At 37.6% G+C, this 57,671-nt stretch carries 48 protein-coding genes and 2 pseudogenes (1 of these 50 running past the window's edge); 30 read left to right on the top strand and 20 right to left on the bottom strand.

The window, feature by feature from the left end; translation table 11 throughout:
* Nucleotides 1-98, top strand: the final stretch of a protein-coding gene (locus C1H58_RS07365) for a dihydrolipoyl dehydrogenase family protein (protein WP_165545812.1). It extends 1,249 nt beyond the left edge of the window; the window shows 98 of its 1,347 coding nt (coding positions 1,250-1,347); its start codon lies off the left edge, out of view; it ends in the stop codon at nucleotides 96-98.
* A gap of 844 nt (nucleotides 99-942) precedes the next feature.
* On the opposite strand, the pseudogene C1H58_RS07360 reads toward C1H58_RS07365, so the two are convergent.
* A pseudogene (locus C1H58_RS07360) lies at nucleotides 943-1,227 on the bottom strand (halocin C8-like domain-containing protein); the annotation flags it as partial.
* A 578-nt stretch (nucleotides 1,228-1,805) separates the two neighbouring features.
* Between C1H58_RS07360 and C1H58_RS07355 the strand changes: the two are divergent.
* Both C1H58_RS07355 and C1H58_RS07350 read left to right on the top strand, forming a co-directional pair.
* On the top strand, nucleotides 1,806-2,246 hold the full coding sequence (locus C1H58_RS07355) for a (4Fe-4S)-binding protein (protein WP_060829249.1): 441 nt from the start codon (nucleotides 1,806-1,808) through the stop codon (nucleotides 2,244-2,246).
* 38 nt (nucleotides 2,247-2,284) lie between these two features.
* Nucleotides 2,285-3,175: a VOC family protein gene (locus C1H58_RS07350; protein WP_165545811.1), complete on the top strand. Its 891-nt coding sequence runs from the start codon at nucleotides 2,285-2,287 to the stop codon at nucleotides 3,173-3,175.
* Nucleotides 3,176-3,575: 400 nt separating this feature from the next.
* On the opposite strand, the gene adhE is transcribed toward C1H58_RS07350, so the two are convergent.
* On the bottom strand, nucleotides 3,576-6,176 hold the full coding sequence (adhE, locus tag C1H58_RS07345) for a bifunctional acetaldehyde-CoA/alcohol dehydrogenase (protein WP_165545810.1): 2,601 nt from the start codon (nucleotides 6,174-6,176) through the stop codon (nucleotides 3,576-3,578).
* Between the two features lie 285 nt (nucleotides 6,177-6,461).
* Here adhE and C1H58_RS07340 point away from each other — a divergent pair, with 285 nt between their 5' ends.
* Nucleotides 6,462-7,880, top strand: coding sequence for an anion permease (locus C1H58_RS07340; RefSeq protein ID WP_165545809.1), 1,419 nt, complete (start codon nucleotides 6,462-6,464; stop codon nucleotides 7,878-7,880).
* 234 nt (nucleotides 7,881-8,114) lie between these two features.
* Here the strand turns inward: C1H58_RS07340 and C1H58_RS07335 are convergent, their stop codons facing one another.
* Nucleotides 8,115-8,642 carry a transcription repressor NadR gene (locus C1H58_RS07335; protein ID WP_165545808.1) on the bottom strand — a complete coding sequence of 176 codons (528 nt, stop codon included), beginning with the start codon at nucleotides 8,640-8,642 and terminating at the stop codon, nucleotides 8,115-8,117.
* Nucleotides 8,629-9,735, bottom strand: a complete 1,107-nt coding sequence (locus C1H58_RS07330; protein ID WP_165545807.1) for a cysteine desulfurase family protein — start codon at nucleotides 9,733-9,735, stop codon at nucleotides 8,629-8,631. Before C1H58_RS07330 ends, C1H58_RS07335 begins: the two co-directional genes overlap by 14 nt.
* A gap of 106 nt (nucleotides 9,736-9,841) precedes the next feature.
* On the opposite strand from C1H58_RS07330, the gene C1H58_RS07325 reads away from it, so the two are divergent.
* Genes C1H58_RS07325 through nadA form a run of 3 tightly spaced genes read left to right on the top strand, consistent with a single transcriptional unit; the run spans nucleotide 9,842 to nucleotide 13,295 of the window.
* A complete protein-coding gene (locus tag C1H58_RS07325; protein ID WP_165545806.1) occupies nucleotides 9,842-11,410 on the top strand; it encodes an L-aspartate oxidase in 1,569 nt (522 codons plus the stop codon).
* Nucleotides 11,361-12,194, top strand: a complete 834-nt coding sequence (nadC, locus tag C1H58_RS07320; protein WP_182280769.1) for a carboxylating nicotinate-nucleotide diphosphorylase — start codon at nucleotides 11,361-11,363, stop codon at nucleotides 12,192-12,194. The genes C1H58_RS07325 and nadC overlap by 50 nt, the downstream gene beginning before the upstream one ends.
* Nucleotides 12,195-13,295, top strand: coding sequence for a quinolinate synthase NadA (gene nadA, locus C1H58_RS07315; RefSeq protein ID WP_165545805.1), 1,101 nt, complete (start codon nucleotides 12,195-12,197; stop codon nucleotides 13,293-13,295). It abuts the gene before it with no gap.
* An 87-nt stretch (nucleotides 13,296-13,382) separates the two neighbouring features.
* Here the strand turns inward: nadA and C1H58_RS07310 are convergent, their stop codons facing one another.
* Nucleotides 13,383-14,333 carry an alpha/beta hydrolase gene (locus C1H58_RS07310; RefSeq protein WP_165545804.1) on the bottom strand — a complete coding sequence of 317 codons (951 nt, stop codon included), beginning with the start codon at nucleotides 14,331-14,333 and terminating at the stop codon, nucleotides 13,383-13,385.
* 20 nt (nucleotides 14,334-14,353) lie between these two features.
* A complete protein-coding gene (locus tag C1H58_RS07305) occupies nucleotides 14,354-15,154 on the bottom strand; it encodes an arylamine N-acetyltransferase family protein (RefSeq protein WP_165545803.1) in 801 nt (266 codons plus the stop codon).
* 409 nt (nucleotides 15,155-15,563) lie between these two features.
* On the opposite strand from C1H58_RS07305, the gene C1H58_RS07300 reads away from it, so the two are divergent.
* Nucleotides 15,564-15,659, top strand: coding sequence for a type I toxin-antitoxin system Fst family toxin (locus tag C1H58_RS07300; protein WP_165545802.1), 96 nt, complete (start codon nucleotides 15,564-15,566; stop codon nucleotides 15,657-15,659).
* A gap of 280 nt (nucleotides 15,660-15,939) precedes the next feature.
* Here C1H58_RS07300 and C1H58_RS07295 read toward each other — a convergent pair whose 3' ends face one another.
* A complete protein-coding gene (locus tag C1H58_RS07295; RefSeq protein ID WP_165545801.1) occupies nucleotides 15,940-20,412 on the bottom strand; it encodes an endo-alpha-N-acetylgalactosaminidase family protein in 4,473 nt (1,490 codons plus the stop codon).
* 435 nt (nucleotides 20,413-20,847) lie between these two features.
* Between C1H58_RS07295 and C1H58_RS07290 the strand changes: the two genes are divergently transcribed.
* Genes C1H58_RS07290 through nagA form a run of 10 tightly spaced genes read left to right on the top strand, consistent with a single transcriptional unit; the run spans nucleotide 20,848 to nucleotide 30,273 of the window.
* Complete coding sequence (locus C1H58_RS07290) at nucleotides 20,848-21,558, top strand: GntR family transcriptional regulator (protein WP_165545800.1); 711 nt, start codon at nucleotides 20,848-20,850, stop codon at nucleotides 21,556-21,558.
* Nucleotides 21,559-21,583: 25 nt separating this feature from the next.
* On the top strand, nucleotides 21,584-22,699 hold the full coding sequence (locus tag C1H58_RS07285) for an SIS domain-containing protein (RefSeq protein ID WP_165545799.1): 1,116 nt from the start codon (nucleotides 21,584-21,586) through the stop codon (nucleotides 22,697-22,699).
* Nucleotides 22,700-22,703: 4 nt separating this feature from the next.
* Nucleotides 22,704-23,654 carry a 1-phosphofructokinase family hexose kinase gene (locus C1H58_RS07280; protein ID WP_165545798.1) on the top strand — a complete coding sequence of 317 codons (951 nt, stop codon included), beginning with the start codon at nucleotides 22,704-22,706 and terminating at the stop codon, nucleotides 23,652-23,654.
* Nucleotides 23,636-24,580 (top strand): tagatose 1,6-diphosphate aldolase, encoded by a 945-nt coding sequence (locus tag C1H58_RS07275; protein WP_165545797.1) that lies wholly within the window; start codon nucleotides 23,636-23,638, stop codon nucleotides 24,578-24,580. Before C1H58_RS07280 ends, C1H58_RS07275 begins: the two co-directional genes overlap by 19 nt.
* A gap of 13 nt (nucleotides 24,581-24,593) precedes the next feature.
* Nucleotides 24,594-26,366: a beta-galactosidase gene (locus C1H58_RS07270; protein ID WP_165545796.1), complete on the top strand. Its 1,773-nt coding sequence runs from the start codon at nucleotides 24,594-24,596 to the stop codon at nucleotides 26,364-26,366.
* A gap of 12 nt (nucleotides 26,367-26,378) precedes the next feature.
* Nucleotides 26,379-26,864, top strand: coding sequence for a PTS sugar transporter subunit IIB (locus C1H58_RS07265; protein ID WP_165545795.1), 486 nt, complete (start codon nucleotides 26,379-26,381; stop codon nucleotides 26,862-26,864).
* 12 nt (nucleotides 26,865-26,876) lie between these two features.
* Nucleotides 26,877-27,776 (top strand): PTS mannose/fructose/sorbose/N-acetylgalactosamine transporter subunit IIC, encoded by a 900-nt coding sequence (locus tag C1H58_RS07260; RefSeq protein ID WP_060829267.1) that lies wholly within the window; start codon nucleotides 26,877-26,879, stop codon nucleotides 27,774-27,776.
* A complete protein-coding gene (locus tag C1H58_RS07255; protein ID WP_060829268.1) occupies nucleotides 27,763-28,662 on the top strand; it encodes a PTS system mannose/fructose/sorbose family transporter subunit IID in 900 nt (299 codons plus the stop codon). Before C1H58_RS07260 ends, C1H58_RS07255 begins: the two co-directional genes overlap by 14 nt.
* 20 nt (nucleotides 28,663-28,682) lie before the next feature.
* Complete coding sequence (locus C1H58_RS07250; RefSeq protein ID WP_060829269.1) at nucleotides 28,683-29,084, top strand: PTS sugar transporter subunit IIA; 402 nt, start codon at nucleotides 28,683-28,685, stop codon at nucleotides 29,082-29,084.
* A gap of 31 nt (nucleotides 29,085-29,115) precedes the next feature.
* Complete coding sequence (nagA, locus tag C1H58_RS07245; protein ID WP_165545794.1) at nucleotides 29,116-30,273, top strand: N-acetylglucosamine-6-phosphate deacetylase; 1,158 nt, start codon at nucleotides 29,116-29,118, stop codon at nucleotides 30,271-30,273.
* 83 nt (nucleotides 30,274-30,356) lie between these two features.
* On the opposite strand, the gene C1H58_RS07240 is transcribed toward nagA, so the two are convergent.
* A complete protein-coding gene (locus tag C1H58_RS07240; protein WP_165545793.1) occupies nucleotides 30,357-30,884 on the bottom strand; it encodes an exotoxin beta-grasp domain-containing protein in 528 nt (175 codons plus the stop codon).
* A 299-nt stretch (nucleotides 30,885-31,183) separates the two neighbouring features.
* On the opposite strand from C1H58_RS07240, the gene ptsG reads away from it, so the two are divergent.
* The 4 genes from ptsG (at nucleotide 31,184) to C1H58_RS07220 (ending at nucleotide 36,627) form a co-directional block, all read left to right on the top strand.
* Complete coding sequence (gene ptsG / locus C1H58_RS07235; RefSeq protein WP_165545822.1) at nucleotides 31,184-33,265, top strand: glucose-specific PTS transporter subunit IIBC; 2,082 nt, start codon at nucleotides 31,184-31,186, stop codon at nucleotides 33,263-33,265.
* Between the two features lie 241 nt (nucleotides 33,266-33,506).
* Entirely contained in the window at nucleotides 33,507-34,436 is a 930-nt protein-coding gene (locus C1H58_RS07230) for a lactate/malate family dehydrogenase (RefSeq protein WP_165545792.1), read from the top strand.
* Nucleotides 34,437-34,473: 37 nt separating this feature from the next.
* Nucleotides 34,474-35,832, top strand: coding sequence for a YjiH family protein (locus tag C1H58_RS07225; RefSeq protein WP_165545791.1), 1,359 nt, complete (start codon nucleotides 34,474-34,476; stop codon nucleotides 35,830-35,832).
* A gap of 33 nt (nucleotides 35,833-35,865) precedes the next feature.
* Nucleotides 35,866-36,627, top strand: coding sequence for an IclR family transcriptional regulator (locus C1H58_RS07220; protein ID WP_165545790.1), 762 nt, complete (start codon nucleotides 35,866-35,868; stop codon nucleotides 36,625-36,627).
* Nucleotides 36,628-36,778: 151 nt separating this feature from the next.
* On the opposite strand, the gene C1H58_RS07215 is transcribed toward C1H58_RS07220, so the two are convergent.
* The 3 genes from C1H58_RS07215 to C1H58_RS07205 are packed head-to-tail and all read right to left on the bottom strand — an operon-like array spanning nucleotide 36,779 to nucleotide 40,326.
* Entirely contained in the window at nucleotides 36,779-38,101 is a 1,323-nt protein-coding gene (locus C1H58_RS07215) for an APC family permease (protein ID WP_060829276.1), read from the bottom strand.
* 32 nt (nucleotides 38,102-38,133) lie between these two features.
* Entirely contained in the window at nucleotides 38,134-39,174 is a 1,041-nt protein-coding gene (gene tdcB, locus C1H58_RS07210) for a bifunctional threonine ammonia-lyase/L-serine ammonia-lyase TdcB (RefSeq protein WP_050329771.1), read from the bottom strand.
* 36 nt (nucleotides 39,175-39,210) lie between these two features.
* Entirely contained in the window at nucleotides 39,211-40,326 is a 1,116-nt protein-coding gene (locus C1H58_RS07205) for an alanine dehydrogenase (RefSeq protein ID WP_165545789.1), read from the bottom strand.
* A gap of 394 nt (nucleotides 40,327-40,720) precedes the next feature.
* On the opposite strand from C1H58_RS07205, the gene C1H58_RS07200 reads away from it, so the two are divergent.
* Both C1H58_RS07200 and C1H58_RS07195 read left to right on the top strand, forming a co-directional pair.
* A complete protein-coding gene (locus C1H58_RS07200; RefSeq protein WP_165545788.1) occupies nucleotides 40,721-40,921 on the top strand; it encodes a helix-turn-helix transcriptional regulator in 201 nt (66 codons plus the stop codon).
* Nucleotides 40,921-41,643 (top strand): DUF3169 family protein, encoded by a 723-nt coding sequence (locus C1H58_RS07195; RefSeq protein WP_165545787.1) that lies wholly within the window; start codon nucleotides 40,921-40,923, stop codon nucleotides 41,641-41,643. The genes C1H58_RS07200 and C1H58_RS07195 overlap by 1 nt, the downstream gene beginning before the upstream one ends.
* A gap of 145 nt (nucleotides 41,644-41,788) precedes the next feature.
* Here C1H58_RS07195 and C1H58_RS07190 read toward each other — a convergent pair whose 3' ends face one another.
* Entirely contained in the window at nucleotides 41,789-42,829 is a 1,041-nt protein-coding gene (locus C1H58_RS07190; protein ID WP_165545786.1) for a zinc-dependent alcohol dehydrogenase family protein, read from the bottom strand.
* Nucleotides 42,830-43,513: 684 nt separating this feature from the next.
* Between C1H58_RS07190 and C1H58_RS07185 the strand changes: the two genes are divergently transcribed.
* The 5 genes from C1H58_RS07185 to C1H58_RS07165 all read left to right on the top strand — a co-directional run bounded on the left by C1H58_RS07185 (nucleotide 43,514) and on the right by C1H58_RS07165 (nucleotide 49,283).
* Complete coding sequence (locus tag C1H58_RS07185) at nucleotides 43,514-45,118, top strand: L-lactate permease (protein WP_165545785.1); 1,605 nt, start codon at nucleotides 43,514-43,516, stop codon at nucleotides 45,116-45,118.
* A gap of 292 nt (nucleotides 45,119-45,410) precedes the next feature.
* Entirely contained in the window at nucleotides 45,411-46,088 is a 678-nt protein-coding gene (gene bioD, locus C1H58_RS07180; protein WP_165545784.1) for a dethiobiotin synthase, read from the top strand.
* Nucleotides 46,078-47,451: an adenosylmethionine--8-amino-7-oxononanoate transaminase gene (gene bioA, locus C1H58_RS07175; RefSeq protein WP_165545783.1), complete on the top strand. Its 1,374-nt coding sequence runs from the start codon at nucleotides 46,078-46,080 to the stop codon at nucleotides 47,449-47,451. Before bioD ends, bioA begins: the two co-directional genes overlap by 11 nt.
* Nucleotides 47,448-48,569 (top strand): aminotransferase class I/II-fold pyridoxal phosphate-dependent enzyme, encoded by a 1,122-nt coding sequence (locus C1H58_RS07170; protein WP_165545782.1) that lies wholly within the window; start codon nucleotides 47,448-47,450, stop codon nucleotides 48,567-48,569. The genes bioA and C1H58_RS07170 overlap by 4 nt, the downstream gene beginning before the upstream one ends.
* 12 nt (nucleotides 48,570-48,581) lie before the next feature.
* A complete protein-coding gene (locus C1H58_RS07165) occupies nucleotides 48,582-49,283 on the top strand; it encodes a 6-carboxyhexanoate--CoA ligase (protein ID WP_165545781.1) in 702 nt (233 codons plus the stop codon).
* Nucleotides 49,284-49,393: 110 nt separating this feature from the next.
* Here C1H58_RS07165 and C1H58_RS07160 read toward each other — a convergent pair whose 3' ends face one another.
* The 3 genes from C1H58_RS07160 to C1H58_RS07150 all read right to left on the bottom strand — a co-directional run bounded on the left by C1H58_RS07160 (nucleotide 49,394) and on the right by C1H58_RS07150 (nucleotide 51,642).
* Nucleotides 49,394-49,573, bottom strand: coding sequence for a hypothetical protein (locus C1H58_RS07160; RefSeq protein ID WP_165545780.1), 180 nt, complete (start codon nucleotides 49,571-49,573; stop codon nucleotides 49,394-49,396).
* A gap of 186 nt (nucleotides 49,574-49,759) precedes the next feature.
* Nucleotides 49,760-50,668: an LPXTG cell wall anchor domain-containing protein gene (locus tag C1H58_RS07155; protein WP_165545779.1), complete on the bottom strand. Its 909-nt coding sequence runs from the start codon at nucleotides 50,666-50,668 to the stop codon at nucleotides 49,760-49,762.
* A 347-nt stretch (nucleotides 50,669-51,015) separates the two neighbouring features.
* The gene (locus C1H58_RS07150; protein WP_165545778.1) at nucleotides 51,016-51,642 is read right to left on the bottom strand and encodes an FMN-dependent NADH-azoreductase; all 627 of its coding nucleotides are present in this window, start codon (nucleotides 51,640-51,642) and stop codon (nucleotides 51,016-51,018) included.
* Between the two features lie 325 nt (nucleotides 51,643-51,967).
* Here C1H58_RS07150 and C1H58_RS07145 point away from each other — a divergent pair, with 325 nt between their 5' ends.
* Nucleotides 51,968-52,609 carry an NAD(P)-dependent oxidoreductase gene (locus C1H58_RS07145; RefSeq protein WP_165545777.1) on the top strand — a complete coding sequence of 214 codons (642 nt, stop codon included), beginning with the start codon at nucleotides 51,968-51,970 and terminating at the stop codon, nucleotides 52,607-52,609.
* A gap of 83 nt (nucleotides 52,610-52,692) precedes the next feature.
* Here C1H58_RS07145 and C1H58_RS07140 read toward each other — a convergent pair whose 3' ends face one another.
* The 5 genes and pseudogenes from C1H58_RS07140 to C1H58_RS07120 form a co-directional block, all read right to left on the bottom strand.
* Nucleotides 52,693-53,901: a putative multidrug effflux MFS transporter TcaB gene (locus C1H58_RS07140; protein ID WP_165545776.1), complete on the bottom strand. Its 1,209-nt coding sequence runs from the start codon at nucleotides 53,899-53,901 to the stop codon at nucleotides 52,693-52,695.
* Nucleotides 53,902-54,090: 189 nt separating this feature from the next.
* Nucleotides 54,091-54,654: a TetR/AcrR family transcriptional regulator gene (locus C1H58_RS07135; protein ID WP_182280746.1), complete on the bottom strand. Its 564-nt coding sequence runs from the start codon at nucleotides 54,652-54,654 to the stop codon at nucleotides 54,091-54,093.
* Between the two features lie 199 nt (nucleotides 54,655-54,853).
* The gene (locus C1H58_RS07130) at nucleotides 54,854-55,900 is read right to left on the bottom strand and encodes a 2,3-butanediol dehydrogenase (RefSeq protein ID WP_165545775.1); all 1,047 of its coding nucleotides are present in this window, start codon (nucleotides 55,898-55,900) and stop codon (nucleotides 54,854-54,856) included.
* A 306-nt stretch (nucleotides 55,901-56,206) separates the two neighbouring features.
* Nucleotides 56,207-56,509 carry an SPIN family peroxidase inhibitor gene (gene spn, locus C1H58_RS07125; protein WP_060829288.1) on the bottom strand — a complete coding sequence of 101 codons (303 nt, stop codon included), beginning with the start codon at nucleotides 56,507-56,509 and terminating at the stop codon, nucleotides 56,207-56,209.
* Between the two features lie 460 nt (nucleotides 56,510-56,969).
* Nucleotides 56,970-57,656 (bottom strand): annotated as a pseudogene (locus tag C1H58_RS07120) (cbb3-type cytochrome c oxidase subunit I); the annotation flags it as partial.
* Nucleotides 57,657-57,671 lie beyond the last annotated feature (15 nt).

The raw sequence follows: 57,671 nt of genomic DNA, 5'->3' as shown, positions 1-57,671 counted from the left end.
AAAAACTAACTGCAAGAGACTTAAATCAAATGATCTTTGCATTCCCAGGTTCTTCAAGTGGTGTGTTAGATCAATTGAAATTAGCGATGATGCTTTAATTAAATGCATATAAAAATGACTGAAATTGCACGGATGAGACAACCAAAGAGAGAGAAAATGTTTCACGTGTGACATCTATCATTTGTATATTAATTAAAGGTTATGAGTCATGAAAGACAGTGTATGTGGGACATGCACTATGGGTTTAGGACATGCTCGATGTCTGCTTCACATATACCTAAAAATAAGTAAATAAAATCTTAAGAATGGCTACAGTATCCATAGTATAATGTCTATGCGATGTTAGTAGTCATTTTTAAAATGCAATGAAATCTCAAAGGACAAGTTACTCTATTTTATAATTATGAGTACATCCAAACATTGCGACTCTATCCTAACTGGAACTGGCAAATCAATCTTGTGTCTTATTTAGTACAGAGTCTTTTATCTCCATTCTTAAGGAAGCTTTTTTCAATTTTTACTGTTATCTTTTATGATTTTGCAATCTTGATTTTAAAAATTGTATAACGAATATGCATATCAGAATACTAACAATTGTACAGTTTTAGTTACACAAAAGATCAAAATTCTAGTATTGGACTTTATCTTGAAACTTTATCTAATTACTGGGTTTTTTGTCAAAATTTTTTCTCAAACTAAAAAATTGAAATTGCTGTTTTATCAAATCCTAAGAATATTTTATATTGCTGAGTTATTTCTATACATTATTGAGGCTAAGAAGGAACTCATCTCATTTGTTCTATAATATAAAAGACTCCGAGTTACTCAGAGTCTTTTAATCTCATAAAGTATTATTTCTTCTTATTAAAATACATTAACGTAATTACAATAGAGTATACAAAAAGAAATATCATTATAAACATTGTCATGTAATCGCCTTCCCTATTTACAGATGTAATTAGTTGCACCGTTACAACCCAGGGATGTTATTAGACCGCAAATTGTGGCTAAAGTAAATCCTCCCCAACCGGTTGTGATACCTAATGCAGTAGCTGCTGCCCAACATCCTCCTGCACCACCTGTACCACATAACGCACCGACTGCTCATTCGCACCATCCACGTTCTTTAGGAGGTAAGTTTTTAAAGGATTCGTCTTCGATTTTATCTTTAGATGTAACTTTAAATTCTTTATCATAGTAATGACCTTTTTGACTTATCTTTACCTGTTATTTGAATTCGCTCACATATTATCAAACTTAAAACTTTACTTGGTCTAAAATTCTTAAGTGTTGTATTTTCGTTCCTAAATGTCACTTTATTTAAATAAATAATAGTTTTTAAATAATACATATTTTTATCATAACTATCATTTTGTAATTTACTGTTACCTCAGTCGAGCATATAAAATTCATAAGACTTCTTTTATTTATGAATCTCACTTTCAAAATATACTGATAAGCAATATATAGAGCCTTATTCTTTTTTCAGTAGTCAGTAAGATTTGTTTGATTTTACTTTCCTTGTGCGATGGATTGAGGGGTAATGATCAGTATGAGATCACATCAATCATCATTGGACGCTATATTTTGGAATGAAAATAAGATTCATTTTATACGTAAAGTGTATTTAGATGCAATTCGGGTATAGGTGTTGTGTTATCAAAATTAACAGCGAGAACATGTTGCTTTACTTTCGTTACAATTCGTTGTAGTATAATTATTATACTAGGTATTGAATGAAATGACTGTCAATTATGAAATGATACAGGTATGTTGTTTTAAAACTCAAGAATGGAGTGTTTGCATTGGCGAAAAAGTATACCGGATCAGATATCAATGTCTATTTTGAGCCTAAACGATGTGTACATGCGACGGAGTGTGTACGTGGATTAAGTCATGTGTTCGATGTCAATCAAAGACCGTGGATTAATCCGGATAACGATACTGCAGAACATATCGCTGAAGTGGTTGAGCGTTGTCCAAGCGGTGCGTTAACTTATGAGCTGGCTTCAAATGAGTTAGAATCACACGACGAAACGAGAGTCACTTATGGTGATAATGGAGAGATTTTCTTATATGGAGATTTTTCTCTTGTTAAAGACGGGGAAGTCATGCATTTAAATAGAGCCATTTTAACAACAGATGAGACTAAAACAGATGATCCGCCTTTTTATACGAAGAGCTTTCAAGGACAATCGGATAAGTCTCGTTACTACAAATCAATTCAAGATGACAATGAAAAGTAATGACAAAATACTGTGAACAGAAAGAGGAGGAAGACAACATGGAAGCAATTAAAAACATCCATCATATCTCAGCAATTGTAGGACATCCAAAAGAAAATAAACAATTTTATCAAGAAGTTTTAAATTTACGTTTGATTAAAAAAACAGTGAACTTTGACGATCCAGGCACATATCATTTATATTTTTCAAATGATAATGTAGACCCAGGTACAGTGATTACGTTCTTCCCATGGGCGAATGCCAGAGAAGGTCGTGTCGGAAGTGGTCAAGTAGGTCGTATTGCATTTAGAATCCCTAAAAATTCTAAAGACTATTGGATTCAACGTCTTAAAGACCATCATGTAGAAGTGACAGAAACATCTTTATTCCAAAGACCAACAATTGAATTTGAAGATATACATGGTCTTGATTTAGCATTAGTGGAAAGCGATGAAGAAAGTGATACGAATAGTATTTTAGGTTTTCATGGTTCCGTATTGCTATCACTTCGTCCTGTTGAAACATTAAAAGAATTAGTAGATGATTTAGGCTTAGTAGAGCTTGAACACACTGAAGATGCGTTTCATTTTGAAACAGTGGGCGAACTCAAACATCATATCATTATTCCAAAAACACCAATGAGAGAAGGCCGTTGGGGTGTAGGTACAGTACATCACATCGCGTGGTCTGTGGATGATGAGAATGTACAAAAAGATTGGCAAAACTATTTAGTGGGCGAAGGTTACCACGTGACTGAAGTAAAAGATAGAAATTATTTTAAAGCAGTTTACACTAAAGAACGTGGTCATATCATTTTTGAATTTGCGACTGTTGGACCAGGTTTCGACCGTGATGAACCTAAAGATCAATTAGGTCAAAAATTAATGTTACCACCACAATTTGAAGCAAATCGTGAAGCATTAGTTTCAAAATTACCTGAATTAGATTAACGATTGGATTGTAGTATTTAAAATCCGAGGCTTTTTAACCTAATGGGAAAAGTCTCGGATTTTTTATTTAATTTATTAGTAATTTATACAAACGAAGTCATATAATACGAAGTTTCATCATAAAAAGGAAGCGCTAAGACAATTTTCTATTAAAATCATCTTAGCGCTATTTATTATGGGATTGATTGTCCCAATATTTTTAACGTTCTTCAGCATTTTATGACTAAAATTGATACATCGACAATAATGGGGCGCCCGGGACAATGCAGTTTGGGTATAGTTGAATTGGGCTGCGTCCCTCATTGGTTTTATGAGGGTTAAGAGTCGTTTACGGATAAAGGTGTAGCGATGTCCCAGGCGCCCCGAATTTTAAATTTGAATAGGTGATGCTGAAAAATCGTTATGCTTCACAATCATAAGCGGCTTGAATGATACCTTTCAGTTCACTGATTAAAGGTTCTTTTGGATTGGCAGTTGTACATTGGTCTTCGTAAGATAATTCAGCCATACGATCAATCGTCGCATTGAGTACTTCTTCTGTCACACCTTGTGATTTTAAGTTCATTTTTATTCCGACTGAATGACCTAACTCATAGACAGCTGTAGCAAGAGCTTCCACAAGTTCTTCTGTTGTATTTCCTTTGAGTCCTAAGAATTTAGCGATGTCTGCATAGTCTGTATCCGCTCTGAAAAATTCGTATTTAGGGAAAAGGGTATGTTTTTGCGGATCTCTAGCATTATAGCGAATAACATGTGGCAATAAGATTGCATTTGTACGTCCGTGTGGAATGTGATATTCTCCACCGATTTTATGTGCAATTGAGTGAGAGATACCTAAAAATGCATTGGCAAATGCCATACCTGCCATTGTTGAAGCGTTATGCATTTTTTCTCTTGAAATTTTATCACCTTTTTCGACAGATGATTTTAAATATTCAAAAGTAAGTTTAATCGCTTGTAAGCTTAAACCTCTTGTATAATCAGATGCCATAACAGATACATAAGATTCAATGGCATGTGTTAAAACGTCCATCCCTGTATCTGCTGTTACACTTTTTGGCACACTCATTACAAATTGTGGGTCAACAATGGCAATGTCTGGTGTAAGTGCATAGTCAGCGAGAGGGTATTTAACATGTGTTTCACTATCTGTGATAACAGCAAATGGTGTCACTTCTGAACCTGTACCTGAAGTTGTAGGGATACAAATGAATTTTGTGTTTTCAGGTTTTCCAATTTTATACGTACGTTTACGTATGTCTAAGAATTTTTGTTTAGCGCCAAAGAAAGATGTTTCTGGGTGCTCAAAGAACATCCACATTGCTTTCGCAGCATCCATTGCAGAACCCCCACCAAGCGCAATGATTGTATCTGGTTTAAAAGTTGTAATCATATCGAGACCGCTATATACAGTATCTGTAGAAGGGTTCGGTTCAACTTCACTGAATACTTTAATTTGAGGTTCAATTTTTCTACGTCTGAGGACGCCTTCCACTAAAGATGTATAGCCGAATTCCACCATACCTGGGTCACAAATGATCACAACGCGCTCTACTTTATCCATTTCAGCTAAATAAAGAAGTGAATTTTGTTCAAAATAAACTTTTGGTGGCAATTTTACCCATTGCATATTGTTGCGGCGTTTTGAAATCGTTTTAATATTAATTAAGTCTGTTGCAGAAACGTTATGGGAAACTGAGTTTTTACCATATGAACCACAACCTAAAGTTAAGGAAGGAATTAATTCATTATACATATCACCAATACCTCCAGCAGATGATGGTGTATTTACAAGAATACGACAAGCTTTCATTCTAAGACCAAATTTTTCTTGGAGTTGTTCATCTTCAGTATGAATGACAGCTGTATGACCTAAGCCACCTAAATGTAGCATTGCTTCACATAAATCAAAGGCGTGCTCTGTTGAAGTGGCTTTGACCATAGCAAGTACAGGTGAGAGTTTTTCTTTTGATAAAGGATAGTCTTCACCGACACCTTTTAGTTCAGCGATTAACATTTTTGTGCCTTCCGGTACTTTAATTCCAGCCATTTCAGCAATTTTTACAGCTGGACGTCCTACGATGTCAGGGCGCACTGCAGAGCGGTCATCCTTCATCACAGCTGCTTCTAATTTTTTGAGCTCATTATTTTTCACAAAATAACATTGATGTGCTTCGAATTCTTTTTTAACTTCTTGATAGATGTCTTTATCTACTATTGCGGCTTGTTCTGATGCACAAATCATTCCATTATCAAAAGTTTTAGAACCGATGATATCGTTGACAACACGTTTAATTTTAGCGGATTTTTCAACATAAGCAGGGACGTTACCTGGTCCAACACCTAAAGCAGGTTTACCTGTTGAGTAAGCAGATTTAACCATTCCAGAACCACCTGTAGCCAATACTAATGCGATGCTTTCATGGTTCATTAATTGTTTTGTTGCTTCAACTGATGGATGTTCAATCCATTGAATACAATGTTCAGGTGCGCCGGCACGGATGGCTGCTTCTAAAACAACTTGGGCTGCTGCTTTTGAAGATTGTTGTGCACTTGGGTGGAAAGCGAAGATGATCGGGTTACCTGTTTTAATTGCTATGATTGCTTTAAAGATAGTCGTTGATGTTGGGTTAGTTGTTGGTGTTACCCCACAGATGATGCCGACAGGTTCAGCGACATATGTCAAACCTCTTTGGTCATCTTGATCAATGATACCGACAGTTTGATCATCTTTAATGGAGTTCCAAATATACTCAGATGCATAGAGGTTTTTAATGGCTTTGTCTTCGTATACACCACGTCCTGTTTCTTCACAAGCATGGCGAGCAAGTGCCATATGTTGATCCACCGCAGCCATGCTCATTTCATGAACGATGTGATCAATTTCAGCCTGTGATTTTTTTGAGAGTCCTTCAAGGGCAGCTTGGCCGTTTTGAGCCAGCAGATGAATCATTTCAAAAACATCTGTTTCTTGTTTCTGTTCTTTTACTACTGTAGTCATATTGAATACCTCCCACTATATTGTGAATAATTTCACAATCATTATAGTATACTCTTATAAAAAGGTAAAGGTTTTTCATATAAAGAAAATAAATTTTTAATAGAAAATCAGTGAATTATTATTATAATATGTATAGAAAAACGTTAGCATATAAGCACTTTTATTCTTAATTTTATATTTGTTAAAAAACTGTGAATATTTTAAGAGTGTCGATTTATTTATGAGAACGGGCTATGTTACTATTGGTATATAATAATCATTTAAAAAAATAAAAGGAAGATGGTTATGGAAAATAATGTAAAGTATCATAAATTTATTATTCCAATTGTGGTAGGTTTATTGATTTGGGTGTTGATGCCTTTCAAGCCTGATGCAGTGGATCCTCAAGCGTGGTATATGTTGGCGATTTTCGTAGCAACGATTATTGCTTGTATTACACAGCCGATGCCGATTGGCGCTGTTTCAATTATCGGTTTTACACTGATGGTCGCTTGTGGCATTGTTGATATGAAAACGGCTGTGCAAGGGTTTGGCAACAATAGCATTTGGTTGATTGCGATTGCGTTTTTTATTTCAAGGGGTTTTGTGAAAACAGGGCTAGGACAACGTATCGCATTACATTTCGTTAAAATATTTGGTAAGAAAACCCTCGGCTTAGCCTATTCGTTGGTCGGTGTGGATTTGATTTTGGCACCTGCGACACCAAGTAATACCGCACGTGCCGGGGGAATTATGTATCCTATCATTAAATCCTTATCGGAATCATTTGGTTCCTCGCCGAAAGATCATACGGAACGCAAAGTGGGTGCTTTTCTTATTTTTACAGAGTTCCAAGGTAATTTGATTACAGCAGCAATGTTTTTAACAGCTATGGCTGGTAACCCATTAGCACAAAATCTTGCAGAGAGTACAGCTAAAGTACAAATTACATGGATGAATTGGTTTTTAGCTGCTTTAGTACCGGGTTTGATTTCTTTAATTGTTGTGCCGTTTATAATTTATAAAATCTATCCCCCAACGATTAAAGAAACACCAAACGCCAAAAGTTGGGCGGAAAAAGAATTAGAAAAAATGGGGAATATCGCATTACAAGAAAAGTTTATGATCGGAATTTTCTTAATTGCGCTTGTTCTGTGGATTATTGGAAGTTTTGTGCATATTGATACAACACTCACTGCTTTTATTGCATTATCTTTATTACTTTTAACAGGTGTGTTGAATTGGAAAGATATTCTTAATGAAACCGGGGCATGGAATACTTTAATATGGTTCTCAGTACTGGTACTTATGGCTGGTCAATTGAATGAATTGGGCTTCATTCCTTGGTTGAGTCATGCGATTGCGCACAGCCTAGGTGGACTCAGCTGGCCTATTGTATTGGTTATTTTAGTCATTTTCTATTTTTATTCACATTATCTATTTGCAAGTGCGACCGCACACGTCAGTGCGATGTACGCAGCGTTATTGGGTGTCGCAATAGCAGCGGGTGCGCCACCATTGTTCAGTGCTTTGATGCTTGGCTTTTTTGGTAACTTACTTGCATCCACAACGCATTATAGTAGTGGGCCTGCACCTATTCTTTTTGCATCAGGCTATGTCAGTCAACAGCGTTGGTGGACGATGAACTTTATATTAAGTATTGTTTATTTTATCATTTGGTTAGGTATTGGCTCGCTTTGGATGAAACTGATTGGCATTATGTAAGTTGAGGCTTACGATACCCATCATACAGCACTTGAAGATGTGTCTTCAGCTGATGCCTCGAGCTTAATGAGCTTGAAAATGAAAATATGCTCTTTTCAAAGTGGACATTGAAAGCATGGAAACTTTGAAAGGAGCATATTTTTTATAGATAAGTGAGCTACAACGCGTGTTTGAAGTTGTGACAACTCATGATGGTTTTATTTTGAGCGTATATCATCAATGCGTCATCTTTTATTATGATTGAACGTCAACGATAAAACCTTGTTGTTGTAAGTCTCGAACGGCATTATCAAGTATTTTTTCGGAATCTGCTGAAATGGTATGCAAATGAATCAAGTCTGTTAATTCTGCTAACATTGTGCCTTGATATTTTGCCATATCCTCAACAAAGGATTGAATGTTTTCAATGGATTCAATCATCAATTCAGCTTGGATCGTACCGTAAATAGGGTGTTCGACAGAGACATTATCAATCATGGCACCATTTTCAACAATGGTTGTTAATTCTTTTTCGATTTGCGTGTCGTCATGCTCACACATGATGACACGTTTAAACGGCCTTCCTTGAGGTTTATCATTGAAGAAATAACCTTTGCTAGTAGAGTGAATAGGATAATCTTGTGTTTTTAAATGAGAAATATCTTTAACAATAATTTGTCGAGAAACGTCAAACATTTCACTCAGATCCCCGCCTTTAATGGGTCTATCCGATTGTTTAAGAAGCTCGACTATTTTTTTGCGTCTTTTTTCAGCTGGACTCATTGGTGGGCACCCCTTTAAAAATATGATCAATTTGACTAAAGCACTGATCAATTTCATCGATTGTCGTTTCTTTTGAAAATGAAATTCTAATATATTGATCAGGTTGTAGTTGGTCATGTTGGATTTTATGAATCAGGCCTTGACTCAATAATACCCCATGACCACAGGCTGTTCCAGTGGAAATGCATATATTCCGACTAGACAGTGACTGCATTAACCATTGACCTTCAAAGTGAGGTGTCATTAAACCTAAAATATGGGGTGCTTGCTGTGTGAACGTTAAGACTGTGAAACCAATCATTTCAGCGCGCTGTTTTGCATAGTGGTGGAGACGTTGTAAATGGTCGAAATGCGACGTTAAGGTCAAAGCTTTCGTCAGTGCAAGAATACTAGGCAAGTCTAGTGTACCATTACGTGTTCCCTGTTCATGAAAATAATGTTGATTTAAAGGACGGACATAAGCATGAGACATGGCGACTACACCGCTCCCTTTTGTCCCATGGAATTTATGCCCAGAAAACGAATAGGAAGTACAGATTTGATCGAGTGATGTGCGTTCAATCTTTTGTACGGCTTGAACACCGTCCACATGAAAAGGAATATGGTACTGATGTGCCAGTGTCGCTATCGCTTCAATAGGTAAGATGTAGCCTGTCTCAGAATTCACGTGCTGTGCGATGATTAATAAAGTGTCTTGATTGAGCAACTGTTCGAGCGCAGCGATATCAATTTCAGCTTGGTCGTTTAATGGCATTTGAACGACCGTAATTTGAGGTTCGTATTGCGCAAGTGCAGCCCATATAGAAGGGTGCTCATAAGGGGAGACCACGACGGTCCCTTGTTTGTGTGACGTTAAATAATTTTGTATCGCGATTAAGTTGGCGTGTGAACCGCTTGTCGTAAAAAGTATCTCTTTCGTCGTATTAAAGTAGCGTTGAATATAAGTCCGACATGAATGGAGTGTTTCTTTTATCATTTCTCCGCCAATGTGTAGACTTTCGCTATTAAAGTACATTGAGGCTTGTGCTTCTTGATAGAGCGATAGCACTTCAGAATCAGGTTTAGTTGTCGACGCATTGTCTAAATAAATCATTATTTTTTTCCTCCACTTGCATTTATCGTTTTTTTGTGACAAAATCAGTGCGTATATAAATGTCAACATATATGTATATATTAGTGTAAACAGATGTGTAAATAAATTGCGTGTTATTATTGTCGGTAGTGGTATTGCAGCTTTATCATTCATACGCGCTTTGAAGTCAGACATTGAAGTGATTTGTGTCACTAAAGACCGTCTGAGTCAAAATAATAGTTACTTTGCACAAGGAGGCATTTGTTTTTCAAAATATGAAGAAGATCAAGGTGAACAGCATGCACGTGATACATTTGAAGCAGGGGCGCAAATGGGAGATCTTCACATGCTTAAAACGGTCATCCAACAAAGTTATCCGCTTATCGAACAGTTGATAGATGAAGGTTTGCCGTTTGATAGAGACGAAATGCAACACTTGCTTTATGGTATGGAAGGCGCACATCAGAAACCTAGAATTTTACATGCTGGTGGGGACCAGACAGGTTATTACATCGCGCAACATATGGTGCATCATTTGAGTCATCCACGTTTCACAATACACGAAGCGATGGAAGTCATCGACCTTGTCAAAAATAGTCATAATGAAGTGTGTGGCGTTTTAGCTATCGATGAAAATCAAATCCAGCGCACGATTGAAGCAGATGCTGTGGTATTTGCATCTGGAGGTGTGAGTAATGTTTTTACAACACATTCGAATGTGTCTGAGAGTGTGGCGACCGGTGCTGTGATTGCTTTACGTCATCAATTGACACTAGAAAGTATGGAGATGATTCAATTTCACCCAACATTGCTAGGGACACCTGATCAAGCTTATGGTCTCGTCTCAGAAGCTGTACGTGGCGCGGGAGGCGTGTTAATCAATGATGAGAATGTTGCATTCATGGATGATATCCACCCTATGAAAAGTTTGGCACCTCGAGATGTGACGAGTCGTGCTATTTTTCAACAACAACAGCAAGGTCACCAATGTTACATCGACATCAGTGAAGTGGCACATTTTGAACAACGTTTCCCTACCATTTTTAAAGCAATTCAACGAGACATGCCTCAAGCATTAGCAGAAAAAAGAATTCCTATTACGCCCGGTGCGCATTATACGGTTGGAGGGATTCAAGCAAATATTCATGGCCAAACGCAAATCGAGAATGTGTTTGTGATTGGGGAAGCCGCTTGTACTAATTTCCATGGTGCGAATCGTTTAGCGAGTAATTCATTGTTAGAAGGCTTAGTCATGGGAGCGAACTGCGCGGAAGTGATTAATCAGCATTTAGTGCATGTAAATTGGGAACCACAAGAACAGGTGTGTCATATTCCAATCATTCAGCGGCAGCATGTGCAAAAAGTACAACAATATAGCTTTGAAGTTTTAGGTGTCGAGCGTGAACAAAAAGCGATGGCACACTATTTGCAAATGATTGAAACGTTATTAGATGATGCACACCAAACAAGCACAGTCACTCATGAAACATGGCAAAATTACAGTATTCTTAAGTTGTTACAGACGATATGCCATTCCGCATTAAGGCGAGAAGAGTCAAGAGGTGTACATTATCGAAAAGATTATCCAGCACGTGAAACAGAATGGCAAGACAAAGTGATAGAAATGAATAGGGGAGGTCAAGAACATGTTGAATCGGTTGTCCGTCAGAGAAAAAATCAATCAATATTACATTGAAGATAACCAACAGGGAGATTTGGCGACGCGCATTTTTGATCGCTATTCAGAAGGCACACTCATGATTAAAGCGAAAGAAGCGGGCATATTTTGTGGAGAAGTCATCATTGCAGAAGCTTTTGCATTACTTGATCCAACGACTGAAGTGGATCAAAAGATTAAAGATGGTGCATCCGTGCAGGTTGGAGAGATTATCGCAGAAATTACAGGCACGATTCCGACGCTTTTAACGATGGAACGTATCGTATTAAATTTGATACAGCGCATGTCTGGGATTGCGACGATGACACAACGCATCTCACAACAAATTGCCCATACCGATGCACGTATTGTCGATACACGTAAAACAACGCCTGGACTAGCAATCTTTGAAAAGTATGCAGTAACTGTTGGAGGCGGATTGAATCATCGACGTTCATTGAATGATGGTTTGATGTTAAAAGACAATCATATTGATTTTAGTGATTCAATGAAAGAAGCGATTGAAAAAGCTAAAGGCTTTTTAGGCCCAATGGATAAGCTAGAAGTTGAAATCGAAAATGAAACGATGTTGAAAACAGCGATAGCAGCAGGTGTAGATGTCATTATGTTTGATAATCAACAACCAGAGTGGATACAGCAGCATATTCATCTCGTTCCAGATTTTATTCAAACGGAGGCTTCGGGCAATATCAACGAAGAGAATATTGTCGCGTATGCCGAAGCGGGTGTTGATTTTATTTCTATGGGTGCTTTATTTTATGCTTCAAAAGCGCTTGATATTTCTGCAAAGGTTGTGATGTAATTGTTTAATCCGATGTTAACAGCGACAAAATCTATTCCTGAACACTATTTGAAAATGACACAAGCAGAGTTGGAAAATCATATTCAATCGATTAAAGACACATTGGGAGACCGTTTGTTTATGCCGACACATCATTATCAAAAAGATGAAGTGGTTCAATTTGCTGATATTACGGGTGATTCATTAGAGTTAGCACGTATTTGTAAAGCAAACACGCAAGCGGAATATTTTGTATTTAACGGTGTGCATTTTATGGCAGAAACGGCAGATATACTCACAGACGACCATCAAGATATTTATTTGCCCGATTTATCTGCAGGATGTTCCATGGCGGATATGGCGAATATTCAACAAGCGCTTCATAGCTATGATGTTCTTACACAACAATATCATCTAGATATTTTGCCACTCACTTATGTTAATTCGACAGCAGCCATTAAGAAATTTGTGGGTGAACATGGAGGTTCTTGTGTCACAAGTGGTAATGCAAAATCAGTTGTTAAATGGGCGTTGCAACAAGGTAAAACGATTTTGTTTTTGCCTGATCAACATTTAGGTCGTAATACTGCCTATGAATTAGGTGTACCTTTAGAACATATGGCAGTCTGGGATCCGATTAAAAAACAATTAGATTACGACGGACGTGATGATCAGTTACGTATTGTATTGTGGAAAGGACATTGTTCTGTTCATGAGAAATTTCATAAAGCGCATATTGAAATAGGGCGTGAAAAAAATCCAGAAGTAAACGTGCTCGTGCATCCAGAATGTCCGTTTGATGTGGTTCAAGCAGCAGATTATGCAGGTTCAACACGTTATATTATCGATAAGATTAAAAATGCACCAAAGGGGTCGTATTGGCTCATTGGGACAGAGATGAATCTCGTAGAGCGATTGAAAAAGACGTATACGGATCTGCATATTGAATCGTTAAACCCACTGATGTGTGCGTGTTTGACAATGAATCGCATTGATTTACCTCATCTTGCGTGGTGTTTAGATAAGATTATGGTTGGAGACCGAGATCAAATTATTAAGGTAGACCAAGAAACTGCGAAGTATGCGAAACAAAGTTTAGATCGTATGCTCAGTATCACATAATATAAGAGATAAAAAATAAGCGTCTGAATCATTGGCATGTCACTTGAAAAGTATACTTACAATCCAGATTCAGACGCTTAGCACGTTTTAGTCATAAAATGCCCGTTTCAACGCATTGACACGATCATGATAGATTTGGCGTGCCACACGTGCTTCAGGAATAAGTTCACCAAGATGAAATAAGCCAGGGTATATATGCAGTTCAGTCGATACACCTGCTTGTATTAAACGTTGTGCATACTGAATTGCTTCATCGACAAATAAATCTAAGCTACCTACCGTAATCAGCGTCGCAGGTAATTGTGACACATCTTGTCGTTGCGCAGGGACTGCGTAAGGTGGAAGCGTTGTTTTCTCGAATGCTTCGCCGAGATATTGTTGCCACGCAAATGCATTCATTTCATATGTCCAACCGTAATGACCTACATAAGGATTAGTGGGACGTTGATAGGTTGTCGCAATGTCCAACATTGGAATATGCAGATTTTGGAATACGATATTGATTTCATGACGGTCTTGTGCGAGTTGTGCCAAGCTAGCAGAGAGTAAGCCACCTGCGCTACTACCGCCAATGGCAATGCGCGACACATCGATATATAGCGCATCCGCATGTTGAACGACCCATTTCAACACACCATAACATTCATTTAATTGCCCGGGAAATACGGTCTCAGGGGCAAGGTGATAGTCAATAGACACAACGAGACAATTGAGGTCATGTGCAAGACGTGCATTGTCTTGATTATCCAAATGCGCATCACCAGAGATTGTGCCACCGCCATGCATATAGAGATAAACAGGCCGTCGTTGTTGACTTTGATGGGGGTTGAACAGCAACACATCGACCTCTCCTACTTCAGTCGATAAAGTTTGCTTATCAATCGTTACATCCAAGTCAGCGTCAACTGAGGTCTTGGCATGGCGAAGGATTTGTTGACGATAAGCTTGTAAAGTTTCGGTTGAAAGTGTGGTGCCATACATTGTTGAGGCGAAGTCACGTAAGTCACGATCCAATTTATCAATATAAGGCAATTCCATATTTAAGGTTTCCTTTCTCTCTACTCTGTTTCCTCAGGTTCAAAAAATAAAATCGGTGTCTGAGTAATGTTAAAATAATCTGCTAAAAATTGACGATAATTTTCTCGAGTTACGGGGCGTTTTTCTTTTTTACCTTGGTCAGTCACTGTTAAATTTCTTCCAGTCATCGTTACATGACCTGTTTCCCAATTTTTAACAAGTAAAGGGTCCGTCACAAAATGTGAATCTAAACTTGTTTGGTTATAAACCATCGCATTTTCAAAGTCTCTAAATTTTAGATAATGATCAACCGCACGATATTGAATTATCCATTGGTCATTCATTTTTTTTAGTAAGTCAAATGTTGTATTATCAATATATTTGATTTTATAGACCTGTCGTTTTGTTGTATCTTTTACAATTTCGCCACTAAGTGGAACCGCCATTAATGGGGATTCGCCAAAGCCGGTTTCAACTAAATAACGTGCGCCATTGAGTGTCGCAATGGTCGTCATATGAACATTTTCAGCAGCCCATCCTTTTTCTTCACCTTGATTAACGGTAGCTGCAATGAAATGCATATCATAGCCGTGTTGACTCAAATATTCATATGTGAGTCGATTGTTTTCATAACAGATTCCCCCTTGATGCCGTTCTGTTATTTTTTGAATCATGGATGCATTATTCACAGCAAGAGGTAAAAGATTTTGAACATTGATATTTTCAAACGGGACATGTAACACATATTGACGAATATAATGATTCAAATGCTCTAATGTCGGTTCAAAATGAGCGGGCTTATTCAAACCGATAAATGTTTCTAACTTCGTAAAATCATACATCTTCATTAACTCCCTTCAAAATGACACACACATATTTAACAGATGACGCTAAAAAACGTCAATATCATATGGATTGAATATCCAACAAAGCAGATTGGAAAACGGAACTAATTCCGTTTGTTAAGTACAATAATATATTGCGTATAAAAATGAAAGTGTCTTGCTCAAAGGGATGTTTTTAGGATAAATGATAATGACAATTTTACGATTAGATACAAAAAAGAATGCGCAGTCAAATCGGGATAATGAACAAAATATTAAAGTTAAGCAACAGAGTCTGTAAACGCTATATAATTAACATATTTAGCCTTATCGGAAGCTATCTGTAACTCAGACATTCCAGATGATATCATAATTAAGATCGCCTATCTCTCAGGCGTCAATTTAGACGCAGAGAGGGGTGCTAAAAATGACAGATATCTTTGTTCACATCACGACCACAGTCATCAGTGGTTGTATCGTTGCGCTATTTGCATATTGGTTACGTAAGCGTAGCGATAAATAGTCAACATAACCACACTAAAAACCCCTCACTACTGCCATAGTGAGGGGTTGGTGCATCAAATGCAGATATCCTTATTAATTGCATTTATAAACTGCTTAGTAGAAAAATGCAAAACATGTATTCAGACTAATTAGGCTAAATTGAATTTCTGAAAGGGTCAGGGACAAAAAACCTACCTTGAGATAGCACTTATGGCAGTAAATATTAGCATACTAGCAAGATAAGTGCGATTTATGAATGGAACTGGACGTCAATATCCTGATTCTGTGTCTAAAAATGTTTAAGAACGCTGTGTTGGCTTTTTACGGCGTGTGTGGCGGAGTCCAAATACAGTAGTGAAAAAGCCAATCATTGCCATGAGTAATGGTGTCGTTGATGTTTTCGATGGTGCACCTGTATCTGGAAGTTGTTCAACACGCTTTTGATTAGCTGATGCTTTAATCATTGTATTTGTACCTTGCGTCATAAGTGTTGCAACTTGCCCATGTTTTTCAGATGAGATGGTTGTTGATGTACTGATATAAGGCTGATCCATTGAAATTGAAGCGACACGGTTTTGTATCTGTTGTGTTGATGAATTTTCAGTATTTGTTGAAGGTGATGATTGTGCGTTGTCTGATGTCGATTCATGTTGATCTGGTGTTGCGTTGTGGGATGGTGAGCTTGTTTGAGTTGTGCCTCCAATAGGTTCCTGTTTTATTTGCTGATCAGTCGGGTTTTCAGGAAGACTTGTGTTGTCAGTAGAACCATCGCCACTCGGTCGTGAAGGGCTGTCTGATGAAGGGGTATCATCGATTACATCATCGACTGGTCGAATAATCAAATTATCGAGAATAAAATCTTTTGTGCCTTCAAAATTGACTTGCCCGTTATCTTTGACACCTTTTGTATCAGGTTGAACGTCTGTCGAATATATGCCAATCCATGTTTGTCCATTTTCATTTCCTGTCACTCGGAATGTCACACGTTGTGCATGGGGATAATCGATTGTATTTTTTAATGGTGTAATCTTGAAATTACGATTTTTTGAAATATCTTCGTGACCAACTGCAAAGGCGTAACTACCGTCAGAACCAGATTCGTAATCAAATGAGACTTCGTATGTTTTGCCGGGTGTGAAATAGAAATTTTGTGGAATCGTCTGAATAACCATTTTATCTTTGCCCGCTTGACCATTCACTTTGAGCGACCAATGACCTTGAATGACATCATCAACACGTTTATTATTCCATCCTCTTTGTGTATAAGGCGCATTTTTTTCGGATAAATGTGTGCGGTTATCTTCTACCCCTTCAATTTCAGAAACAACAAATGGGAATAATCCTTGAGGTACAGTTTCGAAGTCTTGTTGGAAAACACCGTCATGCATGAGTATTGAAGGATTTTCTACGACACGAATATCATCTAAATAAGTGGCGCCTTCTCCTGCTTCTCGACTGATAGTGAAATCAACTTGCCCGTCTTGAGGTGCGACAAAATACAAATACATATTTTGGAAGTAGCTACCGCCGCCTTTATAAGTTTCTGACACTTTACTTGTATTATGTGCATCCGCTTTGACATAGTTTTTGGCAATCGATTGTTGCGTTTGGTTTGTCGCTAAAACTTGACCATGGTTTGAAACTGCAATTTGTGTTTGAGCTTTACTTCGGTTGTCGACACCAACGTATAGCGCGTAACGTTGCCCGGGTTTTAAATCTGTCAGTTGCTGTGTCAACTGCGTCTTTTGTTTCAAGCTATCAATCTTAAGTAGGTCATTGTGCGCTACAGATTGATATATACCTACTTGTTCGACATCACCACTGATTTGCCATGCATCAAGTTTTTGAGAATTAAACCCAGCATCTTTAATGTGCATGCCTTCACTCCAATTGACATCTTGTTGATGAGATTGTGGAACTTGATAAATCACATAAGGTGTTTCTGCTTTGATATGATCCAATTTAATTTTATTATTATCGACAGGGATTGTTTTCATGTTTGTTCGCCCTGTTTCAGTCAATTCATATAAAATGACTTGGTCCGTGTGCCATGTATCAGGGAGTTGCCAAGTTGATGAGCCGCCTTTTTTATTCCAATGATAGAGCTTTTGTTGACTTCCTGTGAGCGGTTGCCCATTTGCATCCCAATTCCAAGGAATGAGATACTGCTCTCCGTCTAATACAGTGTGGCCATTGAGTGAAATTGTGCGTGAACGATAGTTGTTAATATCGTTTTCATAGTCATTTGACTTGCGTTGAACAGTGACTTTGTCGCCTGCATCATTTTGTAAATCTACGGTCATTTCAGGTGTCCAATTGATTGTTTTGCCGTTCGCTGTCATTTTGACAGGATGACCATCTTCAATACGCATCACTTTATAATGCTGTAAAAATTTAGTAGGCAAATCAACATCAAATATATTTTTAATATAAGTATTGTAATCATTACGTCCTTGCCAGCCTTCAAAGTCTTTCATATTATAGCCACCTAACAGTGGAAAATCTGCTGCACCAGAGTGTGGTGCATGATTTGCAACCCAAGAATCTTTTTGGTGGTTACGGATGAAACGTGCGACCTCTGAGTTGATACCTTTACTTTCATAAGTCCCATATGCAATATCTGTTGCCCAGTGTTGGAAGGTTGAATCGTATTCCATACCATGTCCCCATTCGACACCGACACGCCAGCCTAAGTCATTAATTTCTTTAGCTAATTGATGAGAAGGCCAAGCAGAGTTGTCTCCAGATTGTTGGTTGCCCCATACATCAACATAGATAAAATCTAGGCGATCGCCGACAATCTCTTTAAGGGCTTGAAAACGTGCTTGACGTTGATGTGTCAAATCGTAATCAGCATTAATGTTAAAACCTTGATCGAGCCAATTCCATCCATAACTATAAGTGCCATCTTCATTTTTCTTTAATAGATCAGGATTGAATGCTTTAGATTCTGGATACGTTTCTGAAGCGTTGATATGCACACCAAAACGTGCACCATAATCTGCTCCTTTTGATAGTAACGTGTTAAAGTCGTTAGCGCCTCCGATACGTTGTCCGATATTGTCATAATCTAAATGACCAGAATCGTGACCTTCACTGTTATAACCTTTCAATAAAATAGATTGACCCAAGCCATCTGTATTCAAATAAAACTTTTTAACCCCATCTAATGTTTTTAAAAATGGATTTTGTGCTTGTGACCCAAAATTCATTGCGATGCGATAACCTACAAGTTCAGGGACTTCTTCGTACTTATAAGGATTGTTCATAATATTGCGGTAGGCAATAGCCCCATCTTGCCAATTGATTTTGCCATCTTGATTTTCATCTTCAGCAATGGCGATTTTAATGTGTGGTAATAACCCTTGTGTTTTTGCATCCTGATGTGCTGGTGAAGGTTGAAGTATCCATGGTGCGGCACCTAACCCAACTGACACGCCGTCATCTGTTTTGACACTAGTTGCTGCTACACGTAAAAAATCTTGGCTACCGCCAACACCAATTTGCGCATTACTCCACAATCCGGCACTGTATTGGTCATTTGAAACAAAGCCATACATCATTAAGTCGTTAAAGTCAGAATCAAATTGATCGTCTATGTCGTATGATTTATCGCCACTGACCATTGTGTTTGTCGACATTTTTGTTGTTTGAAGGTGTGCATCTCGTTGTTGGTTGTTGACTGAGACGAGGGATTGATCTGCAAAACCGAACGAACGCACAATCTCATTCGGATTATGGTTGCTATAGTCTATCATTTTTAAGTCAATTGTACGATCCACTACAGACAACTGGAATGTGAAATGAACATCTATCGCATGTGCTTTGTCTAACGCGCTCAATTCATATTCAGCTGTATGGGCGTTGACTTTTTTGTAGGAGACGGTTGGCGTTACGATTTCACCATTTACGATGATTTGTCGGTTATCTACTACTTGACCGTCAACCGTTTTGCCATTCTTTAATTGGTATTGTTTTACAGCAGGGAAATTTTTATCAATTTTCACTGTCATTTGATTGGACTGTAACAAATCTACAGTTGGTTCAGCTTGCATCATTTTTGATGACGTATTGTTTTGTTCAGTCTGAGCCACTGATTGTGTTTGTCGTGGTGCTGTTGCAGTAAGTTTATCAATAGTACTGACGTTCTGAGGTGTAGTTGGCTTAGGGGCATCATGTATGACTAAAGGTTGGGCTTGAATGACATCAGATTGTTTGACGTTTTGAACAGTCCGATTTTGCGTTTTTTCCGTAGGTGATGTCTTGTCTAGTTGTTTGGTTTCAAACGGATGTGCTGTTTTATCTTCACTTTGAGCATTTTCAACTTGCTTAAAAGTCGATGGTTGTGATGTAACGTTGTTAATTTGAGTCTGTGATTGTGCTTCGTTGGAATGTGTTGTTGGAGCTAATTGTGCATCTGTTGGCTTATCATGAGTTTGACTTGCTGTTTGAGAAGGAGAGTCTGTTGATGCTTGTGGTGTATCACTCTTTGATGTTTGAGCAACTTCAGGTATTGTCTGCGTATGAATAGTAGCATCATCATTAACGGTATCATCTAACTGTTTAGTAGCGAAGGTGTCGTCTTCAGATGATGATGAAGGAGTCGAGGTTTGATGGGGGGACTGCGTTTCTGACGATGGTGTATTATTTGTTGATTCTGATGCAGACGCTGTTGATGACGCAGAAATATAAACAGTAAACCCTAATAAAACTGAAGCGGTTCCAATGGCATATTTACGAATACTAAAATTTTGTTTTTGTCTATTTGTCATTTTTTAAGCACTCCTAATCTTTAGTAATCGAATTGAATATATAATTTATTTTGTTTTTTGTAAACCCTTCCAACGCTGTAGTGACAACGTTTTAATATTATTGTAAGTCGAGAAATAATACCAGTTTTTGAGGGAAATGAAAGATTATGAAAGATGTAAAATTGCACAATAACGCTTGTTTGAATGGTTTTATATCGTGAGAATTATAATTGGAAAATAACAAGTGGTTATAACCAGAAAAACATCTTAAAAAATATTTAAAATTTTAAAAATTTTAGCATAGAAAGATAAGTAAAATTTTAAAAATGTCTATTTAACAATAATAATAAGGCACAGGGTGATTATTGGAAGTGAATGATTATCATAATAGTCTTGACAAAATAGCAAATTTACATTTATGCTTTAAGTGGTTATAACCAGTAGGTGGTGAAAGTGATGTCAGAGAAAATGCCCTTGTATTATCAAATTTATCAAGGGATACACGAGCGTATAAAATCAGGAGAATTTAAGGAGGGAGATAAGATACCTTCAGAGCGCAATCTATGTGAGGAATTCGGTGTGAGTCGTATTACGGTGCGCGAAGCGTTAGAGCGTTTAGAAAAAGATCGTATTATTAAGCGCGAACATGGTAAGGGTTCATTTGTACTGGGAAGTCAATATAATCAATTTTTAAATGAGCTATATAGCTTTAAAGATGAAATTGAGAAGAATGGTGATAAGGCGAGTACGAAAATGTTAAGTATTAAGCTCATCCCATCTACGCCTTTTTTACAAGAGAAAATGCAGTTAACGCCTTATCAATATGTTTATGAGTTAAAGCGCATACGTCTTTCCAATGATGTGCCTTTAATCTATGAAATTAGCTATTTGCCGATGCGTTATTGTGAAGGATTAGAGCAATTTGACTTCAATGAAGTTTCGCTATATGAAACGCTCAATCAACATTATGGGATTCAAATTACGAACGCCTATGAAAATTTAACAGCGAGTAAATTAAGTCGCGAAGATGCCAAACTGTTGAATGGCGTCGTTGAAGATAGTTGTATGTTTATTGAACGCTTTAGCTATATGGACGATGCGGTGATTGAATTTACACAAAGTGTCGCAAGCGGTCATAAATACAAGTATACGGTCAAGTTAATGTAAAAGAATGAGTGAAGGAGGGATTGTTGTGTTACATGATACACATACTTATCGTGAAATTAAACAACAACCAGCAACTTTAAAGAAAACATATGATTTAGTACAAGAACAACAAGCACGATTTAAAAATTTCATTGCCAAAATTGAGCAAGAAAATCAAGGTAAAAAACTAAAGGTACTCTTTACGGGTGCAGGTTCAAGTGCTTATGTGGGGGACGTAGCCCGCATGGCACGCAATACAGATGTCTTACCGAATTTTGAATTTGAGTCAGTTCCGACAACGCACTTTGTTACGGACCCACAACTCTATATTGATCAACAAACGGCATATCTGTTAGTGTCCTTTGCGCGTTCTGGTAACAGCCCAGAAACAAAAGCGACAGTCGAGATTGCCAATCAACTTTCGAGCCATGTTTATCATTTGTTTATCACAAATAATAAAGATGGATTTTTAGGAGCCTATAATGAAAGCGTTAACAACGTTTTTAAAGTAATCTTACCTGACGAAACGAATGACAAGTCTTTAGCGATGACTTCAAGTTTTTCATCCATGTTATTCGCGAGTTATTTATTATTCGGTGGCAAAGTAAGTCCAAAATTCTTTGACATTGCGTCATCTAATTTTGATTGGTTAGAATCTCAAGCTGAAACAGTGAGTCAGTTGGATTTTTCGAAAGTGTTCTATGTTGGAACAGGTTTAATTGGCGAACTCACAAAAGAAGTCAGTTTGAAACTCAATGAATTAACGGCAGGTCAAACTGAGATTGCACGTGAAACGACACTTGGCTTTAGACATGGTCCGAAAGCTGGATTGAGTGCAGACGCCATTTTTATTATGTTGCGCAGTAATCAGCCTTATCGTCGTCAATACGAAAAAGATTTAATCCAAGAAGTTGGACAAGTCAAAGATCGCTATCAAACTTATATTTTAGATGGGCAAGCAAATGAGAATGACAATACAGTCAAATTACCTCAGTCTGAAGAGCTCACAGATATGGAATTAGCACTACAATATTTGATTTTTGGACAATTGCTTGCAGCTAAACGTTCTGTGGCACTCGGTTTAAATCCTGATAATCCTAGTCCTGATGGCTTTATCAACCGTGTTGTTAAAGGTGTCACGATTTATCCGGTTGAGGGTTGAGCCTATGATTGCAACACATACTTTTAATCCTTCTGTTGATATCACTTATATGATTGATCCTATTGAAATAGGGGGCGTCAATCGTGTCAAACAGAAAATCAAAAACCCTGGTGGGAAGGGGATTAACGTCACTAAAGTTTTACATCAATTAGGTGCAAATTACTGTGCATATGGTTATTTAGGGGGCGCTAATGGGCAGTGGATTGCTAAAGTATTACAAGATATGGGCATCGTTACGGCATTTACTTCAATTCATGGAGAAACGAGACAAAGTCTAGCGATTAATGATCGTAACGGTCAAACAGAAATATTGGAAGCGGGGCCGTTAATAACTGAATACGATCAGCGACGTTATTATGAAATTTTGAACGAGCGTGCACGAGAGGTCAAAGTGATGACAGTGAGTGGGAGCTCGCCTCAATTTGAAGGGCGCTCAAAATTTGAACATGTCGCCGACATCCTGAGTGCTTTTCAACATAGTTATAACATTGTGGATACGCACGCAAGTGAACTCAAATTATTGTTGGAAGCCGATTTGCCGGTGCAGTGCATTAAGCCGAATCAAACCGAATTCGAAATGTTAGTTGGTAAAGAACAGCTCACGATTGCAGAATGTGCACAAATGTTACAAACACACGCCTATTTTACAAAGATGGATGTTTTTCTCACGTTAGGTGCGGCGGGGGCATTGGTCAAATGGGGAAATACAATTTACCGCGCGACACTGCCACATAAAGAAGTCATCAATCCTGTAGGTTCTGGGGATTCAACCGTTGCAGGTATTGCATACGGTGTCTATGAAAATTTAGCGCCGCAAGATTTAATCCGTCAAGCTTTAGCGTGTGGAACGTCAAACGCATTACAACAAGCCACTGGACATATTGATATTGAACAAGTCAATCAAATTAAATCTGAAATAGAAGTGGAGAGATATGAATGGGAAGAAAAGATTTAAGTCGGTTAGTGGATGACAAGGGGATATATGCAGCCATTGCGGTGGACCAACGCGGCGCATTAAGAAAGTTACTTGGAGCTCAAGCGAGTGATCACAATTTATCACTTTTTAAAAAACTGGTATCGGAAGTTCTAACACCATACGGATCAAGTTTTTTGGTGGATCCAGAGTTTGGCATAGAAGCAGCACAGGCGAATGCTGAATCTTCAGGTCTAATCTTATCTTATGAGCAAACCGGCTATGACGTGACAAGACCGGGCCGCTTACCACGTTTAATTGAAAATGCAAGTGTGAAACGCCTCAAAGATGCAGGTGCTGATGCGGTTAAATTTTTACTGTACTACGACGTAGATGAACCTGATGATATCAATACGAAAAAACAAGCAGTGATTGAGCGAATTGGTGCAGAATGCCAAGCAGAAAATATACCATTTTTACTTGAAATTTTAACTTACGATGACACGATTGGTGATGAAAAAGGAGCTGAATATGCCAAAGTACGGCCACATAAAGTTAATGAAGCGATGCGTGTGTTTAGTGAGCCTAGATTCCAAGTGGACACATTGAAAGTTGAAATTCCAGTTAATATGAACTTTGTAGAGGGCTTTGGTTCAGAAAATTTAATCTCACAAAGTGAAGCAGCCGAAGCATTTAAAGCACAAGACGCTGCGACGGACCTGCCTTATATTTATTTGAGCGGTGGTGTGTCAGCACAACTGTTTATGGACTCATTACAGTTTGCAGCAGATCATGGTGCCCGCTTTAACGGTATACTTTGTGGTCGTGCTACTTGGAAAGGAGCAACAAGTGTACTCGTTGAAAAAGGTGAAGCTGAAGCAAAAGCATGGTTGGAACATGAAGGACTTGAGAATTTAAAAGCACTCAATAAAGTGAATCAGAAAACAGCAACATCTATTCAATTATAAATGAGGTGATGATGTGAGTCGTTTCGAAATCAATGAGACGTTTGTGTTAGATAAAAAGACGTTCAAAATATTATCGGGAGCCATTCATTATTTCAGAATACCTAAAGAAGATTGGCATCATTCTTTGTATAATTTGAAAGCGCTCGGCTTCAATACAGTAGAAACCTATGTGCCGTGGAATTTTCATGAGACTGAAAAAGGGGTATTTCTCTTTGATGGCAATAGAGATTTAAAACATTTTATCGAACTTGCACAACAAGAAGGATTGTATGTCATTGTGCGACCTTCACCTTATATTTGTGCAGAGTGGGAATTTGGAGGCTTACCTGCATGGTTACTGAACGACCGAACGATGCGTATTCGTTCTAGAGATCCGCAATTTTTAGCGTATGTGCGTCGTTATTATCAAGTGTTGTTTAAAATATTAACGCCACTTCAAATTGATCAAAATGGGCCTATCATTATGTTTCAAATTGAAAATGAATATGGTTCATACGGGGAAGATCATGAATATCTTCGAGCAATCGGCAATATGATGCGTGAGGAAGGCGTGACGGTTCCGTTCTTTACTTCAGACGGTGCATGGGATCAATGTTTACGCGCAGGGAGTATGATAGCCGACAATATTTTACCTACTGGAAACTTTGGTTCACGAACTACACAAAATTTCCAAAATCTGAAAGCTTTTCAAGAAGAATATGGTAAAAAGTGGCCTTTAATGTGTATGGAATTTTGGGATGGCTGGTTCAATCGTTGGGGTGAAGCCGTTATTAAACGTGATAGTGATGATCTTGCGCAAGAAGTGAGAGAAGCTATTAAGTTAGGTTCAGTGAATTTATACATGTTTCACGGTGGAACGAATTTTGGTTTTTGGAATGGTTGCTCAGCAAGGGGAACGAAAGATTTACCACAAGTGACATCTTATGATTACCATGCCCCATTAGATGAAGCTGGTAACCCGACGCCTAAATATTTTGCGTTACAAAAGATGCTAAAAGAGGTCATGCCTAATATTCAACAGCGCGAACCGAAAGTCAAAACATTTATGTCGCGGAAAGGGATACCCCTTGAAAGCAAGGTCAATCTTTTTGAAGTATTGGAGGACATTTCAAACAAGTCAACCAGTTTTTATCCGCAATCTATGGAAGAAGCGGGCACGGGTTACGGTTATATGATGTACCGAACAACAATTCATAAAGCAACAGAACAAGAAAAGTTAAGAATTGTTGATGCGAGAGATCGTGTCCATTGTTTTATTGATCAAAAATGTGTGTATCAAGCGTATCAAGAAGAAATTGGAGATCAATTTGAAGTCGCTTTAGCATCAAGCCGACCACAAATTGATGTACTCGTTGAAAATATGGGGCGCGTTAATTATGGCTATAAATTATTGGCTGCGACTCAGCGTAAAGGCTTAGGGCAAGGACTTATGCAAGATCTTCATTTTGTGCAAAATTGGGAGCAATTTGACATCGATTTTTATAAATTGAAGGACGAACATTTTCAACGTGCATGGTCAGCACAACAGCCAGCATTTTATCGCTATGAATTTGAGTTAGAAACGCCGGATAATACGCATATTGATGTAAGCGGTTTCGGAAAAGGTGTTGTTCTCGTTAATGGATTTAACATAGGTCGTTATTGGGAGGTTGGCCCTTCCCAATCGTTGTATATTTCAAAAGCATTTTTAAAACAAGGTAAGAATGAAATCATAGTCTTTGATTCTGAAGGGAAATACGCAGAATCCATTGATCTGATTCAAAAACCTCAATTTTCTGATATATAAGGAGAGATCATTATGGCAATTATAGGAACTCGTATCGATGGTAGATTAATTCATGGACAAGTCGCAAATTTATGGGCAACAAAATTAAATATTAGTCGTTTTATAGTGATTGATGATGAAGTGGCACAAAGCGATATTGATAAGCAAGCTTTAAAGCTGGCGACACCTGCAGGGATTAAATTAAGTGTTTTACCTATTGAAAAGGCTGCAAATAATATCAAAAACGGTAAATATAATTCACAGCGTGTCATGATTATTGCAAAACGTCCTGATCGTTTTGTTGAATTGGTCCATCAAGGTGTTGCGATTGAAACATTAAATGTAGGAAACATGTCACAAACAGATGAAACACGTTCCATTACAAACTCAATCAATATAACAGATGAAGATATTGAGAATTTTAAAAAGTTAGAAGCACAAGACGTAAAAATTGTTTCTCAAATGGTTCCAAACGATAAGGCAGTAGATTTCTTTACATTAGTTAAAGAGAAAAAATAGGAGGTGTTTCCTTTGGAAATATTATGGTGGCAAATCGTATTATTAACTTTGTATGCAGGTTATCAAATATTAGATGATTTACAGTTTAATATTTTTGGTCATCCTGTTTTCGCGGGGATTATTTCAGGATTAATTATGGGCGATGTCACGACGGGTTTAATTATCGGTGGTGGCATGCAGTTAACGATTTTAGGTGTTGGGACATTCGGGGGTGCTTCAAGAATTGATGCTAACTCGGGAACAGTACTTGCGGTTGCGTTCTCTGTTGCACTCGGAATGAACCCACAACAAGCACTTGCAACACTCGCAGTACCGGTTGCAAGTTTAATGATTCAAACGGATATTTTAGCACGCTTTACGAATACGTTTTTTGCACATCGTATTGATCGAAAAATTGAACAGATGGATTATAAAGGGGTGGAACGCAACTTCTTATATGGTGCAATACCATGGGCATTATCACGTGCCATTCCAGTTTGTTTAGCACTTGTATTTGGTGGCGGTGTCGTTAGAAATATTGTGAATTACTTGAATGGTGATCTGAAATGGTTAGGTGACGGTCTGACTGTTGCGGGTGCAGTCTTACCTGCAGTAGGTTTTGCGATTTTATTACGTTATCTCCCATTGAAAAAGCACTTTCCATATTTCATTTTAGGATTTATTATCACTGCTTTAGCTGTGACAGTCTTTAGCGGATTGAGCGGTTTAGGTACATCCGTTGCAACGTTAGATAAGAAATTTGATATGACGTTCTCATCATTACCGATGCTTACAATTGCTGCTATTGGTTTTGCACTCGCAGCGATGGAATATAAGCGCACATCACAACCTAAAGTCGCATCAGGTAGTCAGAAAGTATCCAATGAGACAGATGCGGACGAGGAAGGAGAGATTGACGATGACGAATTATAATAAATCGCAAGAACATATTTCTGATACAGTAGAAGCAACGCAAACTAAATCAGGCAAACCGCTCACAGGACGTCCACCACAAACACCGTATCGATTAACGGATAAGGACTTTAGACAAATCAATATGCGGAGTCTGTTTTTCTTCCAATGGGGTTGGAACTATGAACGTATGCAAGGAAGCGGTTATTTATTTACCATTTTACCGCAATTGCGTAAAATTTATGGAGATGATTCTCCTGAACTTCAAGAAATGATGAAAACGCATGCACAATTCTTTAATACAAGTAACTTTTTTAATACAATTATTACGGGTATCGATATTGCGATGGAAGAAAGAGAACAATTCGCAGCTAAAGAATCTGTCAAAGGGATTAAAGTCGGCTTAATGGGCCCCTTCGCTGCTGTAGGGGATGCAATCTTTGGTTCGCTAGTGCCTACTATATTTGGTGCGATTGCAGCCAATATGGCGCAAGATGGAAATCCATTTGGTGCATTACTCTGGTTTGTAGCGATGTTAGCGATTATCGTGTTTCGTTGGAAACAACTGAAATTTGCTTATAAAGAAGGGATTTCGCTCGTTACAACAATGCAACATCGTTTGGAATCACTAACGAATGCAGCCACACTCCTTGGTGTGTTTATGGTGGGTGCTTTAGTGGCAACGATGATACGTGTTAAATTTGCATGGGAACCTAAAATCGGGGATCTCACTGTTAAGGTTCAAGATAATGCGGACATGATTTTACCAAGATTATTACCGCTAGTTATCGTTTTTGGGGTTTACTGGTTGTTAGGTCGTAAAAATATGAACTCAACACGTGCCATCTTTATTGTAATTATTGTATCAATTGTATTATCTGCACTCGGTGTGATTACAAACATTTAAAGCGAGAGGAGCACTTGGAAATGGAAAAATTAATACTGGTTAGCCATGGGACTTTTTGTGAAGGCATTAAAAACAGTGTAGAAATGATTCTTGGACCTCAAGCCCATCTTTATACCGTCGCCTTATTACCCCAAGAAGGGCCGGAAGACTTTGAAAAAAACTTTATGGCGCATATTGAAGCAGGCGATAAAGTGACCGTTTTTGCGGATTTATTAGGCGGTACACCATCTAATACTGTAGCAAAAAAGATTATGAATGGTGCGGATTATGATTTATACGTTGGGATGAATCTACCAATGATTATCAGTTATATCAATGGTCAAATGATTGGAGAACAACCAGATTACGTTAATAAAGCGCAAGAAGGTATTGTTAATGTGAACACATTGTTAAATCAAGATGATGACGACGATGATGAATAAACGCATCAAATTTAAGTGAAGAAGGTATACTATGGCATATGTAATTAGTAATGGCGTCATTTATACAGAAGAAGAAATCATTTCTGACGGGTATCTCGTAATAGAAGAAGGTAAAATTCGTGCAATTGAGAAAGGATCCTATGATGGCGATTTAGAAGTTATAGATGCGAAAGGGCACCATATTTTACCGGGCTTTATAGATATTCATATTCATGGAGGCTATGGCGAAGATGCCATGGATGCTTCTTATGAGGGCTTAAAACATTTAGCTGAACAGTTGTTATCTGAAGGAACAACGTCCTTTTTGGCAACGACAATGACACAATCGCAAGAAGCCATCGACAAAGCTTTAAAAAATATTCGCACGTACTATGAACAACAAGATCTTGAAAATGCTGCTGAAATCGCAGGGGTTCATTTAGAAGGACCGTTTATTTCTGAAAACAAAATTGGTGCGCAAAACCCGTCCTTTATTCAACGTCCGACCGTTGCATTGTTACAACAATTTCAAGAGACAGCAAAAGGATTGATTAAGATTGTTACAATTGCACCAGAAGTAGCGGGCGCTACTGAGGTGATAGAGACATTGAGAGACGACATCATTTTTTCAATGGGACATACAGAAGTAGACTTTGACGCGGCAAATCAAGCGGCCGATACCGGGGTTCAACATGTCACACATCTTTATAACGCAGGTGTCGGTTTCCATCATAGAAATCCAGGTATGTTTGGTGCGGCTTGGACGAATGGAAAACTGAGTACGGAACTGATTGTTGATGGTGTGCATTCTCATCCGATGTCCGTTGCGATTGCATATCAACATAAAGGCGCTGAAAAAATGTATTTAATTACCGATGCAATGCGTGCGAAAGGAATGCCGGATGGCGACTACGAATTAGGGGGTCAAAAAGTTATCGTTAAAGATAACGAAGCACATCTGGAGACGGGCTCACTTGCAGGCAGTATTTTGAAAATGAATAAAGGTTTACAAAATTTAATGCAATTTACAGGTGACACATTAGCTCATTTATGGCCAGTGACGAGTTTGAATCAAGCGAAGGCATTGAAAATAGATGACCGTAAAGGCAGTATTGCTGTAGGTAAAGACGCTGATTTGGTCATCGTTGACGATGAAATTACTGTTTATCAAACCATTAAGCAAGGACGTGTGCATCAATTCAAGTCATAGTTTGTAAGAATAAAATCCGAGATTTTTCGTAAATATAAACGAAATAATCTCGGATTTTGTTTTTATGACAGTGTGTCTCTATTTTATGCCTTAATATCAAATGTGATATTTTTCAAATCTTCTGTGTTGATGCTGACATTTTCACGATGAGATTGTAATGCTTTATCAACCTCTAATGTATAGCGGTTACCGTCTTTTGTATGAATGACAATCGTACCTGTTGGTAATTGATCGCCTTCATATAAACCGTAAGAAACATTCGCAAATCGAACGATATGATCTAATTCTTTAAGTGTAATCGTCCCTTTATCTAAAGTAATTGTACGTTTTGGTGTGAAAACCTGATTATTTACTGCGAATTTACCTTCTAATTCTAAGCGGATTTCATTTTCTTGTAATGCATGATTAGAAAGAACCCAGTTGTTATTAATGTTCTCTTTGTCATTAATTTTATCTTGACTATATCTTTCAAATAACTGTTGAACTTGCGTTTTTTGTGTAGCGTGCGCTATTGCTGGCGTAGATGAGGTTTCAGCTGCAAAGGTCGTACTTGTATAACTTAGAACGCTTGCTGCGACAGCGCTTGAGAGAATAAGTTGCTTCAATTTCATAGATGTTTCCTCTTTTCATAGATAGATATATTCAAATTTTACCGAGCACCCTGCAAAAATACTATTAATTATTCGTTAAAAATCTCTTATTCCTTGCTTAATAAAGCTTAAAATAAAGTGTGACATTTATAAAAATGTTGTTGTCAAGAGGAATGACTTCGTATATAATGAAAGCGGTTAAATGAATAGCGTGTTACTGTGAAAACAGGCATGAGCAAAATATCAGCCATAATGATATGGCTTTATTTGCTCATGTCTTTTTTATTTACCAATTTTTACATATAGGGGTGTTTTAAATGATATTCAAGCGTTTTTTTGGTCAACTTCAACGTATTGGTAAAGCGTTGATGTTGCCTGTTGCGATTTTACCAGCTGCGGGGATTCTTCTTGCACTTGGGAATGCGATGCACAATGAACAGTTGGTCGCACTTGCGCCATGGTTAAAGTATGATGTCTTTGTCATGATATCGTCGATCATGGAGTCAGCGGGGCAAGTTATTTTTGATAACTTACCACTGTTATTTGCGGTGGGGACTGCTTTAGGATTAGCTGGCGGTGACGGTGTAGCAGCACTAGCGGCATTAGTCGGTTATCTCATTATGAATGCAACAATGGGAAAAGTGATGCACATTACAATCGATCAAATCTACTCATTCGCAGAGGGTGCGTCTACTTTAAGCCAAGCGAATAAGTTACCACAACATGCACTGATTTTAGGGATTCCTACACTTCAAACGGGTGTTTTTGGTGGGATTATTATCGGGGCATTAGCAGCATGGTGTTATAACAAGTTTTATAATATTACCTTGCCTCAATTTTTAGGGTTCTTTGCAGGTAAACGATTTGTACCTATCGTGACATCAGTTGTAGCGATTATTACGGGGATATTGCTAAGCTTTATTTGGCCACCAATCCAAGAAGGTTTAAATGGTTTATCGAACTTCTTATTAAATAAAAACCTTGTATTGACGACATTTATTTTTGGAATAATTGAGCGTTCCTTAATTCCATTTGGTTTACATCATATTTTCTATGCGCCATTCTGGTTTGAATTTGGTCATTACGTTAACCACGCAGGTGAAACGATTCGTGGGGACCAACGAATTTGGATGGAGCAATTGAAAGACGGGGTTGCATTTACAGCTGGTGCATTTACAACAGGGAAATATCCATTCATGATGTTTGGATTACCAGCGGCTGCTTATGCAATCTATCGTCAAGCGCGTCCAGAACGTAAAAAAATAGTTGCGGGTTTAATGTTATCAGCTGGTTTGACTGCTTTCTTAACAGGGATTACAGAACCACTTGAGTTCTCATTTTTATTCGTTGCACCTATTTTATATGTAGTACACGTCTTTTTAGCAGGTTCTTCATTCCTCATTATGCATTTATTAGATGTTAAAATCGGGATGACATTTTCGGGTGGCTTTATTGATTACGTTTTATACGGTTTACTGAATTGGGATCGAACACATGCCTTACGTGTAATTCCAGTGGGCATTGCTTATGCATTCATTTATTATTTTGTATTTTCATTCCTTATTAAGCGTATGAATTTAAAAACACCAGGGCGCGAAGACAAAGTGGAAGAACAAAGAAGTACAACTGTAGAGCGTTTACCTTTCGATGTGTTAGATGCAATGGGAGGTAAAGAAAACATTAAACATTTAGATGCATGTATTACGCGTTTACGTGTAGAAGTAAATGACAAAGCAAAAGTCGATGTCAACGCACTTAAAGGATTAGGTGCAGCAGGGGTGTTGGAAGTCGGCAATAACATGCAAGCGATCTTCGGACCAAAATCTGATCAAATTAAACATGATATGGCACTGATTATGAAAGGTGAAATTACAAGTCCGACTCAAACAACCGTTACAGATGATATCGATACGGATGTCGTTCAAATTGAAGGTACACGGAATGTCTCAGTTGTTGCCCCTGGCGATGGTAAAGTCATCCCATTATCAGATGTACCGGACCAAGTATTTTCACAAAAACTAATGGGTGATGGCGTCGCATTGATTCCACAGAATTCAGAAATTTGCGCGCCTTTCAATGGAACAGTGAAAACCATTTTTCCAACTCGACATGCGATTGGTTTAGAGTCAACAGATGGTGTGGAATTGTTGATTCATATCGGTATCGATACTGTTAAATTAAATGGTGAAGGTTTTGAAGCGTTAGTCCAAGTGGATGAAGAAGTTGTAGAAGGTCAGCCGCTTATGAAAGTCGACTTGCCGTATCTTGAACAACACGCACCAAGCATTGTCACACCATTAATTGTAACGAATTTAGACGGTGGAAAACTTGAATTTGAAGCTGATCAAGAAGTGAAAAAAGGACAAAAATTATTTACAGTTACGCATGACGATGTAGAGTAATGACGAGTGGCTTCATTTGTGAGGCTACAAAATAACAGACACTAGACGAGGTTGGGAATGGTATCCCAATCTCGTTTCTTTTTATCATTTAGGCTGTTTTTTTATTGGGTGTGAGACTATGATGAAGCAGTTGTGACATATTTGTGATTAATTTCACAAAAGTATTGTAAAACACAAAATATTGACTTATGATAAATTCGAATAAAACGAAACGCGTTTCATTTTGAGAGGATGAAGGAAAATGAATAAAGTCAGTATTATTGGTGCAGGTGCAGTTGGTGCGACAACGGCCTATTTATTGTCTAATACAGAATGGATTGACGAAGTGGTTTTAGTCGACTTAGACAAGGCGCGTGCAACGGGGCAAGCCCTCGATATGATGCATGGTGTCGGGGTGTCGACTTCAAGAAAAGTGACGGCAGGGGATTATGCAGATACAGAGGATTCAGATATTGTGGTTATTACGATTGGGGTACCTGAAAAAGTCGGTGAATCCCGACTCGTTCCTATGCAAAAAAATGCAGATATTTTGAAAGACATCGTACCGCAGATTGTGAACTATAGCCCTAAAACCAAAATTATTACTGTGAGCAACCCGGTCGATATATTAGCGTATATGACCTATCAAGTTGCCCCTATCCCAGCTGCCAATGTGATAGGTCTAGGGACTTTGCTAGATACTTCAAGATTAAAATATATTTTGAGTGACTATTTCAATATCAGTCCACAAAGTATTACAGCTTCTGTTGTAGGAGAGCATGGTGATGCACAAGTTGTATTGTGGAGTCAAACACGAATTGGTGGCTTGTCCGTTCAAGATTTTGCTCAAACACAAGGTATGACCTTGCCACATGATTTTACTGAAGTCATTGCGCAACGTGTTAAAGAGACAGCTTTTGATGTTTGGCAAATGAAAGGGCCTAATTGTTTTTGTGTTGCAGATGCGATTAAATGCCTAATCGATGCATTGTGTCACTCAGAACGACGTATTTTACCTGTATCTCACTTATATCAAACGCAAACAGGGAAAGAGGTTTATATCAGCCTACCTAGCATTGTCAGTCGCCAAGGTGTGGAACAACGGTTACCACAGTTGTTAAATGAAAAAGAGCATGCACAGTTATATGCTTCATGCGACGTGATGAGAAGCTACATTGATCAGTTAAAATGACTCGGGTTACGATACTAATAATAAGGAAGTTTTGAAGATGAATAAAAAAGCTAATGCAACTTTAAAAGGGACACGTGATATTAAAAATTTAATTAAATTTATTGTTGCTACGTTAATCGGGATTATAATTGTTTTAATTCCATTCTCATTTGCCAATGGTGTAGATACGATTTTGTTCCATTATATCAAGGTCTTTGTAGCTGCATTTCAATTTCCAATCACGCTACTCATCGCACTTATCTTTTGTATCAGTACGATAATGGCTATCATTGATCAAATTTGGAAGCCTGATTTTATTCGACAAAACCGCACATTAAAACCTTTGTTTTCAACGACACCTTTTTATACAGTCAACCGTATATTAGGAACATTGATTACGCTCATGTGTTTGTTCCATATTGGACCGACATTTCTTATCTCTGAAGACACAGGTACAACGATGGTGAATTTAGCTGTTCAACTATCAGTGATTGTGCCCATTATGCTGTTATTTCAAACGTTTATTCTAGAATTTGGCGCTATGGAGTTTATTGGAGAGCTGATTGGTTTCCTTATCAAGCCTATCTTTAAAATCTCTGAAATCTGTGCAGTCAGTGCAATCAGTGCTTGGGTTGGACCGGGTAATGCGGCCATCTTAGCTTCGAAAGAGCTTTTTGAAAAAGGTTACTATACGGTTAAAGAAACCGCAATTTTAGGTAGTCAGTTTTCTACGTCGAGTATTGGTTGGGTTGTCCTCGTCTGCAGTGTGTTAGACGTCGTTGATTACTTTGGATATATCTTTCTTGGAATTACAATTATTGGAATGATTGTTGCATTCATATGTGTTCGTATTCCACCGATTTCGCAGTACCCGGACACGTATGTAGATGGTACGATAAAAACAGAAGAATCAACAGCTACACATCATCAAAAGTTTAAAACAGCTACTGTAATGGCTACAAAACGTGCTTCTGAAGTGACTGCGAGTAACTTTATAAATAAAAAAGACAATATGATGTTTTACGTTGTTTGGTTAATGCCGATTATCGTATGTTGGGGCACATTGGCATTAGCGATCTCGGTTTATACACCAGTTTTAGCATGGATTTCTTATCCAATTCAGTGGATTTTACAGATTGCAGGTATTCCTGAAGCCGCAACAACAGCGAGTGCCATCATGTCAGGCTTTGCAGATAATTATTTGCCAGTTATTTTAGGTTCACATATTACAGAAACTTCAAGTAAAGTTGTTATCGCAATGATGAGTATTTTACAATTAATCTTTTTATCTGAAATTGCGACGTTACTGACTTCAGCGAATGCGATCAAAAAGTTTTCACATATTGTCATTATTTTCTTGGAAAGAACGTTCATTGCCCTCCCTTTTGTGATATTATTTGTTAAACTTTTATTTTAGTCATTGCGTGAAAAAAGAAGGAAGTGACTTAAGTTGGCAGATTATACTCCGATTAAAACGGTCGTCCAAGCATTCGAAATTTTAGATTTACTTTCAGACAATCAAAAGATGGGCATCAGTGAAATGGCAAGGGTGCTCAGCTTACCTAAAAGTACCATCTATAGAAACTTACGAACGCTTTCCGATTTGGCCATTGTTGAACAAGATGCGAATGAAAATTACCATCTCGGTTACAAAATATTAACTTATCAAAATCAAATTAAAAGTACAGATGCGCTCGTGAATCAACTGAAACCTTTTATGCAAAATTTAGTTCGAACAACTGGCGAATCTGTAAATCTTGGGATATTGCTTGAGGATGAGGTGCTGATTTTACATACCGAATATGGTGATCAATATACATTACAAACCCATCTGTCACCGACAACGCCCCTGCATTGTTCAGGGATTGGTAAATTGTTCCTGCATACATGGTCTGATGAAAAACTTACAGCTTATTTTTCTAGGGCTGAACGTCGAACGATTCATACGATAACAGAACTGGAACCATTTAAAGCGCATATGACGGCACGTGCGGATGCCCATTTAGCAATAGATAATGAAGAATACGAATATGGTTTAATGTGTATCGCAACGCCGATTTTAGACGCACATCATCAAATCCGTGCAGCGCTGAGTATCTCAGGTCCGGTCAGTCGTTTAGAGCATAAAGGTTTATCCACGATTAAAACAGCGTTGTTAAATGAAGCCCAAGAAGCGACCGATTATCTTCAAAATATTGGTTATTGGAAGTGAAAGCTAGACGATACAATCTTTTGAAAAGTGAAACAAAAAGAAACACACCCATCTAAGCGGGGGTAAGTTTTTTCTGCTTAGTATGGGTGTGATTTTATTTTTTTATATTATAGACGGTGCTATGTTTAATTTAATGAGTTAAGAGGTTCATTTAAGAATGTTGTGTCTTTTTCTGATAGTAATAAATCGGAATGCCTATCATTGTGACCCCGATACCTACGATTGCAAGAAGGGGCTGTGTGAATAGGGTATTAAGCAAGACAAAAGTACCTGCTAAAAGTGCAATCGCTGGTATAACGGGGTACAATGGCACTTTATATGGACGATGTAATTGAGGCTCTCGTTTTCTAAGTATAAATACTGCTAAGAAAGCCATACAATAAAATGTCCATATTACAAATATGAGCATATTTGTGATTGTGTCAAAAGCACCCAAGAGCATCATAATCGATGCAATGATGATTTGGATGATACCACCTAGCCATGGTGTGCGTGATGGTAATAAGTCTAAAAATAAACGCTTAAACGGAAGTTGATCGTGTTCTGCCATGGCATATGGAATACGCATCCCTGTCATCGTATAGCCATTCATCGTGCCATATACAGAAATCAAAATACCGATGGTGACTAATTTTCCGCCACCTGCACCAAATAATATAGAAGACGCTTCGCTTGCGGCATTCAAATTGCCTTCAATTTGGTGAAGTGGGAGAGTCATTAAAAATGTTGCGTTAATGAGTAAATAAACAATCATAACAAGACCGATACCGAGTGCAATCGCACCTGGTAAATCTTTTTTAGGGTTTTTCATTTCCCCGGCAATATTACCGACGTGGATCCAACCATCATATGCAAACATGGTTGCAAGTAGGCCTGCACCAATCGCTTCAAACCAGTTAGAGTCAGTACCATTTACAACGGGAAAGAGCGAAAATGATACATCACTACTATGAAAGAAACCAATGATGACAATCAGCGCAATTGGGATTAACTTGATGACGAGTGTGATAGATTGTAAAGTCCCGCCTGCCTTAGAGCCAAGAAAATTAATGAGTAGTATGGATACTGCACTGATGATAGCAATCGGTAATAACAAAGATGTCGTTAAATGCAATAAATTAATAATTTGAGTTGCAAATATAATCGCAAGTGCGGCGATATTTGCTGGAAAGTAAATAAATGCTTGCGCCCATCCAGACAAAAATCCCCAAAAGTCTCCATATGTGTATTCAATATATTTCGTGAGGCCACCTGTTTCAGGAATCGCTGCTGCGAGTTCAGCGCCGGTCAAACCTGCGCATATCGTCATAATACCACCTAGCAACCATACAAACAGGGCCATACTCGTAGAGCCAGTGACTTCACTTACACTTGATACTTTAAAAAATACACCCGCGCCAATGACTGAGCCCATCACAAGTGAAAGAGATGCGAAAAAGCCGATGTTTTTCTTTAAAGCTGTATCTGTACTCATGCTGTTGCCTCCAATTCTCTTGTTAGGATGGACTAACCTACGACACCTTTACTTGTGTCTGCAGGTTTTAATAAGTCATCGATAATATGTGAAACGCGAGTGAGGTCAACGTTACCTCCAGATACTAAAGCGACAATATTTTTACCTTTAATCCAACGTGGATCGATTTTACCACTTAATAAGGCGGCTGTTGGTAATGCACCTGCACCTTCAGTAATGATTTTTGTCCGTTGCATTAAATGACGCATTGCGTTTGCAATTTCATCTTCTGAAACTAAAACGAATTCATCTACTAATTTTTCAACTACAGCATAAGTTTTGTCACCAGGGATTGCAACTTCTGTACCATCTGCAATCGTGTGTGCTGTGAATTGTGAAGTAATCTCTCCTGCCTTAATCGATGTTGCCATACCGTGCACATTTTCAGATTGTACACCAATGATGTGAATGGATGGATTGAATGATTTTAAAGCGGTTGCTAGTCCAGAAATCAAACCACCGCCACCAACCGGTACAATGACAGTATCGACATCCCAAATTTGATCTAATATTTCTAGACCGATTGTTCCTTGGCCAGCCATAACTTCACAATCATCATAAGGATGCACAATCGTTTTACCTGTTTCTTGTGCCAACTGTTCCATATAAAGCCGGGAATCATTAAAAGTTTCGCCTTTGAGAATGACTTCAGCGCCGTAGCCTCTGGTGGCCTCTTGTTTTGAAATTGGTGCTTCTTCGGGCATCACAACAGTCGCATCAATACCGAGGAGTTGCCCAGTGAGCGCAAGACCTTGTGCATGGTTGCCGGCAGAAGCCGTAATAATACCTTTTGCTTTTTGTTCATCTGATAAATGCAAGATTTTATTAAGGGCACCTCTAAATTTGAATGAACCGGTGTATTGCATATTCTCAAGTTTTAAAAAAACGTTACCACCTGTAATATTGTTACTTAAAAACATTGATTTAATGAGGGGTGTTTCGCGAACGTAATCTTGAATCTTCATTTTTGCTTCTTTAACGTCTTGAATATTACAGTATTTTTCAGTTTGTATCATGACAGCATTTGTTGCCATAATCATCAACCTCTTTTCAAATTTATAATGGACGCGCTAGATTAGATCTTCTAATTTTTCATACGGCATATCATGTGATTCGGCTAAGCCTTGATTTGTAATGTGGCCCTGATAAATATTGACGCCGGATGCTAAAACAGGATTTTCTTTAATTGCTTGTTCGATGCCTTTGTTGCTAATTTCAGATAAGAAATCAATGTTACCAGCTGCTAACACCATTGTTGAGGTACGAGGAACAGCGCCAGGTTGGTTAGGTACAGCATAGTGAATAACACCATCCTCAACATATATTGGATCACCAATTGTTGTTGGACGAATGCCTTCAACGGTACCACCTTGATCAATGGCAATATCAACAAGAACGGAGCCTTTTTTCATACGACGTACCATGTCTCTAGTGACAAGTTTAGGTGGTTTTGAGCCTGGGATTAAAATTGTTGAAATAAAGACATCAGCTGTTTGGATTTCACGGGCTAAGTTGGCTTCATTAGATTTCACGACAGTGACGTTATCGTTTTTGAAGTGTGATTCAAGCCAAGCAATACGTTCATCTTTTAATTCAATAATAACGACTTCAGCTTGCAGACCTAAAGCAATTGTCGCTGCATTTAATCCCGCAGAGCCTCCGCCAAAGATAACCACTTTACCAGCAGGAATGCCTGAAATGGCATCAATTCCAGAAATTAAAATACCTTCACCTTGGTGTTGTGCTTCTAAATAATAAGCACCCATTAACATCGAACGACGACCTGCAATGGCACTCATAGGCTCTAATAAAATGGCTTTTCCATCTTGTTCAATGGTTTCTCCACCAATCGCAGTAACTCCTGCTTCTTGCATCTTTTCAACTGTTTTTTTAGATGATGCAAGGTGTTGAAAGCCCCAAATCACTTGTCCTTTTTTGAAATATTGGAATTCTTTTTCATGAGGCTCTTTAACTTTAATAATTAAATCAGCTTCCCAACATGTTTCATGTGAAGCAAGTATTGCACCTGCAGCTTCATAAGCTTCGTTTGTAAAACCAGAACCTGCGCCTGCATCATGCTCAACATAGACTTCATGTCCCTGATCTTTAAGAATTTGAGCATTTTCAGGTGTACAGCCGACACGACCTTCGCCAGCTTTTAATTCTTTGACAATACCAATTTTCATGCAAACCACTCCTAGTGAGGAAATTGAAATTTAATTTTGATTGAAATAATAAATAAATACCATTTTTAATATTAAAAATAACGTTATAAAGTGTCTATAGCTATAGAGAATGTGAATTAATTCACGTAAATAGTAAATGAAAAGTTGTACAATGTCAAATAATAATACGGTAAATTTAAAATGAAAATATAATCGGAATCATCTGAATGTTCAAATATTTTATTAAACCCTTGATAAGATTGCTTACAAAATGTTTCACGACAAAATATTTAAAAGAATAATATTTCTATATAACTGTCTTTTTAAAAGATATTGTAGGATATTAAAAAGTTTTATGACTATTATATTTGTCATTTTGACAATGATAATGTATATTAAAAAGAAGCATGTGACGATGAGCAATAGATTAAAAGCATTAAGAGCAAGAGAGGGCTATAACCAAACACAATTAGCGAAACAGGCAGGTATCTCAAGACAAACCGTTTCTTTAATAGAGCGGAACGAATTTACACCCTCGATTTTGACAGCAGTTAAAATCTGCCGTGTAATTAAAGAACGTGTCGAAGATGTATTTATTATCGAGGAGGAAGAATGATGAAAGTGAAACGATATATATTATTAATCCTTTTAGGAGCCGTTATAGGTGGGATAATTGGAGTATCAAGTGACTGGATTGATTTAAAAGGGTGGATGAATGCCAATCAATTCGCAACGACTTCCTTTATCATATGGATGACTCTCATTTTTTCAGCACTTATTTTGCTATTGACGCTTATTCAGGCCAAAGTACAACATGAAGCGATACGCTATAAAAACCAATTTTCTAGTCAAATGGGTGGGGACCAAACCGACCAGATAGAAAGAAAAGCAAACATTAAGTTTCTCACTGCATCAGTCATTGTTTATGGACAATATGTATTAAGTTTTATCAGTTTATTACTTTTAGTAATTGGAGGTGCTGATAGTGAAGGTTTACTTATAGGCATGATTCCGTTTTTACTTGTATCGGTGTCAGCGGTGATGGTCGGGGTGTTTCAACATCGTTTTGACGCTAGAATGCCGAAGTTAGGGGAAGCAAATTATGTTGAAAAAAGTATGCAGATAATGGATGAAGGTGAGCGTCACATTGCGATTGTATCGATGTTTAAAGTGTATCACTTTAATATCTCTTTACTGCTTCTCGGTATCTTAGTGTTAGTGTGGATTTCAATTGTTGGAAATTATAATCAAGCACCAGGCATCATTGCTTTGATCATCCTTTTTGGATATAATGCTTTTGGTTATTTATGGAAGGTGAGTCGCTTTTATCGTGAATAGCGGGAAGTGTGCCGGGGGACTGACCGAACACTGAAGTCACTCTAAAATAGTATGATAAATAGGGCTAGGATGCCAACGTATCCTAGCCCTAAAAAGTGCTTACTGTTAAATGATTCAATAAAAGTTTAATCTGTGATGTAATAGCTTAATGACTAGAGAGGATGACCTTTAATGTGCCTTCTTTGGCAGCATTGCTGAATACATCATAAGCCTTCAACATTTCATCGAGTTTAAAGCGATGTGTGATGAGTTTTTCAGGTTGGACTTTACCTGACTCTACAGTTTTTAATAATAAAGGTGTTGAATAGCCACTGACAAGACCTGTAGTAATAGAAATATTTTTAATCCACAGCTCTTCTAGGTGGAGGTCGACTTTTGTACCATGTACGCCAATGTTAGCGATGCGACCGCCTGGACTAATAATCTCTTGGCAAAGCTCAAATGTGGCTGGAATTCCTACTGCTTCCATTGCGACATCGACGCCGCGGCCTTCAGTTACCGCTTTGATTTTTTCCATCACATTTTCTGTTGTGCTGTTGATCAATTGTGTTGCACCTAAATCTTTGGCAGCTTGCAGACGATTGTCATCTAGATCAATCATAATGATTTCTGCTGGAGAATAAAATTGAGCTGTCAGAACGGCTGATAAACCAATCGGACCTGCACCGACGATAGCAACCGTGTCACCTGGGTTGACTTCAGCGCTTAAAGTGCCAATTTCAAAACTTGTTGGCAAAATGTCACTTAACATGACTAAAGCTTCTTCACTTACACCATCTGGTACGCGATGTAAACTATTATCGGCATGTGGAATACGAACATATTCTGCTTGTGTGCCGTCAATCATGTGGCCTAAAATCCAACCGCCATCTTCACAGTGTGCATAAAGTTGCTTTTTACAATAGTAACAAGAACCACATGCAGTAACTGCTGAAATAATGACTTTATCTCCTTTTTTAAATTGTGTCACAGAGGTACCTACTTCTTCCACAACGCCGACACCTTCATGGCCTAAAATACGACCATCAGTCACCGCTGGGACGTCACCTTTTAAAATGTGTAAATCTGTTCCACAAATCGTTGTTTTTAAAATTTTAACAATCACATCCGTTGGCTTCTGCAATGTAGGCTTTTCGACTTCAATCCATTCCTTTTGGCCGGGTCCACGATATACAAGTGCTTTCATTATGGAATCACCTCTTCATAGATTTGCCTTCATTCTGTCATATTTTCAGAAAATTTTCAACTTTTAATTGTATAAGCTTAAATATAATTTAATGCATATTTTAATTATAAAATCAATTAATCTCTATTCAATCAAGCTCTATTTATGGGGAATTCCCGCTCTACAATATGGATGCTCGATTTCGATGACGATTTGCTGAATTGAAAAACAAATCAGCCCGCATAGGATTAAAAATTTGTCTAATTTTTAAATTTTTTTCAGCGCGCTAAATATTAGTGTAGAAAAGTAATCCGTTGATCATGGATGAGTGAAAAGAGCCGCCAGTTATCACAGTGAGATGAGATAAAACGTCAGATAAAAACGGGCGCTCCAATGCGATATCCTAAATATAGTGCAGAGAAATAAGGTTGGACACAGTTAAAAATATTAGGAATGAATGTAATATTCCAAAAAGAAGCGTCAATACGGATTGCTAACAAGTGGTTTTTAAAAGATGTATTTGTGAAAAAATGAATTAAAAGTTTATTTAAAATAGTAAAAAAGTAAAATGAGTGAACAATGCTTTTATTTAAGCTTAAAAATTTGTTTGCAATATAGTATAAAAACGCTTACAATTCTATCGATATAGTCATCTAGTCATTAGATGTCTAATTAAGGAGAAAGAGATATGAGGGGGATCCAAAAATGAATACCTTATTAATGATTGTGGCGTTAAGTGCTGTCATTGCGCCATTTATATGTTTGGTATTATTACGTATGTCTGCACTTGTGGGGATGACGATTAGTGCCATAGTTGTCACTGTATTAGGGTTCTTTGTGTGGGGAATCGATGCAGGTGTCATTGGTGCTTCGCTATTACAAGGGACACATAAAACATTAACGATTATATTAATTTTATTCGGTGCATTAACTTTATTAAATACATTAAGAGAAACAAACGCTGTCGCACGTATTAATGCGAGTTTTCAAAGTATCTCAAGTGATATGCGCATTCAAGTGATTATCGTTGCTTTTTTATTTGGTTCACTCATTGAAGGAGCATCAGGATTTGGGACACCTGCAATGGTGACGGCACCGTTAATGGTGGCTTTAGGCTTTAGACCTATTGTCAGTGTCACAACGGCATTGATTGCGGATAGTATTTCCGTTTCATTTGGTGCTGTAGGGACGCCAATATTAGTCGGTTTAAGTACACTTAAAAATGCGGATGATACATTGTTTTCACAAACTGCGATTCACATTACACTTATCGATTTATTAAGTGGTGTCTTTATTCCATTGATGATTGTAGCGACAATGGTTATCTTTTTTGGTCAATCTCATAAGTTAAAGGCGATTTTAGAAATGGTACCTTGGACGTTAATTGTAGGGGTGGCTTATGCTGTTTCTGCATGGGGATATGCAACTTTAATCGGTCCAGAATTTGTATCGATTTTAGGTTCATTAACTGCTTTAGTTGTCGCAGTACTTTTGACTAAAAAAGGTTGGTTCGTACCTAAAAATGAATGGAAAGACGCATTAGTGGAGGATCATATCGAAGCGGATTTATCTAAACCACATGAAATGAATTTGTTTTCAGCATGGTCACCGTACTTAATTGTGGTCGCTTTATTACTCTTAACACGTATCGTAGAACCAATTAAAGCTTTTACAACGAAGACGCTCGATTTATCATGGAACCATATTTTAGGTTATGATACGATCTCGTCTAGTTGGCAATTATTGTATTCACCAGGGACCATTTTATTTATAGCTGCAATCTTTGCGGTGATTATTCAACGTAAATCATTTAAAAACTTAGGGAAGGCGTGTAAAGATTCTGCCAAAACGATTCGCACAACAGGTGTTACACTTGTCGCAACTTTGGCGATGGTCCACGTCTTTAGTAACTCAGGCTTAAATACGAAAGAATTGATTAGTATGCCGGAATACATAGCAAATGGTATGGCGCATACATTTGGTGATATGTGGCTCTTTGTTGCTCCGTTTTTAGGCGCACTGGGTTCATTCATCACAGGAAGTGCAACAGTTTCGACACTTACCTTTGCGCCAGTTCAAGCAAATATTGCGCATACGATTGGTGCAGATCTCTATACCGTTTTAGCCGCGCAAGTCATTGGTGGTGCAGCAGGGAATATGCTCTGTGTTCATAACGTTGTGGCCGTATGTGCGGTTGTCAACATGGCAGGTAAAGAAGGTGGCGTCATTCGTAAAACTTTAGGACCTGCACTCCTTTATTGCGCACTCGTTGGATTGAGTGCTTACATTTTCGTTACATTTTTCTTTTAAATTATGAGTGGAATATATGAAAGTCACAGTAGCTCAAATAGAGTCGTCTACATAGACGTCATGACGTAAAACAATAGAATAGCCTTTTTCAAGTGGCTGTGCAGATGCTGTTCAGTTTGCACATCACATAGGCGGGACAATGAAATCAAATCGATTTCTGTCTCGTCTTTTTTTATATCTTTCAAAAATGATTAACGCTTAATTGTAAACTTGAATATATAATAAGTTTACAATTAAAAGTGGAATGATTAAGATATGGTTTGTAAAGATTTTTTTAAAGAGGTGAATGAATTTGAAACTTTTTGTGACTGGAACGGCCACAGATATTGGAAAAACATATGTGACAAAGCATTTATTTCATTTTTTACAACAACAGGGGTGGCGTACGACAATTTTCAAGCCTTTTCAGACAGAGGTGTTAGCTGATGGCACTTATCCCGACTTAGAAAGCTACAAAAGGGACTGTGGTTTGAGTTATGAAAGAACGTCACTTTATACATTTAAAGATCCGGTTTCTCCACATTTAGCTTTTAAACGCGAGCCGCAACAGCATTTTGATCTTCAATCCGTTATTGATCGTATCCAAACATTAGACGCACAGTTTGATATTGTTATTATTGAAGGCGCAGGTGGCATTGCTGTTCCGATATATGAAGGAGAAACTGAATTTTATATGACGACCGACTTGATTCGTGAAACAGCAGATTTAGTTCTGACGATTTTACCTGCGCAATTAGGAGCTATTAGTGATGCTGTCGTTCATCATCATTTTATCCATTCGATGACCTTACCACCGACGCTATTCATGCTCAATCGTTATCAACATCGTCCATTAGAACAAGATAATCTTGAAACGATAGAAAAATTAACAGGTCAATCTCTCGAAGTGTTCCCAGAAAATGGGACGGCATTAGACTTCTCAGAATCTTTCTTATCAAAAATTAAAGGAGCGGTTAATGATGAAACATAAGGCATTAGTTCAAAAAGATTTAGAGTACGTATGGCACCCTTTTACGCAAATGGGGGTGTATGCTGAAAAAGAACCAATAATTATCGAAAGCGGCAAAGGGAGTTATTTATATGATACGAAAGGACGGCGTTATTTAGATGGCTATGCCTCTCTATGGGTTAATGTACATGGCCATCAAGATCAGCAGTTAAATCGCGCAATTCAAAAGCAGTTAAAGTCCATTGCGCATTCAACCCTTTTAGGTTCATCAAATATTCCTTCCATCAAGCTTGCGGAAAAGTTAGTTCAAATCACACCTGAACGGTTGAAAAAAGTGTTCTATTCAGACACAGGGAGTGCAGCTGTTGAAATCGCCATTAAAATTGCATATCAATATTGGAAAAATAAAGACCCTGAAAAGTATGCGAAGAAAAATAAATTTTTGACCTTACATCAAGCTTATCATGGCGATACAATTGGGTCGGTGAGTGTCGGTGGAATCGATACATTTCATCGCATTTTTAATGACTTAATCTTTGAAAATATCCAAGTGCCATGCCCTTCTTATTATCACAGTGATGCTGAATCAGAAGAAGAGATGATAGCGCACATACTCGACCAAATTGAAAAGCTATTACAAACGCGCGGTGATGAAATTGTAGGGTTTGTTATTGAGCCATTAATTCAAGGCGCAACAGGTTTGTTTGTACATCCTAAAGGCTTTTTGAAAGCTGTGGAACAATTATGTAGAAAGTATAACGTGTTACTGATTGTTGACGAAGTGGCAGTTGGTTTTGGTCGTACTGGTAAGATGTTTGCATGTGAGCATGAAGATGTGCAACCTGATTTGATGTGCTTAGGCAAAGCCATCACAGGAGGCTATGTTCCGCTTGCTGCAACGTTAACGTCACAAGAAATATATGATGCCTTTTTAAGTCATACGCATGCCGAAAAGACATTTTTTCACGGTCATACGTATACAGGAAACCAAGTCGTATGTGCCGTAGCATTAGAAAATATTAAATTATTTAAAAAACGTCATCTTATATCGCAAATTCAAAAAACATCACAAACGCTTGCACAACAATTACATACGCTATCCACTCATCCTTATGTAGGGGATATTCGAGGTAGAGGTTTGATGTATGGTGTAGAGCTCGTCGCAAATAAAGAACAAAAGACGCCGTTAGCAATAGAAAGTGTGGAAGCCATTATTAATCAGTGTAAACAAGAAGGGCTTATGATTCGAAATTTAGAAAATGTCATTACATTTGTGCCCGTTTTGAGTATGTCGAACAAGGAAATTAAAAAAATGGTGCGTATTTTTAAAAAAGTGCTTTTAAATCAGTACCGTGTTGAATCGGTGGGAGGCGCCTCTCGATGAACTTAGAACATAAGCTAGCCAAAATTAAGGCCCAAGGTCATTTTAGAGAACTCAAACCCGTTGAACGGTTAGAAGGAAAATGGCTGACAATGGACGGACAAAAGTTACTTAATTTTACTTCGAATGATTATTTAGGTTTAGGTCAAGCGCCGTTTTCTCTAAATGTCACAGATGAAGAACATTTAGCTGCCTTTGAAAATTTGGCGAGTTCAAGGTGGGTAAGTGGCAACGCTGAAATATATGAAGCAATCGAAACGACAATGTGCCAACATTTTGGTTTTGAAGCAGCGCTCATAACGAATAGTGGTTATGATGCCAATTTAGCTGTATTTCAAGCTTTTCAAGATGAATCTGTTGTTGTCTTTTCTGATGCAAAGAATCATGCGAGTTTGATTGATGGTATTCGCTTAAGTCGTATTGACAAAGAAATCTATCGACATCGAGATGTGCAACATTTGGAAAATTTGTTGGCACAATATCCAAAATCAAAGACTAAAATCATTGTGACAGACAGTGTGTTTTCAACGAACGGTGGACTTGCGGATTTACAACAGCTTGTTCAACTAAAAAAGCACTATCCGAATACATGGCTTTTTGTAGATGACGCCCATGCATTTGGATTAAGGTTACATCCATATTATGAAGATATTGATATTTTAACGACCAGCTTATCGAAAGCAGTAGGTGCACATGGAGGCGCGATATTATGTTCCGCATTGTTTAAAACAGTATTGATTAACACCGCACGGGCACTCATCTATTCAAGTGCACTGCCACTCTTTAATTTATATCGCATTCAAAACAATCTAAGCATGATGTTGAAAGATACAGAGCGAAGTCAAAAGCTACAACAGTTAAGTCAAAGTTTTAATGAATTATATGCTGAATATACGCAAAAGTGCTATCCAGAGATGGCTTTGTCTCCAATTAAACAAATTACATTTACTGATAATACAAAGGCTGTAAAGGCACAAGAACAATTGAGCACACAGGGCATATTATTAAGCCTCTTTCGATATCCAACAGTCCAACATCCAATTTTACGCATTTCACTTTCTTGGTTGCATCATAAACATGACATTGAGCGACTTTTTGAAGTCATGGAAGAAATTCAGTGAAGGAGGCCGAGCATGTACAGTGTAAAAATGAGAGCGAATCAAAATGAGCAACATACAAGCGGTGCAGAAACGATTTGTGAAAAAGAGCAGATTGTTGATGTGATTCAAGCATTTTTTGAAAAGGGGTTTCATCATGAAAATGGAGAAGCAGATTTTTTGAATTTAAAAATTGAAAAAGTGACTCAACCGTTACTGCGTTTACCGGCACTACCAATCATCGATCGTCCGGACGATAAGGTTGCGCAATTATGCAATGAAAATGATATTACACAAGAGGCGTTAAACAAAGGGATGGCATATATTTTTAATTCGATTCAATATTCGGGGGCTTTGATTTTAAGTGCTAAAACGGGTGAACGATTAGATAGAAGTGGTGACAGAGGTATACGTGTCACACAATTTTGCTTTGATGACCAAACATCTCAAACCTACACAGCTCGCGTCAAAGATGCACTGGCTATTGCCAGTTGTACGACTGCTTCGCCCTTTGTAAAAGGGGAGCTCTGCGTGTCCGATGATTTGAACTATACAACGGGATATTTTGCAACACGTGGAACAGGCTATCATCGTATTCATCAAATCAAGGCAGCAGGGACGCGTCAAGGTGGACGTATTATTTTTGTGGATGACCATATTCACCTTGAACACTATGTCACTTTTTTAGAACAGCAGCCAAAACAAATTACGACAATGGATTGCTCAAAGGAAAAATAGGAAGCGGAATAGATAGCCGTTGTTCTTGATTTTCTTAAAGGCACTTTTCAGTTTCAAATTGAATCATACAATCTATATCACTGTGTCACTATTGATACTGATACACCTTATTATTCTAAAAATCGACGTCTTACTCTCATACCTAAAAATAGGCCTAAAAGAAAGAGTAATACTGTGACACCTTGTGTTTGCCAATGAGCAGTAATATGGAGTGCTGGTAAAAGAACAAAGAGCACGGTATAAACAAAAATCATATAAGAAATAATAAATAGGAAAGCGAGTTTTTTCATTTTAATCTCCTTCATTAGATAATTATTTCCCATTGTACCTGAATGATTTGGATGATATCATAAGGCAAAAATAAAGTTACTTTAAGTATATTTTAAAAAATATAGGATGAAAATAAAAGATGCGCGTAAGTAGAAAGGTTCATACTTATAGCGCATCTTTTTAGCTTATTTTATTATACTTTATTCTTATTTAGTCGCACGACGTTTAAGAAGAAGTAAACCGCTACCTAAAGCGAATAAAACGCCGCCAATGATTGCAGGTGTAGCAGAAGTCGTTTCACCTGTTGCTGGTAATACTTTTTGTCCTTGAGATTTGTTCATACCCATAGCCATGTCTGCTTTAGTCGGTTGAACGAATCCACGGTCGTTTGCTGGAGAGTAGTCTTTCTTCATTTCGTCTTTAGTTGGTTGAACAAAGCCGTGGTCATTTTCAGCTAAATAACCTTTTTTCAACTCATCATTCGTCGGTTGAACGAAGCCATGATCATTTTCAGGTGTATAGGCTTGGTATAACTCATCATTTGTAGGTTGAACAAAGCCGTGGTCATTTTCAGCTAAGTAGCCTTTTTTCAATTCATCTTTCGTCGGTTGAACGAAACCGTGATCATTTTCAGGTGTGTAATCTTTGTTAGCACTGTATTGAGTCGGTTGAACGAAGCCGTGGTCATTTTCAGCTAAGTAGCCTTTTTTCAACTCATCATTTGTAGGTTGTACAAACCCATGATCATTTTCAGGTGTATAGGCTTGGTATAGTTCGTCATTTGTAGGTTGAACAAAGCCGTGATCGTTTTCAGCTAAATAGCCTTCTTTTAACTCATCATTCGTCGGTTGAACGAAACCGAAATCATTTTCAGGTGTGTAGTCTTGATATAGTTCATCATTTGTAGGTTGAACAAAGCCGTGATCGTTTTCAGCTAAATAGCCTTCTTTTAACTCATCATTTGTCGGTTGAACAAAACCTGGATCGATGACATGTGCCGCTTGATTGTTTTGTGATGAAGCATCTGTTGTTGATGCTTCTGCTGAACTAGGTTGCCCTGCAAGCACTAACGTTGATAATAAAGCTGTTGAACCGAGTAAATATTTCATTTTCATTTTTCATAACTCCTTTATATTAACTTACAATGTTATGGGAATAGTGATGCTATTAAATATTGAAGTGGTATAGGTTTAAGTATAAAAAGAATGGTATAACTATGAGAGTTTTTAAAATAACTAAATTAATAACATTCTATCCTCTTGTTTGCAATATGACACAAGTATATATAAGAATTCATTTATTTGAGTGGTGTTTAATGAAAAGTTAAGAAATATGTTATTTTCAAAAAGGGATGCTGAATCAATTATTAAAAATTTTATGTTTTAAATCATCATAAAAATCCCTTTTAGCCGAAAGATTTCGAGCTAAAAGGGTGAGGTAAATCAGGTCATTTCATACTAAATTAGAATGTTTGAGCAACTTCTTCTGCTTTTTGAATTGCAGCGTTTTTGATTTCTTCACTACGTTCTGGTTCAGCGTTATGACCTTCGATGATCACTGTTTCATAAGAAGGTACGCCATAGAATCCCATCATTGTTCTTACATAGCGATCACCAAGTTCTAATTCTGCACCAGGACCTTCAGAATAGTAGCCACCACGTGCTTGAATGTGTAATGCTTTTTTGTCAGTTAATAAACCAACTGGACCTTCTGAAGTGTATTTGAATGTTTTACCTGCAACAGAAACGGCGTCTAAATATGCTTTAAGTACAGGTGGAATAGACAAGTTCCACATTGGAGAAACAAAAACATATTTATCTGCATTGATAAATGTTTCTACAATGTCATTTAAGCGATTTACTTTACGACTTTCGTCTTCAGTTAATTGTTCGCCATTTTGTAATTTACCCCAACCAGAGAAAACATCTGCATCGATTTGAGGAATATCTTCTTTAAATAAGTCAATGTGTACCACTTCATCTTCAGGGCGTGCTTGTTCGTAAGCTTCTTTGAAAGCTTTCCCTGCTGCCATAGATGATGATACAAGTTCATTTAATGGATGTGCTGTAATGTAAAGTAATTTAGTCATATTTAATACTTCCCTTTCTTTATCGAATTCATAGTCTTATTATAACAGGTATAAAATATATATCAATAATAAAATCTCGAATTCGTAATATTTTTTTGGCTGTTCATCAAAAAGTTCTGTTTCAAGCCTGATATGATGGTGTTTTAATTTAAATATAAACTTTTGTTAGGCGTTGAATTTGAATGCTATACCTACAATTCGTCAGTGAAATGTGCTTATTCAAAAGGGGATTTAAATGTGAACCAACAATGTTTGCATTTTTTTACAATCTGGCTCTATAATGGACACGATTCAAAGTGTAATAAGAAATAAGGGGGTCTTCGAAATGAAGGTTGGAATTATTGGTGCAACAGGAAAGTCAGGTCGCTTGATTACAGAAGAAGCGTTGAAAAGAGGGTTAGACGTTACGGCAATCGTTAGGAATGCATCAAAGTTAGAAGAATCCAAAACCAAAGTGGTTGAGAAGGATATTTTTGATTTGACGACTGAGGATCTATCTGTTTTTGATGTTGTGGTGAATGCTTTTGGCACACCGATTGGACAAACTCAGCCCCATATTGATGCAGGACGTGTATTGATTGAAGCTTTGAGCGGAACAGAAACGCGTTTAGTCGTATTAGGTGGCGCAGGAAGTTTATATGTAGATGCCTCACGCAAGCAAAATGGCTTTTCAGCAGGCACTGTTCCAGATTTTGCATATGAAATTGCAATAGGACAAGCTAAAAATTTAGAAGATTTACAAGCAACTTCGGATTTAAATTGGACATTTGTGAGTCCATCAGCATTTTATGATCCAGAAGGACCACGTACAGGTCGATATCGTATCGGTGGGGACGTCATGTTATATAATTCAGATGGTGAAAGTTATTTAAGCTACCCTCATATGGCGCTTGCAATTGTAGATGAAGTTGAAAGTGGCGATCACAATCGACAACAAATGACTGTAGTAAGCGAAAAACATATTTAGCATAAATGTGAAGTTGGAATTCAATCTTAAAATAAATAGCGCTAAGATGATTATGAATAGAAAATCGTCTTAGCGCTTCTTTTTTATGATTGAGATGTTGTGTATTTTCTTTCTACTATAAAAAACTGATATAGCTGAAATATTACGATTAAGCCCATTGTAATTGTGATCACGATGATATAAGGGATAAAGCTATGTTCACCTTGTAAGCCGACAAGCGGTGTGGCAATTGCACCGATAAAATATTGCATGAGACCGACTAAACTGGATGCACTTCCAATCCCTTTTTGTTGGCCTTCCATCGCAATCGCAAAACCTAAAGTACCAATGCCTGCGACTGGTGCCACAATAAGTAAAAATGACGGTAACAGAATCCATAGGCTGAGATGATTAAGAAGTGCAACAATCGCAATACCAGTTCCAATCAATTGAATCATTGAATAAATGCGAAACATTGTGTGCTGATTGATATGTTCAACGAGACGGCTTGTTAACTGTGCGGTTCCAATTAACCCAATGCCTGTTAGTGCAAAAATGTAGCTATACTGCTGTGCAGTGAGATGATAGATATTTTGCATAATAAATGGAGAAGCTGCTAAATAACCGAAAAACATCGCAAACGTAAAACCTTGGATTAACATTGGAACAACGAAAGAACGCCGTGTTAACAGTATTTTAAAGTCAGTGATGACACTTTTGAAATTACCTTGTCGACGTAACTCAGGTGGTAAGGTTTCATCAATTTTAAAGTGTGCCCCTATCAACATGAAAAGGGTCAAGGTCGCGAGTATCCAAAAAAGAGTACGAAAATTACCAAAGCTTAGAATAGCGCCACCAAACATCGGTGCTAAAACGGGTGCAGCTCCATTGACAAGCATGAGCATAGCTAAAAATTGTGTTAGTACTTTTCCTTTATATAAATCAGTCGCGATCGCTCTTGCTAAAACAATCCCTGCGCCTCCAGAGACGCCTTGAATAAAGCGGAAAATGATAAGCACTGTAATATTGGGTGTTAGTGCAATCGCCATAGAAGATAAAATATAAATGATTAAGCTCACCATCAAAGGTTTTTTACGTCCAGTACTGTCGGAAAGTGTCCCCAGTACAACATTCCCTACAGCAAGGCCCACCATAAAAAATGTCAGTGTTAATTGCACATGTGCTGTAGTCGTATTCAACATCGATTTAACTTCAGGTAATGCAGGTAAATACATATCAATTGAAAGCGGACCAAATGCAGACAGTCCTGCCATAATTAAGATGAATAAAGGTGACATACGTTTTTCTTTCATCATTGTTTCTCCTTTTTCTATTTAAGATTTGATGCCCTATACGATAAAAAGAACACGGAAATCAAGGGGAGACTTCCGTGCTGAGTACTTTTTCATGTTGTTGTTTAGAATCCCTGAATTGAACTTATGGTGCATTAAACAATTGCCCCTCTATGATACTTATGATGATTCTTCAAAATGTTTAATGGATTAAGACTGAACACCACGAACAAAAATTTTCAAGACGCGGTCAACAAATTGTTCTGATGGTATCTTTTTAACGTAATGTTGATATTCAAAAACATCTGCAGAAAATGAATTCAATAATAAGTCGGCATGAAAATCAGGATCCGCTACAATTTGTAATTGCGTAATACAAGACACCACTTCAGCTTTTAGTTTTAAGTAAAAAGGTGTTTGCATCATGACACGATTTTGTTTGTCTTTACGTTCTATTTCTTTGAGTAAGTCGACGTGATCTTCCATCAATTGAATTAACGTTAAAAAAATAAAGCGAAGTAGTTCTTGTTGGTCTGTAACATGTTGCTTTTGTTGTTCAATTTTTTCGAACATCGCTTCAATATGATGTTCAAGTAATGCATGACAAATCTCTGATTTATCGGAAAAATGACGATAAAGTGTGCCAGTACCAATTTGAGCTGTTTCTGCTATTTTTTTCATACTGACTTTTTCAACTTCTTCGTTATTGAAGAGTGTTTGTGCAGTATGCATAATCAGTTGCGCATTTTTAACGGCGTCACTCCGCTTGACCATGGGTATCCTTCCTTACGTATCATTGTTTGTCTTAGACGAGATTAATTGTAAGTGAGACGGGTGTCCGTTTGCAAGTTTTATGCTTCAAAAAAAGAATGTGGGCACTTTTTACCATGTAAAAGTCTATAAATAAAGAAAAAGCTAAAAACGTGATAGACACGCTTCTAGCTTTTTCATTCATTTATTATTTTTCTATCGCTTATGATTGCGCAATATTGACCAAAATTTTAGCCTGTGATTTGTCATTGACTAATTGTTCAAAACCTTTTTCAACGATGTCGACAAGTTGAATATGGTCAGTTACGACACCTTTAACATTTAAATTTCCTGCAGCCATAAGATCAATTGTTTGTTGGAAAGTCGTAGGTGTATAGGCAATAGTAGAAGTGAGTTTAACACCGGAATTTGTTAATTGCATCGGATGCCATTCTACAGGTTTGCCAAAAATAGAAACGATAACGACTGTTCCACGTGGACGCGTAATATTGATTGAATCTTTTAAGGTTTGTCCAACACCTGCAACTTCAAATGTCACATCAACACCATTGTCAGTATGTTCAGCAACGTAAGCTTCTACATTTTCTTTACCAGAATTAACAGCGTGCGTTGCACCTAATTCTTTCGCTTTGGCTAAACGTTCTTCGGATAAATCAAAGACAAAGATTTGGCTTGCACCTGCTGCTTTAGCTGCAATGATGTTTAATAATCCGATAGGTCCTGCACCAATGATGGCAACTGTATCTCCAAAGAGTAGACCACTTTCTTTAACGGCTTGTACTGCGACAGCTGTCGGCTCAACAAGTGCACCTTCTTCATCGGATACATTGTCAGGTAAACGATAAATGTTTTCTGCAGGAACATTTGTATATCTTGCAAATCCACCGTCAGCCCCTAATCCAACAAAAGTGTAGCCATCATATAAATCAACGTTTTCTTCTTTTTCGTGTTTTGAAACAGTAGGGTTAACGACAACGCGTTCACCAAGTTCAAAGTCTTTCACATCTGAGCCTAATTCGTAAATAACGCCGGCAAATTCATGTCCCAATGTCACTGGGGCAGTTTGTCCTAAAAAAGGATCGGGTTGATCAGTCGAAATAAAAATGGGTCCCTCTAAATATTCATGGAGATCTGTACCACAAATACCTGCCCAATTGACCTGAACTCTTACTTCGTCTTTACCCAATGGACGAAGTTCACGTTCCTCAACACGTACATCTTTTTGTCCGTACCAAACTGCTGCTTTCATCTTAAGCACCTTCTTCTATAATATTTACACTTTTATTATATGCCTATTTTGGGATGAAAACAATGGCTATAAATTGAAATGTTAAAATTATACAAAAAATAATCAATTGTTAGAAATTAAAAAGATAGTTCAATTGAGTTGTGCTGATGGCAATGAGTGTTTGAGATGATTTATGAAGAGTCGCATATGAAATAAAGAAATGGAAAATAAAAAGACTGCCCAACACGTTTGAAACGTTTTGGACAGTCTCCGGGCTAGCAAACATAGCAATGATTGTTAACCTCGAGCGTTAGATATATAGAAATGTTAGATTAAATGATCGTATTTAGATGTGTCGAGCCCGTCAGCTTTTGCTTTTTTAATAATGTCGCTCACACTGTGTAAACCTTGTTTATCAAAATAAGCTTTCACGCGTTGTTTTGAATCAGCACTTGCATTGTCATCAATTAAGATATCAACGTAAGAAAGTTCATGTTCTAAAAGTTTTGAGTCGTCATGTAAGATGATACCATTTTGTGCTGTTACTTTCGCGTCTGCTTCGTGACTTAATGCAAAAGCACCTGTTGATAAAATACCAACTGCTAAAGTTGAAACTAATAATTTCTTCATATTATGCAACTCCTTTATTTTTCTGACACCAATATAACATATTATTTTGGTAAATATTGCGTTAGTAAGTATATTTAATAATAGTTAATAACTATTTAATAATTGAGCAAAATACTTGCTTTGTTTTATATTAATAAGTTATGTAAAGCAATTAAGTCAATTTTAAAATATAAATCATCGTCCGAATAATATGATATTGACGCCATTCATTTAATATGAAAAGCATGGGTAAGTATTTAAATTTAAAAAAGAAATTACCAAACTATTTTTGAATGAAAATAAATTAAAAGTCTAAATCTTAATGCAAAATACATCGACAAATAAAGAAATAGACAAAGGGAAAAAAGAATTGATTTCGTCATCCCTGCTATATATTTTGAAAAGATATGAAAAAACGAATATTTCACAAATAGCTATGCGTTTATGAGTAAATATAACAATGAATCACACTATTGAACAATTAACGCTTAATGTATTTGAACCCTCTGACAAAAATGGATACTAAAATAAGAACACCGATAGTAAATATGATATCCCAAGGCATTCTTCCCCAGATTAATCCAGCTACAAGTGGATTTTCATAAAAAGTAGCGAGTCTAGAATGCCAATAACCATAATTAAGCGCATCTTTTAATTGGATATAGCCAATAGGAAGAAGGGTAAATAAGACCATTCCAGCTAACCCAATATTTAATGTCCAACATGAAATTTTAATCCATTTCTCAACTTTATGGGACCAAAATGCTTTTTGAGTGATGTTTCTAAAAACGTATAAAGCAATAGCAATAGAAAACATCCCATAGACGCCTGCCATTGAGCCGTGTGCGTGTGCAGCTGTCCATTGGGTGCCATGTTCAAAATAATTGACTGCGGGTGTATTAATCAAAAAGCCTAGGGCCCCCGCACCAATAGCATTCCATAAGCCTGTAGAAGCTAAGAAAATGAATGTACCTTTATATGGAAAAGCCATATCACTTTTTTTGTATAAACGATAATGTGTATATGCTTCCCAAATGAGTAAACAAAGTGGCACCACTTCTAAGGCAGAGAAACAAGAACCTAACGCTAACCAAATGGAATGATCACCCTGCCAGTAATAGTGATGGCCCATACCTACCACGCCTGTACCAAGTAATAGAACTGTCTCTTATACACATTGACG

The sequence above is a fragment of the Staphylococcus sp. 191 genome (assembly GCF_011174885.1).
Classification (GTDB): Bacteria; Bacillota; Bacilli; order Staphylococcales; family Staphylococcaceae; genus Staphylococcus; species Staphylococcus coagulans.
Note: the sequence above shows the minus strand (reverse complement) of the source record. Positions and strands in the feature narration are given on the sequence as shown.

Bases quoted from the DNA above. Each gene is read 5' to 3' on its own strand.
- C1H58_RS07165 (WP_165545781.1), top strand. From the start codon at position 48,582: ATGTACAGTGTAAAAATGAGAGCGAATCAAAATGAGCAACATACAAGC.
- C1H58_RS07150 (WP_165545778.1), bottom strand. From the start codon at position 51,642: ATGACTAAATTACTTTACATTACAGCACATCCATTAAATGAACTTGTA.
- tdcB (WP_050329771.1), bottom strand. From the start codon at position 39,174: ATGGCAACAAATGCTGTCATGATACAAACTGAAAAATACTGTAATATT.
- C1H58_RS07225 (WP_165545791.1), top strand. From the start codon at position 34,474: ATGAATAAAAAAGCTAATGCAACTTTAAAAGGGACACGTGATATTAAA.
- C1H58_RS07275 (WP_165545797.1), top strand. From the start codon at position 23,636: ATGGGAAGAAAAGATTTAAGTCGGTTAGTGGATGACAAGGGGATATAT.
- C1H58_RS07135 (WP_182280746.1), bottom strand. From the start codon at position 54,654: ATGGTCAAGCGGAGTGACGCCGTTAAAAATGCGCAACTGATTATGCAT.
- C1H58_RS07265 (WP_165545795.1), top strand. From the start codon at position 26,379: ATGGCAATTATAGGAACTCGTATCGATGGTAGATTAATTCATGGACAA.
- C1H58_RS07300 (WP_165545802.1), top strand. From the start codon at position 15,564: ATGACAGATATCTTTGTTCACATCACGACCACAGTCATCAGTGGTTGT.
- C1H58_RS07205 (WP_165545789.1), bottom strand. From the start codon at position 40,326: ATGAAAATTGGTATTGTCAAAGAATTAAAAGCTGGCGAAGGTCGTGTC.
- C1H58_RS07215 (WP_060829276.1), bottom strand. From the start codon at position 38,101: ATGAGTACAGATACAGCTTTAAAGAAAAACATCGGCTTTTTCGCATCT.
- adhE (WP_165545810.1), bottom strand. From the start codon at position 6,176: ATGACTACAGTAGTAAAAGAACAGAAACAAGAAACAGATGTTTTTGAA.
- C1H58_RS07330 (WP_165545807.1), bottom strand. From the start codon at position 9,735: ATGATTTATTTAGACAATGCGTCGACAACTAAACCTGATTCTGAAGTG.
- C1H58_RS07200 (WP_165545788.1), top strand. From the start codon at position 40,721: ATGAGCAATAGATTAAAAGCATTAAGAGCAAGAGAGGGCTATAACCAA.
- C1H58_RS07160 (WP_165545780.1), bottom strand. From the start codon at position 49,573: ATGAAAAAACTCGCTTTCCTATTTATTATTTCTTATATGATTTTTGTT.
- C1H58_RS07250 (WP_060829269.1), top strand. From the start codon at position 28,683: ATGGAAAAATTAATACTGGTTAGCCATGGGACTTTTTGTGAAGGCATT.
- C1H58_RS07280 (WP_165545798.1), top strand. From the start codon at position 22,704: ATGATTGCAACACATACTTTTAATCCTTCTGTTGATATCACTTATATG.
- C1H58_RS07305 (WP_165545803.1), bottom strand. From the start codon at position 15,154: ATGTATGATTTTACGAAGTTAGAAACATTTATCGGTTTGAATAAGCCC.
- C1H58_RS07350 (WP_165545811.1), top strand. From the start codon at position 2,285: ATGGAAGCAATTAAAAACATCCATCATATCTCAGCAATTGTAGGACAT.
- C1H58_RS07185 (WP_165545785.1), top strand. From the start codon at position 43,514: ATGAATACCTTATTAATGATTGTGGCGTTAAGTGCTGTCATTGCGCCA.
- C1H58_RS07140 (WP_165545776.1), bottom strand. From the start codon at position 53,901: ATGAAAGAAAAACGTATGTCACCTTTATTCATCTTAATTATGGCAGGA.
- C1H58_RS07310 (WP_165545804.1), bottom strand. From the start codon at position 14,333: ATGGAATTGCCTTATATTGATAAATTGGATCGTGACTTACGTGACTTC.
- C1H58_RS07295 (WP_165545801.1), bottom strand. From the start codon at position 20,412: ATGACAAATAGACAAAAACAAAATTTTAGTATTCGTAAATATGCCATT.
- C1H58_RS07240 (WP_165545793.1), bottom strand. From the start codon at position 30,884: ATGAAATTGAAGCAACTTATTCTCTCAAGCGCTGTCGCAGCAAGCGTT.
- C1H58_RS07145 (WP_165545777.1), top strand. From the start codon at position 51,968: ATGAAGGTTGGAATTATTGGTGCAACAGGAAAGTCAGGTCGCTTGATT.
- C1H58_RS07195 (WP_165545787.1), top strand. From the start codon at position 40,921: ATGAAAGTGAAACGATATATATTATTAATCCTTTTAGGAGCCGTTATA.
- C1H58_RS07335 (WP_165545808.1), bottom strand. From the start codon at position 8,642: ATGAGTCCAGCTGAAAAAAGACGCAAAAAAATAGTCGAGCTTCTTAAA.
- C1H58_RS07290 (WP_165545800.1), top strand. From the start codon at position 20,848: ATGTCAGAGAAAATGCCCTTGTATTATCAAATTTATCAAGGGATACAC.
- nagA (WP_165545794.1), top strand. From the start codon at position 29,116: ATGGCATATGTAATTAGTAATGGCGTCATTTATACAGAAGAAGAAATC.
- C1H58_RS07340 (WP_165545809.1), top strand. From the start codon at position 6,462: ATGGAAAATAATGTAAAGTATCATAAATTTATTATTCCAATTGTGGTA.
- C1H58_RS07190 (WP_165545786.1), bottom strand. From the start codon at position 42,829: ATGAAAGCACTTGTATATCGTGGACCCGGCCAAAAGGAATGGATTGAA.
- nadC (WP_182280769.1), top strand. From the start codon at position 11,361: ATGTTGAATCGGTTGTCCGTCAGAGAAAAAATCAATCAATATTACATT.
- C1H58_RS07255 (WP_060829268.1), top strand. From the start codon at position 27,763: ATGACGAATTATAATAAATCGCAAGAACATATTTCTGATACAGTAGAA.
- C1H58_RS07170 (WP_165545782.1), top strand. From the start codon at position 47,448: ATGAACTTAGAACATAAGCTAGCCAAAATTAAGGCCCAAGGTCATTTT.
- bioA (WP_165545783.1), top strand. From the start codon at position 46,078: ATGAAACATAAGGCATTAGTTCAAAAAGATTTAGAGTACGTATGGCAC.
- C1H58_RS07230 (WP_165545792.1), top strand. From the start codon at position 33,507: ATGAATAAAGTCAGTATTATTGGTGCAGGTGCAGTTGGTGCGACAACG.
- C1H58_RS07155 (WP_165545779.1), bottom strand. From the start codon at position 50,668: ATGAAAATGAAATATTTACTCGGTTCAACAGCTTTATTATCAACGTTA.
- spn (WP_060829288.1), bottom strand. From the start codon at position 56,509: ATGAAGAAATTATTAGTTTCAACTTTAGCAGTTGGTATTTTATCAACA.
- C1H58_RS07130 (WP_165545775.1), bottom strand. From the start codon at position 55,900: ATGAAAGCAGCAGTTTGGTACGGACAAAAAGATGTACGTGTTGAGGAA.